The sequence below is a fragment of the Paenibacillus sp. MMO-58 genome (genome assembly GCF_037146255.1).
GTDB lineage: Bacteria > Bacillota > Bacilli > Paenibacillales > Paenibacillaceae > Pristimantibacillus.
On sequence record NZ_JBBCVY010000014.1, the window covers coordinates 56,446 to 114,116 of the forward strand.

58 protein-coding genes, 1 pseudogene and 1 riboswitch (2 of these 60 only partly in view) are annotated in these 57,671 nt (G+C 51.3%); of the genes and pseudogenes, 45 read left to right on the forward strand and 14 right to left on the reverse strand.

Annotation, left to right across the window (positions count from 1 at the left end):
* The 4 genes in view from WFJ73_RS28710 to tatC are tightly spaced (at most 41 nt apart) and all read left to right on the forward strand, a layout consistent with a single transcriptional unit that may run on beyond the window.
* Positions 1-325, forward strand: partial view of a MogA/MoaB family molybdenum cofactor biosynthesis protein gene (locus WFJ73_RS28710; protein ID WP_116393672.1) — the 3' portion only. 167 nt of this gene lie to the left of the window's left edge; only the last 325 of its 492 coding nucleotides appear in the window; its start codon lies beyond the left edge, outside the window; the stop codon is at positions 323-325.
* Positions 322-1,341 carry a molybdopterin-binding protein gene (locus WFJ73_RS28715; RefSeq protein ID WP_336776326.1) on the forward strand — a complete coding sequence of 340 codons (1,020 nt, stop codon included), beginning with the start codon at positions 322-324 and terminating at the stop codon, positions 1,339-1,341. The genes WFJ73_RS28710 and WFJ73_RS28715 overlap by 4 nt, the downstream gene beginning before the upstream one ends.
* Positions 1,342-1,382: 41 nt before the next feature.
* Positions 1,383-1,604, forward strand: a complete 222-nt coding sequence (locus WFJ73_RS28720; protein ID WP_015842666.1) for a twin-arginine translocase TatA/TatE family subunit — start codon at positions 1,383-1,385, stop codon at positions 1,602-1,604.
* Positions 1,605-1,640: 36 nt separating this feature from the next.
* Positions 1,641-2,453 (forward strand): twin-arginine translocase subunit TatC, encoded by an 813-nt coding sequence (gene tatC, locus WFJ73_RS28725; RefSeq protein ID WP_336776327.1) that lies wholly within the window; start codon positions 1,641-1,643, stop codon positions 2,451-2,453.
* A 68-nt stretch (positions 2,454-2,521) separates the two neighbouring features.
* Here the strand turns inward: tatC and WFJ73_RS28730 are convergent, their stop codons facing one another.
* On the reverse strand, positions 2,522-3,757 hold the full coding sequence (locus tag WFJ73_RS28730; protein WP_336776328.1) for a sugar phosphate nucleotidyltransferase: 1,236 nt from the start codon (positions 3,755-3,757) through the stop codon (positions 2,522-2,524).
* Between the two features lie 261 nt (positions 3,758-4,018).
* Here WFJ73_RS28730 and glgB point away from each other — a divergent pair, with 261 nt between their 5' ends.
* Positions 4,019-6,049 (forward strand): 1,4-alpha-glucan branching protein GlgB, encoded by a 2,031-nt coding sequence (gene glgB / locus WFJ73_RS28735; protein ID WP_336776329.1) that lies wholly within the window; start codon positions 4,019-4,021, stop codon positions 6,047-6,049.
* Between the two features lie 27 nt (positions 6,050-6,076).
* Entirely contained in the window at positions 6,077-7,510 is a 1,434-nt protein-coding gene (glgA, locus tag WFJ73_RS28740) for a glycogen synthase GlgA (RefSeq protein ID WP_336776330.1), read from the forward strand.
* Positions 7,511-7,552: 42 nt separating this feature from the next.
* On the opposite strand, the gene WFJ73_RS28745 is transcribed toward glgA, so the two are convergent.
* Together WFJ73_RS28745 and WFJ73_RS28750 are read right to left on the reverse strand one after the other, a co-directional pair.
* Positions 7,553-9,301 carry an alpha-glycosidase gene (locus WFJ73_RS28745; protein ID WP_336776331.1) on the reverse strand — a complete coding sequence of 583 codons (1,749 nt, stop codon included), beginning with the start codon at positions 9,299-9,301 and terminating at the stop codon, positions 7,553-7,555.
* Positions 9,302-9,342: 41 nt separating this feature from the next.
* On the reverse strand, positions 9,343-10,146 hold the full coding sequence (locus WFJ73_RS28750; RefSeq protein ID WP_336776332.1) for an SDR family oxidoreductase: 804 nt from the start codon (positions 10,144-10,146) through the stop codon (positions 9,343-9,345).
* Between the two features lie 181 nt (positions 10,147-10,327).
* Here WFJ73_RS28750 and WFJ73_RS28755 point away from each other — a divergent pair, with 181 nt between their 5' ends.
* Together WFJ73_RS28755 and WFJ73_RS28760 are read left to right on the forward strand one after the other, a co-directional pair.
* Complete coding sequence (locus tag WFJ73_RS28755; protein WP_336776333.1) at positions 10,328-10,468, forward strand: hypothetical protein; 141 nt, start codon at positions 10,328-10,330, stop codon at positions 10,466-10,468.
* A gap of 297 nt (positions 10,469-10,765) precedes the next feature.
* Positions 10,766-10,972, forward strand: coding sequence for a hypothetical protein (locus WFJ73_RS28760; protein WP_336776334.1), 207 nt, complete (start codon positions 10,766-10,768; stop codon positions 10,970-10,972).
* Between the two features lie 34 nt (positions 10,973-11,006).
* Here WFJ73_RS28760 and WFJ73_RS28765 read toward each other — a convergent pair whose 3' ends face one another.
* The gene (locus WFJ73_RS28765; protein ID WP_336776335.1) at positions 11,007-11,906 is read right to left on the reverse strand and encodes an AraC family transcriptional regulator; all 900 of its coding nucleotides are present in this window, start codon (positions 11,904-11,906) and stop codon (positions 11,007-11,009) included.
* Positions 11,907-12,059: 153 nt separating this feature from the next.
* Between WFJ73_RS28765 and WFJ73_RS28770 the strand changes: the two genes are divergently transcribed.
* From WFJ73_RS28770 to WFJ73_RS28780, 3 genes are all read left to right on the forward strand, one after another.
* Complete coding sequence (locus WFJ73_RS28770) at positions 12,060-14,777, forward strand: glycosyl hydrolase family 95 catalytic domain-containing protein (protein ID WP_336776336.1); 2,718 nt, start codon at positions 12,060-12,062, stop codon at positions 14,775-14,777.
* Between the two features lie 202 nt (positions 14,778-14,979).
* A complete protein-coding gene (locus tag WFJ73_RS28775) occupies positions 14,980-16,470 on the forward strand; it encodes an alpha-L-fucosidase (protein WP_336776337.1) in 1,491 nt (496 codons plus the stop codon).
* Positions 16,471-16,684: 214 nt separating this feature from the next.
* Entirely contained in the window at positions 16,685-17,095 is a 411-nt protein-coding gene (locus WFJ73_RS28780) for a VOC family protein (protein ID WP_336776338.1), read from the forward strand.
* A 182-nt stretch (positions 17,096-17,277) separates the two neighbouring features.
* Here WFJ73_RS28780 and WFJ73_RS28785 read toward each other — a convergent pair whose 3' ends face one another.
* The 3 genes from WFJ73_RS28785 to WFJ73_RS28795 all read right to left on the reverse strand — a co-directional run bounded on the left by WFJ73_RS28785 (position 17,278) and on the right by WFJ73_RS28795 (position 20,871).
* Positions 17,278-17,976: a hypothetical protein gene (locus WFJ73_RS28785; protein ID WP_336776339.1), complete on the reverse strand. Its 699-nt coding sequence runs from the start codon at positions 17,974-17,976 to the stop codon at positions 17,278-17,280.
* Positions 17,973-18,224: a hypothetical protein gene (locus tag WFJ73_RS28790; RefSeq protein ID WP_336776340.1), complete on the reverse strand. Its 252-nt coding sequence runs from the start codon at positions 18,222-18,224 to the stop codon at positions 17,973-17,975. The genes WFJ73_RS28785 and WFJ73_RS28790 overlap by 4 nt, the downstream gene beginning before the upstream one ends.
* A 184-nt stretch (positions 18,225-18,408) precedes the next feature.
* Complete coding sequence (locus WFJ73_RS28795; RefSeq protein WP_336776341.1) at positions 18,409-20,871, reverse strand: LuxR C-terminal-related transcriptional regulator; 2,463 nt, start codon at positions 20,869-20,871, stop codon at positions 18,409-18,411.
* Positions 20,872-20,883: 12 nt separating this feature from the next.
* On the opposite strand from WFJ73_RS28795, the gene WFJ73_RS28800 reads away from it, so the two are divergent.
* From WFJ73_RS28800 to groL, 7 genes and pseudogenes are all read left to right on the forward strand, one after another.
* A complete protein-coding gene (locus WFJ73_RS28800; protein WP_336776342.1) occupies positions 20,884-21,111 on the forward strand; it encodes a hypothetical protein in 228 nt (75 codons plus the stop codon).
* Positions 21,112-21,296: 185 nt separating this feature from the next.
* Positions 21,297-21,509: pseudogene (locus WFJ73_RS28805) on the forward strand (collagen-like protein); the annotation flags it as partial.
* A gap of 51 nt (positions 21,510-21,560) precedes the next feature.
* Positions 21,561-21,731, forward strand: a complete 171-nt coding sequence (locus tag WFJ73_RS28810; protein ID WP_336776343.1) for a hypothetical protein — start codon at positions 21,561-21,563, stop codon at positions 21,729-21,731.
* A gap of 79 nt (positions 21,732-21,810) precedes the next feature.
* A complete protein-coding gene (locus tag WFJ73_RS28815; RefSeq protein WP_336776344.1) occupies positions 21,811-22,977 on the forward strand; it encodes a YhgE/Pip domain-containing protein in 1,167 nt (388 codons plus the stop codon).
* A gap of 24 nt (positions 22,978-23,001) precedes the next feature.
* A complete protein-coding gene (locus WFJ73_RS28820) occupies positions 23,002-23,592 on the forward strand; it encodes a TetR family transcriptional regulator (RefSeq protein ID WP_336776345.1) in 591 nt (196 codons plus the stop codon).
* 220 nt (positions 23,593-23,812) lie between these two features.
* On the forward strand, positions 23,813-24,094 hold the full coding sequence (gene groES / locus WFJ73_RS28825; protein WP_116393699.1) for a co-chaperone GroES: 282 nt from the start codon (positions 23,813-23,815) through the stop codon (positions 24,092-24,094).
* 66 nt (positions 24,095-24,160) lie between these two features.
* Positions 24,161-25,795: a chaperonin GroEL gene (gene groL, locus WFJ73_RS28830; RefSeq protein WP_336776346.1), complete on the forward strand. Its 1,635-nt coding sequence runs from the start codon at positions 24,161-24,163 to the stop codon at positions 25,793-25,795.
* A gap of 93 nt (positions 25,796-25,888) precedes the next feature.
* On the opposite strand, the gene WFJ73_RS28835 is transcribed toward groL, so the two are convergent.
* The gene (locus WFJ73_RS28835; protein WP_336776347.1) at positions 25,889-26,416 is read right to left on the reverse strand and encodes a DinB family protein; all 528 of its coding nucleotides are present in this window, start codon (positions 26,414-26,416) and stop codon (positions 25,889-25,891) included.
* A gap of 93 nt (positions 26,417-26,509) precedes the next feature.
* Positions 26,510-26,613, forward strand: a riboswitch (purine riboswitch).
* 139 nt (positions 26,614-26,752) lie between these two features.
* On the opposite strand from WFJ73_RS28835, the gene WFJ73_RS28840 reads away from it, so the two are divergent.
* Together WFJ73_RS28840 and WFJ73_RS28845 are read left to right on the forward strand one after the other, a co-directional pair.
* Positions 26,753-27,355 carry a xanthine phosphoribosyltransferase gene (locus tag WFJ73_RS28840; RefSeq protein WP_201008410.1) on the forward strand — a complete coding sequence of 201 codons (603 nt, stop codon included), beginning with the start codon at positions 26,753-26,755 and terminating at the stop codon, positions 27,353-27,355.
* A gap of 3 nt (positions 27,356-27,358) precedes the next feature.
* Positions 27,359-28,633: a nucleobase:cation symporter-2 family protein gene (locus WFJ73_RS28845; RefSeq protein WP_336776348.1), complete on the forward strand. Its 1,275-nt coding sequence runs from the start codon at positions 27,359-27,361 to the stop codon at positions 28,631-28,633.
* A 67-nt stretch (positions 28,634-28,700) separates the two neighbouring features.
* On the opposite strand, the gene WFJ73_RS28850 is transcribed toward WFJ73_RS28845, so the two are convergent.
* Positions 28,701-28,991, reverse strand: a complete 291-nt coding sequence (locus tag WFJ73_RS28850) for a hypothetical protein (protein WP_336776349.1) — start codon at positions 28,989-28,991, stop codon at positions 28,701-28,703.
* 256 nt (positions 28,992-29,247) lie between these two features.
* On the opposite strand from WFJ73_RS28850, the gene WFJ73_RS28855 reads away from it, so the two are divergent.
* The 3 genes from WFJ73_RS28855 to WFJ73_RS28865 are packed head-to-tail and all read left to right on the forward strand — an operon-like array spanning position 29,248 to position 31,581.
* Positions 29,248-30,108, forward strand: coding sequence for an ABC transporter substrate-binding protein (locus tag WFJ73_RS28855; RefSeq protein ID WP_336776350.1), 861 nt, complete (start codon positions 29,248-29,250; stop codon positions 30,106-30,108).
* A complete protein-coding gene (locus WFJ73_RS28860) occupies positions 30,072-30,866 on the forward strand; it encodes an amino acid ABC transporter permease (protein ID WP_336776351.1) in 795 nt (264 codons plus the stop codon). The genes WFJ73_RS28855 and WFJ73_RS28860 overlap by 37 nt, the downstream gene beginning before the upstream one ends.
* Positions 30,859-31,581 carry an amino acid ABC transporter ATP-binding protein gene (locus WFJ73_RS28865; RefSeq protein WP_336776352.1) on the forward strand — a complete coding sequence of 241 codons (723 nt, stop codon included), beginning with the start codon at positions 30,859-30,861 and terminating at the stop codon, positions 31,579-31,581. Before WFJ73_RS28860 ends, WFJ73_RS28865 begins: the two co-directional genes overlap by 8 nt.
* 85 nt (positions 31,582-31,666) lie before the next feature.
* Here WFJ73_RS28865 and WFJ73_RS28870 read toward each other — a convergent pair whose 3' ends face one another.
* Positions 31,667-32,929 (reverse strand): alkaline phosphatase, encoded by a 1,263-nt coding sequence (locus tag WFJ73_RS28870; protein ID WP_336776353.1) that lies wholly within the window; start codon positions 32,927-32,929, stop codon positions 31,667-31,669.
* Positions 32,930-33,071: 142 nt separating this feature from the next.
* A complete protein-coding gene (locus WFJ73_RS28875; protein ID WP_336776354.1) occupies positions 33,072-33,566 on the reverse strand; it encodes a CAP domain-containing protein in 495 nt (164 codons plus the stop codon).
* A gap of 108 nt (positions 33,567-33,674) precedes the next feature.
* On the opposite strand from WFJ73_RS28875, the gene WFJ73_RS28880 reads away from it, so the two are divergent.
* From WFJ73_RS28880 to WFJ73_RS28900, 5 genes are all read left to right on the forward strand, one after another.
* Positions 33,675-34,154, forward strand: a complete 480-nt coding sequence (locus tag WFJ73_RS28880; protein ID WP_336776355.1) for a GAF domain-containing protein — start codon at positions 33,675-33,677, stop codon at positions 34,152-34,154.
* Positions 34,155-34,303: 149 nt separating this feature from the next.
* Positions 34,304-34,426, forward strand: a complete 123-nt coding sequence (gene yjcZ / locus WFJ73_RS28885) for a sporulation protein YjcZ (RefSeq protein WP_015842688.1) — start codon at positions 34,304-34,306, stop codon at positions 34,424-34,426.
* A gap of 141 nt (positions 34,427-34,567) precedes the next feature.
* A complete protein-coding gene (locus WFJ73_RS28890) occupies positions 34,568-35,575 on the forward strand; it encodes a CobW family GTP-binding protein (protein ID WP_336776356.1) in 1,008 nt (335 codons plus the stop codon).
* 110 nt (positions 35,576-35,685) lie between these two features.
* Positions 35,686-36,165: a hypothetical protein gene (locus tag WFJ73_RS28895; protein WP_336776357.1), complete on the forward strand. Its 480-nt coding sequence runs from the start codon at positions 35,686-35,688 to the stop codon at positions 36,163-36,165.
* A gap of 304 nt (positions 36,166-36,469) precedes the next feature.
* Positions 36,470-38,896 (forward strand): EAL domain-containing protein, encoded by a 2,427-nt coding sequence (locus WFJ73_RS28900; RefSeq protein ID WP_336776358.1) that lies wholly within the window; start codon positions 36,470-36,472, stop codon positions 38,894-38,896.
* Between the two features lie 55 nt (positions 38,897-38,951).
* Here WFJ73_RS28900 and WFJ73_RS28905 read toward each other — a convergent pair whose 3' ends face one another.
* Positions 38,952-39,620, reverse strand: coding sequence for a PT domain-containing protein (locus tag WFJ73_RS28905; RefSeq protein ID WP_336776359.1), 669 nt, complete (start codon positions 39,618-39,620; stop codon positions 38,952-38,954).
* Between the two features lie 124 nt (positions 39,621-39,744).
* Entirely contained in the window at positions 39,745-40,524 is a 780-nt protein-coding gene (locus tag WFJ73_RS28910) for a helix-turn-helix domain-containing protein (protein ID WP_336776360.1), read from the reverse strand.
* Positions 40,525-40,673: 149 nt separating this feature from the next.
* On the opposite strand from WFJ73_RS28910, the gene pyk reads away from it, so the two are divergent.
* Positions 40,674-42,095, forward strand: coding sequence for a pyruvate kinase (gene pyk / locus WFJ73_RS28915; RefSeq protein ID WP_336776361.1), 1,422 nt, complete (start codon positions 40,674-40,676; stop codon positions 42,093-42,095).
* Between the two features lie 119 nt (positions 42,096-42,214).
* Here the strand turns inward: pyk and WFJ73_RS28920 are convergent, their stop codons facing one another.
* Positions 42,215-42,976 carry a YqaA family protein gene (locus tag WFJ73_RS28920; protein ID WP_336776362.1) on the reverse strand — a complete coding sequence of 254 codons (762 nt, stop codon included), beginning with the start codon at positions 42,974-42,976 and terminating at the stop codon, positions 42,215-42,217.
* Positions 42,977-43,352: 376 nt separating this feature from the next.
* Here WFJ73_RS28920 and WFJ73_RS28925 point away from each other — a divergent pair, with 376 nt between their 5' ends.
* The 16 genes from WFJ73_RS28925 to WFJ73_RS29000 all read left to right on the forward strand — a co-directional run.
* Positions 43,353-44,732 (forward strand): asparaginase, encoded by a 1,380-nt coding sequence (locus WFJ73_RS28925; protein WP_336776363.1) that lies wholly within the window; start codon positions 43,353-43,355, stop codon positions 44,730-44,732.
* Positions 44,733-44,765: 33 nt separating this feature from the next.
* Complete coding sequence (locus WFJ73_RS28930; RefSeq protein ID WP_336776364.1) at positions 44,766-47,216, forward strand: asparaginase domain-containing protein; 2,451 nt, start codon at positions 44,766-44,768, stop codon at positions 47,214-47,216.
* Between the two features lie 167 nt (positions 47,217-47,383).
* A complete protein-coding gene (locus WFJ73_RS28935) occupies positions 47,384-48,613 on the forward strand; it encodes a LolA family protein (protein WP_336776365.1) in 1,230 nt (409 codons plus the stop codon).
* A 167-nt stretch (positions 48,614-48,780) separates the two neighbouring features.
* The gene (gene alr, locus WFJ73_RS28940) at positions 48,781-49,965 is read left to right on the forward strand and encodes an alanine racemase (RefSeq protein WP_336776366.1); all 1,185 of its coding nucleotides are present in this window, start codon (positions 48,781-48,783) and stop codon (positions 49,963-49,965) included.
* 217 nt (positions 49,966-50,182) lie between these two features.
* On the forward strand, positions 50,183-50,464 hold the full coding sequence (locus WFJ73_RS28945) for a CopG family ribbon-helix-helix protein (RefSeq protein ID WP_041613299.1): 282 nt from the start codon (positions 50,183-50,185) through the stop codon (positions 50,462-50,464).
* Positions 50,465-50,467: 3 nt separating this feature from the next.
* A complete protein-coding gene (locus WFJ73_RS28950) occupies positions 50,468-50,818 on the forward strand; it encodes a type II toxin-antitoxin system PemK/MazF family toxin (RefSeq protein ID WP_015842701.1) in 351 nt (116 codons plus the stop codon).
* 368 nt (positions 50,819-51,186) lie between these two features.
* The gene (locus tag WFJ73_RS28955) at positions 51,187-51,900 is read left to right on the forward strand and encodes a flagella basal body P-ring formation protein FlgA (protein WP_336776367.1); all 714 of its coding nucleotides are present in this window, start codon (positions 51,187-51,189) and stop codon (positions 51,898-51,900) included.
* Positions 51,897-52,745, forward strand: a complete 849-nt coding sequence (locus WFJ73_RS28960) for a hypothetical protein (RefSeq protein WP_336776368.1) — start codon at positions 51,897-51,899, stop codon at positions 52,743-52,745. Before WFJ73_RS28955 ends, WFJ73_RS28960 begins: the two co-directional genes overlap by 4 nt.
* On the forward strand, positions 52,742-54,109 hold the full coding sequence (locus WFJ73_RS28965; RefSeq protein ID WP_336776369.1) for an ATPase, T2SS/T4P/T4SS family: 1,368 nt from the start codon (positions 52,742-52,744) through the stop codon (positions 54,107-54,109). The genes WFJ73_RS28960 and WFJ73_RS28965 overlap by 4 nt, the downstream gene beginning before the upstream one ends.
* The gene (locus WFJ73_RS28970) at positions 54,106-55,041 is read left to right on the forward strand and encodes a type II secretion system F family protein (RefSeq protein ID WP_336776370.1); all 936 of its coding nucleotides are present in this window, start codon (positions 54,106-54,108) and stop codon (positions 55,039-55,041) included. The genes WFJ73_RS28965 and WFJ73_RS28970 overlap by 4 nt, the downstream gene beginning before the upstream one ends.
* Before the next feature lie 20 nt (positions 55,042-55,061).
* On the forward strand, positions 55,062-55,928 hold the full coding sequence (locus tag WFJ73_RS28975) for a hypothetical protein (RefSeq protein WP_336776371.1): 867 nt from the start codon (positions 55,062-55,064) through the stop codon (positions 55,926-55,928).
* Between the two features lie 59 nt (positions 55,929-55,987).
* Positions 55,988-56,149 carry a hypothetical protein gene (locus tag WFJ73_RS28980; RefSeq protein WP_015842707.1) on the forward strand — a complete coding sequence of 54 codons (162 nt, stop codon included), beginning with the start codon at positions 55,988-55,990 and terminating at the stop codon, positions 56,147-56,149.
* Positions 56,150-56,161: 12 nt separating this feature from the next.
* Positions 56,162-56,308 (forward strand): hypothetical protein, encoded by a 147-nt coding sequence (locus WFJ73_RS28985; RefSeq protein ID WP_336776372.1) that lies wholly within the window; start codon positions 56,162-56,164, stop codon positions 56,306-56,308.
* A complete protein-coding gene (locus WFJ73_RS28990) occupies positions 56,305-56,730 on the forward strand; it encodes a hypothetical protein (protein WP_336776373.1) in 426 nt (141 codons plus the stop codon). Before WFJ73_RS28985 ends, WFJ73_RS28990 begins: the two co-directional genes overlap by 4 nt.
* A 20-nt stretch (positions 56,731-56,750) precedes the next feature.
* Entirely contained in the window at positions 56,751-57,236 is a 486-nt protein-coding gene (locus tag WFJ73_RS28995) for a hypothetical protein (RefSeq protein WP_336776374.1), read from the forward strand.
* A gap of 134 nt (positions 57,237-57,370) precedes the next feature.
* Positions 57,371-57,671: the 5' end (the start) of a M24 family metallopeptidase gene (locus WFJ73_RS29000; protein ID WP_336776375.1), read on the forward strand. The gene runs 926 nt beyond the window's last position; the window shows 301 of its 1,227 coding nt (coding positions 1-301); its start codon is at positions 57,371-57,373; its stop codon lies off the right edge, out of view.

Genomic DNA, 57,671 nt, shown 5'->3' on the forward strand with positions numbered 1-57,671 from the left:
GATCGAGATGACCGAATATTATCAGGCGGATCTGGTCTTAACGACGGGAGGAACCGGTCTGGCGCAACGGGATGTAACGCCGGAAGCAACCCTTAAGGTGGTTGACCGTCTTGTACCCGGAATTTCGGAGGCCATGCGGATGGGAGCGTTGCAAAAGACCCGCCGCGCGATGCTCTCCCGCGGGGTATGCGGCATTCGCGGACAAGCATTGATTATTAATCTGCCCGGCAGCCCAAAAGGCGTCCATGAGAGCCTGATGGCGATTATGGATCAACTGCCGCATGCCTTGGAAATCGTCACCGGCACGCATGGAGATCACGAATGAGCGGAACGGACACGATACTGAAGGAAGTTCCGGTTCGGGAAGCGATTGGTCTCCGGCTTGCCCATGATCTTACGCAGATTATACCCGGACAGTTCAAAGGACGTTTGTTCAAAAAAGGTCATGTCATCACGGAAGCGGATATTCCGAGCCTGCTGGATATCGGCAAAGAGCATATTTATATTATGGAGCTGGGCGAGAATGAGCTGCATGAGGATGATGCGGCCAACCGCATGGCCAAAGCGCTTGCCGGAGAAGGAATTGCGCTTTCCGATCCGCATGAAGGCAAGGTCAGCTTGAAAGCTTCCATGCTAGGTCTTGCGGAAGTAGACCAGACTCTCGTGGAAGCGATTAACGATCTTGGAGAGATTGCCCTAGCGACGGTGAAGACGAATAGCGTTGTTCAGGAAGGGCGGCCAATTGCTGCAACAAGAGCGATTCCCCTTACCGTGCCTAAAGCAAAGGTCGAAGAGGTTGAAAGACTGGCAGCGGAATATCGAGCCGCCAATCAAGGGGAGGCCCCTCTTCGGGTTGTTCCTTTCCGCAAGCTGCGGGCGGGACTTCTGACAACCGGCGGCGAAGTGTTTTCCGGACGTATTCAGGATAAGTTTGGTCCGGCCGTCCGTTCCAAGCTGGAAGCGTTTGGCTCGGAAGTAGCCGAGCAGCGTTTCGCGCCGGATGACCGACAAATAATTGTCAAGGAAATACACTATTTGCTAGAGCAACGTTATGATATGATACTAGTGACCGGCGGAATGTCGGTTGATCCTGATGACCGGACACCAGGCGCGATAAAAGCGTCCGGAGCGGATATTGTCAGCTACGGCACGCCAATGCTGCCGGGCTCGATGCTGCTTATGGGTTATTTGAACGGCGTGCCGATTATGGGATTGCCGGGCTGCGTCATGCATGATCCGTATACTTCCTTCGATGTACTGCTGCCTCGTATATTAGCTGGTCAGACTATCGTGAGAGAAGACATTGTCCGTATGGGATATGGCGGTTTGAACAACGGTTAGTGTAGTACATAAGCGTATAACGATGAGGAGGAAGATCGAGGATGTCAGGAATTGGCGCAACGGGATTTATTTTGCTCGCAATTGTCGCTTTGCTGCTGTTTGGACCAAACAAGCTGCCTGAGCTGGGGCGCGCATTCGGGCGTACGCTGAAGGAGTTTAAAGCAGGCGCAAGAGATATGATGGATGACGAGAAAGACAACAAACGGGTTGAAGTGAACCGTACGGAAAATATCGAAGTGGATAATAAGCGGCTTCCGGACTAACCGGGCCCGCTTTTTTGCTGAAAGGGGGCTATAAAGATGAGTACATCACAAGACAAGGCTTCCGGACAGAGTTTCGACCGGGCCCGAATTCGCGAAGAAGGCTTGATGCCGCTGTTTGAGCATCTTGGCGAGCTGCGGAAGCGGATTATATATATGCTGATTGTTATCGTACTAGGCCTTATTATCGGACTCGTTATTGCCGAACCGGCCTATAACTTCCTGATGGAGCAGGAGCCTGCTAAAGGCTTGCAGCTGCATGCATTCTCTTTGTGGGACGGCATCGGCATTTATATGAAATTTGCCTTTGTTATTGCTCTTTTGCTGGCTATTCCGTTTACGGCCTATCAGCTGTGGGCCTTCGTGAAGCCCGCGCTTAAGCCAAATGAACAACGGGCAACCATTAAATACATACCTTTTGCGCTGATTATGTTCCTGGTTGGTCTAGCGTTCTCGTATTTTGTCGTATTCCCGCTGGCCTTTCATTTCACGCGAAAAATTTCGGCGAATCTTAATCTGGAAGAAACGATTGGGATTACGCAATACTTCTCCTTTATGTTTAATATTTTGATACCGATTTCACTCTTGTTCGAGCTGCCGCTTGTTATTATGTTCCTGACGGCCATCCGGATTCTTAATCCGGTAAGGCTCCGCAAGATGAGACGGATTGCTTATTTCCTTATGATTTTTATCGGTGTCGTTGTGACGCCGCCGGATTTCGTATCCGACAGCTTGGTTGCGATCCCCCTTATCATTCTGTATGAGATAAGCGTGCTGCTGTCCGGAACGGTATACAAAAAACAGCTTGCTGCTGCCGAGAAACGTGAAGCAGAGTGGGCAGCGGGGCAATAACCCTGCGTTAAGCCAAAAAGACCTTGGGACTCCCAAGGTCTTTTTTTGCTGCGTCGGCATTCGCCGGATTAATAACTCATGGCATTATCTTTGTACAGCTCGCGACCGCCGAGCAGGGCGGCAAGAGTCTCTCGACTTGCGGAAACGGCTGTCTTGCGTCCCGAAGCGACTCTCTCGCCCGGTCCAACAACGGCGACTTGCTCGCTTTGAGGAGCGCCGATAACCGAACCGTCCTCGATAACCGCATTTTCTCCGATAATGGCCTTATGAATACGGACATTCCGCCCGATCCGTGCGCCTGGCATAATGATGCTCTCGTAAATTAGGCTGCCTTTGCCAACGTCTGCACCATTGCTGATAACGGATCGCTGCGCAATACCGTCCATCCGGCAATTGTCATGAACAATGCTGTCCCGCTCGGCTGACAGGTTTCGGAGATTAGGACGCAAGGAGCCTGGGCGCTTCTGGCTTCCGCAATATAAAGGCCACTGCGGCTCAGACAGGCGCAGCGTGCCGTCAATCAGCTCCATATGCGCTTCCCACAAGCTGTCGACCGTACCGACATCTCGCCAGTAGCCTTCATAAGGGTAAGCCGTCAGGCTTGCTCCATCCTGCAGCAGCATCGGAATGATATCCTTGCCGAAGTCATGGCTGGAAGCGGGATTGCCGGCGTCTTTCAGCAGCACCTCCCTCAGCTTGTCGGTCCGGAACATATAAATGCCCATCGAAGCCAGGTTGCTTCTTGGACGGGAGGGCTTTTCCTCAAATTCAACCACGCTGTAATCCTCGTTGGTATTCAAAATGCCAAAGCGGCTAGCTTCATGCCAAGGGACGCGTTTTACCGCAATCGTAGCGGCTGCTCCGCTTTTGACATGCGCCTCCAGCATCGGCCGGTAATCCATTTGATAGATATGGTCGCCGGAGAGAATGAGAACATGCTCCGGATTATGGTGCTCGATATAGCTTAGATTGCGATAGATGGCATCAGCTGTCCCTGTATAACATCCGTTTGGAGAAGCCTCGGAAGCGGGCAATAACGCAATCTCGCCTAGATGCTTAGGCTGCACGGCATTCAGCCATGCTTCTCCGCCACCGATATGACGGTGAACGGTATCCGCGCAAAATTGAGTCAGCACGCCAATCCGTCGAATCCCCGAATTCATGCAGTTGCTAAGCGGGAAATCAATCATCCGATACTGATCTCCGAAGGGGACAACCGGTTTGGCCAGCGCCGTTGTAAGGGGTGCAAGCCGTTTGCCTTCGCCGCCTGCCAATAACATCGCCATGCAATTCATCTGTGTCATTCTATATTCCTCCAAGCTTTCTCGTATTAGGATTGGTATAATCGAAAGTGTCCTTGTACCATCTGCTTACACCGGAGCCTTTGCCTTTGAAACAGATGTTTCTATAAAGCTATTAGCGGGTATAAAACATTCTGGAATGTGTTTTTTGGCTTACGAAGTAAGAATTGCCGCCAAGAGCAGGCGCCAATTCTAAGCACATGCTTACGAAGTAAGAATTGTCACCAAGAGCACGTGACAATTCTTTTTAGGAGGTTGGAAATATTGAAACGAAGCATCAAGCTTAGCGCAGACGATATTTATCAATTCCACGAAGGAACATGGCTGAACAGCTATCGGAAGATGGGCGCTCATTTAGCGGTGGAAAAAGGACGCAGCGGCGTTCGTTTCACGGTGTGGGCACCAAACGCGAGACGTCTTGCCATAGCTTCGGACCGCAATAGCTGGGACGGGTTCAAGGAAGCGGGCTATGAGCTAGAGAAGGTCGGAGAGTCCGGTATATGGAGCGGGTTTATCGAGGGCTTTGTCAGTGGAGATTTGTATAAATACGATATAGAGACAAGGGCGGGAGGCAGACAGCTGAAGGCGGATCCGTATGCGTTCAAGGCGGAAGTGCGGCCTCGCACGGCGTCGGTCATCTGCTCATTAGACGGCTACGAATGGCAGGACAAGAGCTGGCTTCGCGGACGCAAGCCGCTGTTCGGCCAGCCTTTAAATATTTACGAGGTGCATGCCGGCACATGGAGGCAGCATCAGGATGGGCGGCTGTATACGTATGAAGAGCTGGCGGAGGAGCTGCCCGCCTATGCGGCGGAGATGGGATACACCCATATCGAGCTGATGCCCTTGGCGGAGCATCCGTACGACCGTTCCTGGGGTTATCAGGGGACGGGCTATTTCGCCGCAACAAGCCGGTATGGGGATCCTCACCAGCTGATGGCTTTTATAGACCGCTGCCATAGTCTGGAGCTTGGCGTCATTTTGGATTGGGTTCCCGGGCATTTCGCAAAGGATGCCCATGGTCTGCGTCTTTTTGACGGCAGCCCGCTATACGAGAATGCCGATCCGCTGATTGCGGAGAAGGAGCAGTGGGGGACCCTTGCTTTTGATTACGAGAAGCCGGAGGTATGCGGTTTTTTGATCTCGAATGCTTTGTTCTGGCTGGACGTGTACCATATTGACGGTTTTCGGGTAGACGCGATTACTAGCATGCTTCTTCGTAATTTCGACCGTCCGGATGGACGTTGGCGACCGAACCGGCATGGCGGCAAGGAGGATTTGGAGGCAGCTGCCTTTTTGCGAAAGCTGAATACGGTGGTGAGGGCGCATTTCCCTCATGCGCTTATGATGGCGGAGGAATCGCATGCTTATCCGGGGGTAACGGTTCCGCCCGAGCAAGGAGGCTTGGGCTTCACCCATAAATGGAATATGGGCTGGATGAACGATACGCTAAAGTATTTTGCCCATCAGCCCGAAGAACGGAGCTGCCATCATGGACTGCTGACGTTCCCGATCTGGTATGCCTTTGACGAGAGATACACGCTGCCGCTGTCGCATGACGAGGTGGTTCACGGGAAGAAGTCCCTGCTGGATAAAATGCCGGGCAGCTATGAGGAGAAGTTCTCGGGTCTGCGGCTGCTGCTTGGCTATATGATGACTCACCCGGGCAAAAAGCTGCTGTTTATGGGCGGCGAATTCGGCCAGTTTATCGAATGGCGCGATGAGGCGGAGCTGGACTGGCTGCTCCTCGAGTATGAGCAGCACCGCAAGCTGCAGGATTTCGTCCGCACGTTGAATGGTTTGTATTTAGAACAGCGTTCACTGTGGCAGCTGGATTCCTCGCCAAAAGGCTTCGAGTGGATCGATTTCCAGGATGAGGGACAAAGCGTCATTGTATACAGACGAAAAGGCAGGGCAAACGGAGAGTCGCTGATCATCCTCTGCAACTTTCATTCGCATGCCCATGCGCGGTACCGGATAGGAGTTCCGAGCCAGGGCGGCTATAAAATATTGCTTAACAGCGACAGCCCTGCTTACGGCGGCTCCGGATTCATGGAGCTTGCCGCCGCGGAAGGGGCGGTCGTCCGGTCGGAGCCGATTGTCTGGCATGGCCGCAAGCATAGCATTGAGCTGCCGCTTCCGCCGCTGTCGGTCGTTATTCTGAAACGCGAGAAAGAATCGCGTGCTGCTGTACGCATGGAGCAGGATCCGCAAACCTTGCATAAGGAGCTGGCTCTCCCGGTACCGGGCAGCAAGCGCAGAAGCCGGAAGAGGGAACGGATTGCAAAGGTATAAGAGTCAGAGCCGAAGGGGAGAGGGAACTTGAAAGTATTGTTCGTGGGGGCGGAATGCGCCCCGTTTCTAAAGACTGGCGGGTTAGGCGATGTGCTTGGCGCGCTGCCGGCGGCACTTAAGCCGTTAGGGGTTGAAGCGCGCGTCATGCTGCCGCTCTATACCTCCATACCGGAGCGTTACCGCTCGCGGATGAAGACTATTGCGGAGATTCGGGTATCGGTCGGCTGGCGTTACGCGTATTGCGGAATCAGAGAACTGGAGCAGGACGGTATTATTTATTATTTTCTCGATAACGAGCAATATTTCAAAAGAGGCTCCGCTTACGGGCATGACGACGATGGGGAGCGATTTTCCTTCCTATGCCGGGCCGCGCTGGAGGCTCTCTCCGCAATCGGCTTCTGGCCCGATCTCATTCATGGCCATGACTGGCATACCGGCATGATTCCCGCGCTGCTGCGCCATCATTACAGCTGGCGGCAGGAATACGCGAGCATTAAGACCGTATTTACTATTCATAACCTGCAATATCAGGGTAATTACCCACCGCATGTATTGGGCGATTTGCTCGGTCTGCCACCGCATTATTTGACTTACGATCATGTGGAATTTTACGGATCGGTCAGCTTCATGAAGGCCGGCATCCAGCTGTCTGACCGCGTTACAACCGTGAGCCCTTCATACGCTTGGGAGATTACGACGCCGGAATACGGCTGCGGAATGGAAGGCACGCTGCGCGGAAGAGGGGACAGTCTGGTTGGCATCGTTAACGGAATTGACGACGGTTTATACAATCCGGCATCTGATTCGCAATTACAGGCTCGGTATTCTGGCGATTCTCCGGAAGCCAAGCTTGTTTGCAAAACAGCCCTCCAGTGGGAGCTTGGCCTGCGCGAGGATATTGAAGTCCCTTTAATCGGCATGGTTGGCCGGCTGACGGATCAAAAAGGGCTTCCGCTGGTGCTCGAGCAGCTGGACGAGCTGATGTACTCCGAAGATGTACAGCTTGCCTTGCTTGGAACAGGCGATCCGCATCTGGAGCATCTGTTCCGCGAAGCGGAACGTCGCCACAAAGGAAGGGTCGTCTCTTATATCGGCTTTGACGACGGTCTCGCCCGGCGGATCTATGCCGGTTCGGATTTGTTTCTGATGCCGTCGCAGTTCGAGCCTTGCGGAATCAGCCAGCTGCTTGCTTTGCGTTACGGCAGCCTGCCCATTGTACGGGAGACGGGAGGCTTGCGCGATACGGTGCACAGCTATAATGAATACACGGGGGAGGGCAACGGCTTTTCCTTTGCCCCTTATAACAGTTGGGACATGCTGTATACGGTTCGCCGCGCATTAGCCTTGTGGAGGGACCGGGAGGTTCGCCAAAAGCTGTTAACACGTGCCCTGAAGGGTGATTACAGCTGGAACCGTTCGGCGCAGCAATACAAGGAGTTATACGAGGAGCTTTTGCCATAACCAAAGGGGTGCCGGACGAATCCGGCACCCCTTTATTTGTATTTATTCGATTTTACGCCATACAATCCGGTAGCCGTTAGGCTCGAGCCCGATAACAAGCTTGCCGTCAGGGTTGTCGATCGGCTCATCGGTCAAGGCGTCGCGCCATCCGCCTTCGTTCATCGGATGCGAAAGCTCGGCCGGCTCGTCCGACCGGTTCATCCAAATCGTGAAATGCTCCTTGCCGTCCAGCCGCTCGTAAATGAGCGAGCCGCTGTCTTCATCCGCTAACAGGACGCGGAAACGGCCGCTGCGAAGGGCGGCACGCTCCTTCCGAAGCGAGATGAGCAGCTTGTAGAAATCAAACAGCTCCTGGTTCTGATCCTCTTCGCTCCACACCATGCATCTACGGCAATCCGGGTCCTCTCCGCCCTCCATGCCGAATTCATCGCCGTAATAGACGCATGGCAGACCCATAGAGGTCATCATATATACCACGGCTTGCTTCACACGGCTCGTATCGCCGCCGCACCGGGTCATAACGCGCGGAATATCGTGGCTCGACAGCAGGTTGAACAACGTCTCGTTCGTCTGCTGCGGATACCGCATGAGCAGCCGGTTCATTTTTTCCGCGAATCTCGCCGGCGGGATGGCACGGTCTGCGAAAAAGCTAAGCACCAGCTCCGTAAACGGATAGTTCATGACGGAATCAAATTGATCGCCAAGAAGCCAGCGCAGCGAATCGCTCCATACTTCCCCGACAATAAAGGCTTCCTTATTAGCATCCTTAATGGCTATGCGGAAATCGCGCCAAAAGTGATGGTCGATTTCGTTGGCCACATCCAACCGCCATCCGTCGATCCCCGTTTCTTTCATCCAGTTCACCGCGGTTTCGATCAGATACTTTTTCACATCCGGATTGGCTGTGTTCAGCTTTGGCATATTGCCATAGAAGCCGAAGGTATCATAGTTCGGTATGCCGTCCTGAACCTCTACCGGGAAGCCGTTCAGATGGAACCAGTCTTTATATTCCGACTGCTCTCCCTTCTCCAGTACATCCTGGAAAGCCGGGAACTGTTCGCTTGCATGATTAAATACGGCATCCAGCACCACGCGAATGCCATGATCATGACAGACCTGGACCAGCTTCTTGAGGAGCTCCTTGTCCCCGAAATGAGGATCAACCTCCCGGTAATCGGTCGTGTCGTATTTATGATTGGAGGGCGAACGGAAGACCGGCGTCAAATAAACGGCGTTAACGCCCAGCTCGTTCAAATGCCCGATGCGGTTAATAATCCCCTGCAGATCCCCTCCGAAAAAGGATTCGCCTTCCGGCTGTTCTCCCCATGGGCTTGTACCTTCCGGATCGTTAGTTTTGTCCCCGTTCTCGAAGCGATCGGGGAGGATCTGATAAAAGATCGCTTCCTTGGCCCATTCCGGAGCTTCGAACAGATCAATGGGATGAATGTAATGGGCTTCGAAATAACCGCCAGCAGGCGTAGGCTCCTCCTCGGAGAAGCCGTCCTCCGTCAGCCAGATTGTTTCCTCGCCGCTATGCAGCCGGAAGCCGTAGCTGAACCGTTTGAATTCCGGCCGGATAACGGCTTCCCAATAATCATGCAGGCCGTCCGCCGCAATGAGATCCATTTCGACTTCCTGGTAATGATGATCCCAATCATATTTATCTCCTGCGATAGCAACAACCCGCTCTACATCGCCGCGTTTGGTTTTAAGACGAAGATGGAACGTTTCCGGATCATAGGCATACGACCATCTATGGCTGGGGGAATGATAAATGCTTTCTCTTTGCAAAACGGGTCATCTCCTTTTCTCTACACTCCGTTCAGACTTGTTTAACCGCGAAGCAGCGATTCTGCCCCGTCGATATAGACCGAGGTCCCGGTGATATGACTTGCCTCGTCCGAAGCGAGAAACAGCACGAGATTCGCAACCTGCGCTGGTTGTCCGGGTCCATCCTCAAGCGGATGATCGCCTTCCGGGAACTCGACGGGGATTCGGATTTCCTCGAGCTCAGGCTTGGGCTTTGTCGATTGATCAATGTTTGTCGAGATCGCACCCGGGCAAATCGCATTGACGCGGATGCCGTATTCCGCAAGCTCCAGTGCCGCCATGCGGGTAAAAGCGGTCTCGCCGGCTTTCGAGCTGCTGTAAGCGCTGAAGCCGAAATTCGAGAACACGCGGTTGCCGTTGATGGAGCTCGTTATAATGATGCTGCCGCCTTTCTTCTTCAGAAGCGGGATCGCGTGCTTGACGGTCAGAAACGTCCCGGTCAGATTGACGTTGATCGTAGCTTCCCACTCTTCCTTGGCCATATGCTCAATCGGGGATATGGTGCCGTTAATGCCTGCGTTGGCAAAAACAATATCCAGCTGCCCAAATGCGGAAATTGCCTTATCGTAGGCTTCCGCCAAAGAATGCTCGTCCGATATATCGGCTTCGACGGCGATGGATTTGGCTCCAAACGCTTCCGCCTCGCGACAGACGACGGAGAGCGTCTGTCGGTCGCGGTCAAGCAGAACAAGATTCGCTCCTTCCTCCGCGAACCGGATCGCGGCGGCCCGTCCGATACCGGAGCCGGCACCGGTTATTAAGGCAACTTTTCCTTCTATGCGTCTTGCTGTAGATTGGCTGGACATGTATATCTCTCCTTTACGGCTTTTGCTAGTTAGTACACGGGAATCAGCCATCGTTAAACAGGTAAGGGACACAAAGTAGAACTTACGGCGCCAATCGGGATGGAAGAGCTATTCTAATCTCAGATAAGCCTGAATAAATTGATAAGGAACAGAATACTCCTCATGGGAGAGGGAGGTCCGGATGAAGAGTCATCTTATCAGGATCGGAGGAGATAGCATGAGCTTCCTGGAGATTATCGCCTTGCTCACGCTTCTATTAAAGATCGTGGAGTTGACTCGAAAAAGGACTAGTACTTTTGTTCGAAAAGTGGAGGGGCTGTAAAAAGCCGTCCTCCATTTTTATTTATTTTTAATGCCGCCGCGCATTCTAAGGACACAAAAGTGAGTGAATAAAGTTTTCGATAAAAGCCCATAGCTATGGGCTTTTTATGTTTTTATGTATGAACTTTCATGTCCGAGTGAAGTGACACAAAAGTGAGCTCTTTGTATCTAAATGACACAAAATAATCGCATTCCAGTGATTAACTTTTTTGTTAGGGATCGAGTCTTTTAATATTTGCCAGAAAGGTATCGTAACATTTACGGTTTGGGTGGGGATCCGCTTGACTAGCGGCATTTCGTGGGAAGTCTACATCGGGAAAGGGATTACGTCCGGATTAAGGATTGTACATTAATCAAGCTGAAGTTACCGCAGCTGCCGCCAAGCGGCGTTGAACTGGAGTCTAGTATAGAAGTGGTGTTTCCATTAACACCAACTATACCATGCCAGTACGGGAACCGGGCGGAGGTTGGCGGTATCACGATGAGAATAAAAGATCTGCCGTAATAATTAGTGGGTTTAAATAGATAAAATGTTCGTTTTAGTCAGCGGTTTTGGAAATTTGAGCAGAACGCGATAATCGATACCGGCTTGCCGGCATTCCATAGTTTATTTTAAAAGCCGAGCAAAATTGCTCTAGAGACGAGTATCCGACCGTTTCCGCGATATGGCTGATTGTCATGGTCGTCGTGGTAAGAAAATGGGCTGCTGCGCTTAACCTGGCCATGTTACGCTTTTGGGTAAACGTCATGCCGTAAAATTGTTTGATCGTTCTTTCCGTTTGTCTAACGCTTAAGCCCAATGTGCTCGCAAGCGCTTGTACGGTAATGAAGCGATATTGAGACAGAAATCCGTGTTCGATGGTGGCCAGTCGATTGTCGTCCGGCGTTTGCAGCGGTGTCGGCGAGACGGTGACAGCCATCTGATCCCCCATATAATTCCGAATGAGCTTGATAACAATCTGTTCGAGAATGGTGCCTACATACCGGTGATATCCGATAGATTTGGAAGTCGTTTCGAATGAAAGCTGTTCGAACAGCGCCATCAAGTTTTGCGAATCTTGGCCGAACCAGAATGGAGTTTGCGCGAATGTTTCGGTTAAGAGATCAAGTTCCCGATCCCGAGTAGGCTCGTGATCCAGCAACTCGAAGCAAATACAGTATTCCGACATAGGATCCGATAGATTTGTGATCTGCTCATGGACGACATCAGGGCCTGTCATAAACAAGGTGCCGGGGATGATCGGATAACTATGGCCGCTCGCAATCAACGTTCCTTGCCCGAGAGGAATAAAATGCATTTCATAGCTTCGTTTGCTATGGAGGTGTTCCGGAAAAGAACGATAAAAAATGCCCAACTTGATATATAGCACATTCAGTGCAAGCCCGCCGACTGTGATCTTCAGATTCGTATTTTCCAAGTGGATCGGCGGTAAATTCATGTTCCATTCGCTCCTCAGATCGATTATGTTCCCATTATAACAGATCTGCGAATTTGCGACATTTAGAGCGAGGATCTGTCGTTCTAGTGAATGCCGCTTTATATGAGGCGATCGTTATAATAAAGGTCAAACGAGGTGAAGGAGAGTAATAGCATGAAGAAAGATTCGAACTCTGTACGCCTGTACGACAAAGGAAATTACGCCGGCGCCTATACCGAGATTCCAGCTTCCAATCCCGGCCCGGCGTGGCGGGACGGAATGGTTAGCGGAAACGGTGAGAACGGGTACGTCACGTCCGGATCGCCTTATGCGGACACCTTTATTTTTCAATATATGTGGTTCAACTATCCATCCGGCGATCCGAGAGTGATTCCGGAAGAGCTGACGGGACAGCTTGCCGAGGCCAGGAGGAATGTTTTTCATCTTAACGATCAATGGAAGATTACTTTTCCGGACGGGACAACGAGGAAAAGAACCTTTCTTTACAGCTATCATCCGGGACACCAGCTCAGATTAAACGCCAAGAACAAGGGAACCGTGTCCGGCTATGAAAGATGGACGAACTATGAGACGGCAGAGACCGGCGTCCGTTATTCCGATGAATGCGGCGAGTGGATCCGAACCTCGTTTACGTCCAGGGAAGATAACGTATCGATTACGAAGATCACGCAATCGTCCTCCGGCGTCAAGATCAACATGATCATTTCCATCGATGACATTTCGGGCATGTACAAAGCGGGGGACGGGGCGTCCGAGCTGACGGCGCTCCAATACAAGAAGCTAGTTGACCCGAATGCTGCCTATATCGCGCAGGTTGCCCATTACCCGTCCTACCCGGGCAGCGAGTTGATCGATGGAGGATACGCCGGCCTGACCCGGGTTGTGGTCGTTAACGGAACCCAGAAGAGAGTGCTGCTCGCGGACACGAATGAACCGATGAATGTAGGAGAGGAACGAAATCCGGCGATTCAAGTGATCGATGCTGACGCCGTCTATTTAGTCACGCAATCGAACCGAACATTTGATATGGGCAAAATCGATGATTTTGCAGGTATGACGCGATACCCGATCATTGACCGTCTGTTTCAGAATACGAATGCTGTCGCTGAAAAATATAAGGACGTTTCCGGCAAACTCGATTACAACGCCGCCCTTGCGCCTCATGCGCTAAAGCATGCCGCGGAATTTAACGCCGTGCGTTTTTCTCTTGCAGGCGACGAGGATGACAAGATCACGGACAATATAACGCTGATCAACGTACAGAAGGCATCCAAATCGAGGATCAATCATGCTTTTATGGAACAGGTGTACAACCAGGGACGATATGCCTTGATTTGCTGCAGCGGTTCAAGCGCGCCGCGATTGTATGGCATGTGGACCGGAGAGTGGAATCCAGGCTGGCGCGCCATCTATACCCTTGATGCCAACGTGAATTTGCAGGTCTCTCCCATGAATACAGGCCATTTGACGCAAGCCCAGCTTGGGTATATCACCTTCTTCTTGAGAAATACGCCCGATTTTGAATACAATGCGCGAATGGCCTACGGGATGCATGATGCGCTACAGGTGTCGGTCAACTCGGATATCGACCGCGGGATGCACGTGGAATACGACAATGACTACCCGTTTCAATATTGGAATGCGGGAGCAAGCTGGTGTCTGCTTCCCATCTTCGAATATTGGCAGTGCTACGGCAATCAACAGATCCCGATCAACGATCACATGAGAATCCATGAACTGAAGCCGATTCTCAGCGTACGGGATGGGGGGCTGACGGATGAAGAATTCGAAAAGCTGCTAGAAATGGGATATCTGGATTTGGAAAAAGATATTTTGCTTCCGCTGTTGACCAAGCAGGCTAATTTCTGGGAGCAGCTATGTACGCCGGAGTACTATACGGATGTAAATGGCAAAGCGTGCTATGAGCAAGGCAAGTCGGTGCTAAATCCAGGCGAGAAATATCTGCTCATCCCTACCTATTCGCCGGAGAATAACCCGATCGGTTACAACAGCACGCTTACGGCCAATGCCACCATGGATATTTCGGCAGCGAGGGACGGACTGCATATGGTCATAACCGTGGAACGAGCGGTCAAGCGCGACGGATACGAAGCAGCGGTCGCCGGGTGGGAGTCATTGCTGGAGCTGCTGCCGGACTACAAGGTGGACAAGGACGGCGCTTTGCGTGAATGGGCGATGAATGAATATACGGAGAACAACAACCACCGCCATTTGAGCCATCTCTACCCGGCATGGCCAGCATATGAGACGCAGAACGATGCGGAGCTCACAAAAGCTGCCATTACCGCGGTAGATAACCGAAACCAATATAATACGTCGGACGCCACGGCGGGGCATGGCTGGATGCACAAGGCACTGGTCTGCGCGAGATTAAAGGACGGAAACGAAGTAGCCGCTTCCCTTCTGCCGATGATGACGGATTCCGGTTATTACGCATCGTTGATGACGGACCATGATACTAACAGAAGATGCGATACTTATTGCACAGATACCTTATTCGGTACTGTGGGAGCCGTAAATGAAGCGCTGCTATTTTCCAACGCCGGTGAAATCGAGCTTCTTCCGGCACTGCCTTCCGAATGGCAATCGGGGTCCATTCATGGGTTAATGGCAAGAACCCGGGCGGAGGTCCGTTCTTTAACATGGGATCTCATATCCCAAACGGCGAGCGTTACCTTGAATTCCATTGCTAATGCCAACGACATCATATTGAAAATGGGCATTCCTTGGACAAAAGCAACGGTCAACGGAAGAGAAGCAACGGCGCTTGAAGGGGGATCTGGCAAACCTCTTCACTTATCGCTGAATTCCGGTATGGACGTTACCGTCGAATTTACATTATCCGATTAACGGGATATGACTACATCCGCTCGAATATGGCGCAGTTCATAAGCGGATCGAAGAAGCTTACGGACAATGAGTGGAACGCATACGTGAAGGGCTTCGATGGCTTAAAACTGAAACGTTATCTGGAAATTTACCAGAACGCGTACGACAAAATGGCAAAGTAACGAAGATGATACCGAGACAACCAAATTAGGAGGTTTTACGTTTGCTGAAAACAGAAATTGCTAAGGGTCCCTACGAACCAACCTTTGATTCATTGCGGACGTTCGAATGCCCGGATTGGTTCCGGGACGCCAAGCTTGGCATCTGGTCGCACTGGGGCGCCCAATCGGTCCCGATGTACGGAGACTGGTACGCTCGCAACCTTTACGTCGAAGGTTCGGAACAGTACCGCTATCATGTCCGGCACTACGGACATCCGTCGCAATTTGGCTACAAAGACATCGTGCAGCTGTGGCAAGCCGAGAAATTCGATCCCGAAGAGCTGATGGACTTGTACGCAGCGGCAGGAGCCAAATACTTTGTAGCTCAGGCGATGCACCACGACAACTTTTTCAATTACGACTCCAAGATCCATCGGTGGAATTCCGTGAACATGGGGCCGAAAAAGGATATCGTCGCGCTATGGAAGCAGGCTGCGGTGAAACGGGGACTGCCATTCGGCCTGACCGAACATCTTGGCGCTACGTTCAGTTGGTTCCATTGGAACAAAGGGCAGGACAAGGAAGGACCGTACAAAGGTATTCCCTATGACGGCAATGATCCCGAGTACGAGGATCTGTACCTGCCGAACCGCGAGCATCACGACCCGGGCAAGAAAATGTACGATTTGGACCCGTGGTATACGCCGAATCAATGGTGGCATCAGCGCTGGTTCGATATCGTAAAGGAAGTCATCGACCTGTATCAACCGGATCTTCTGTATTCAGACGGCGTGGTGCCGTTCGTCAACACGTGGGACAAATCAGATTTTAATCCCGATCATCCTGATTACCAGACGGGGCTGCACGCAGTCGCGCACCTGTACAACACGAGCGCGTTGCTTAACGGCGGCGTTAACAGGGCGGTATATAACCAGAAGGACCGCAAGAAAGAGATTTACAGCATCGGCGTGATGGATATCGAGCGCAGCCAAGAGCCGGAAATCAAACCGGAACCGTGGCAGACGGACACCTGCCTGGGCGATTGGTTCTATAATGTAAAATCCGTCTACAAGAAGCCGGGGCATGTCATCGAGATGTTTGTAGATATCATCGCCAAGAACGGCAATCTGCTGTTGAACATTCCGCAGAAGCCCGATGGCACAATCGACGATGAATGCAGGTACATCTTGAAGGAAATGGCGCGGTGGATTGAAGCCTGCGGGGAGGGGGTATATGGCACCCGGCCGTTCCGCGTGTCAGGCGAAGGCGGCACTCGCGTCGTTATTGATCACTTTAAGGAAGACAAGGCGGAGTGGACCGCGTCGGATTTCCGGTTCACGCAGAAAGGCAGCACGGTCTATGCGTTCCAGATGGGTGTGCCGAAAGACCGTCTTGCCGTAATCCGAACATTCGGTTCGGAGGAGAAGGTGAAGAACGTACGATTGCTCGGTGCCGGAAAAGTGCCGTTCCAGCAATCGTTCGGCGCGCTAGTCGTTTCGCTGCCGGAGTCGCTGCCGACGGAATACGTCAACTGCCTTGCCATTGAAATTTAAACATATGCTTGAATGGAGAAAAGATTGTTGAATGTCAAACATGCGAGGAAGTACTATGAAATCGGGCTCCATGAATAAGCTGCCGTCAATTAAGAAATCTGCTGGACAAATCCCGGCCTGATAAAATAACTACTAATTATGACAGAAGTTGTCACTATTAGTGGTTACTCTATCAGAGAGAGATCAATCCTAAAGGTTGAAGGAGCTGTTAACTATGGAAGTGCAACTGAACCCGTATATTATGCTGGACGGAGAAGCTCGTGAGGCAATCGCCTTTTACGAGCAAGCGTTGGAAGCGAAGGTGGTATTCAAGCAGACCTTCGGCGAAGCTGGACAAGCGGAGTCGGAGCAGGCGAGGGACCGAGTGGCTCATGCCGTCCTGAAGATCGGAGGAGCGGTTCTGTTTGTCGCCGATACGGACCCCGGGGTCCGGTTCGCGCAGGGCAAGCAAGTAAATATCTGCATCACCATCGCCGATAAGGAGCAAGCCCAGAAGTATTATGAGGCGCTGAAAGAGGGCGGACAGGTGGATCACCCCCTGCAGGAGATATACTTCAGTCCCGCGTACGGGATGGTAACCGACAAATTCGGCGTCACCTTCCAGATTTTCACGCAGAGGGCGTAATGGTGGGTTCGCCTTGAGGAGAAACAATAGCTTAATGAAACATCGACAGGGGGTATCCCATAAGTCATTAAAATGACGGTGGGACACCCCTTTTTTATATGGACCAAACAGCCAGCCTTCGCATCAAATGTTCTTCCGATCGCCTGATGAAGCTCAGAAAGAGCAGGCCGGCTATGAGGAGCTTAGCCGAGGACTCTTTTGCCGGCGCTTTGATGATCTGAGACATCTTCCTTCCTCTCCTTGGACAAGGATCGCCAGAGAGAATAGCCCAGCCAAGCCTGGGCCAGCCCAACAGGCACAGCCAAAAACCGATCGTACGGATGATGGACCAGCGAAGACAAAGGAAGAGGCAGAAGCGTTCCTAAGGCAAGCAAACCGGCCGCCCAGCGCGACAGGATGCGGACGCGGAATGATGCGATGCCAAATAACAGGCCGCCGAGCAAGTACAGGATGCCCGTCAACATGTAAGTAGTTTCAAGGGCTCCGAGGTACTCGCCGGAAGATCCCCCGGCGATCGCCAAGATGCTCTCCTCAAGCTTTGGAGACTCGGTTACGAGCGTCGGAGAAATAAGGGCTTCGACGAATTGAAAAGCCATCGTAAGCGCATAGAAGAGGCTTAGCGTGAAATAACCGATCAGACCAAGCCAGCCGGTCTCTGCCGCTTGCCTGGCGTAGATCCCCGTCAGGCCGAGCAGGCCGAGGAAGCACATGGCTATGCCCAAAAAGTGAACGAGGGCCCACCGATCGGTGTTGACGGATGAAAGAATGTCCAGCGGATGAATCGTTTGAATGACGACAAACAGGATCCCTGACAACATAGCGGCTACGCCGGCGAAGCGGAAAAGACGCGAAACTACTGTAATTTTACTCTCTTTGTTCATGGGTTCGTCTCCTTCTTTTTTTGAATGACCGATACTAATGCGAGGCCGAGATCCCGTATTTTTCTCAGCATGCCATGCAAGGCGGCCTGGTCGGCCACCGGGCCGTAAAGGACGGTCGTTCCGTCGCTCTCGTGCGTAAGGCTCATCCCTTCGAACCAATAAGCCCATCTGGCATCCAAGTGCCCCTTAATGCAAATCTCGTAAAATCCGTCGTGTCGGCTTTCCATTGACCCTTGCGTTTCACTCATTATTCACCACCTACATCTCCCTCCTGCGGATTCGTCTCCTGTCTACGCATGTTCTTGCTAGATCCAATGATAAGTGTTCACGTAGGTGACCGCATCACCACATGTGGTGATTGATGTGGTGAATTTTTATTGGGAAACGCAAAAAGCCCCGGTTATTTTGCCAGGGCGGGGGGATGCGCTTACGTTATATCAAATCGAGTTCCTCGGACCGTCGGACGGCTGCACGGCGGTTGTTCACCCCGAGCTTGTCGTAAATGTTTTTGGTGTGGGTTCGCAGGGTGTTCAGGGAAACGATCAGCTCGCGGGCAATATCCGGTCCGCTTAGTTCGGTTCTGAGCAACCGAAGTACGTCGCGTTCACGTTCGCTTAGCGGTTCACGCAGCGAATGGTTTGCAACCGGTTTGGTCCGGCCAAAGGCTGCCAGGAGCCTGCGAACAAATTCCTTGGGGTTGAGTCCTTTTTTTGAGGCGGCTCCGAGCAGAACCTCCATAGGTTGGCCTTCGTCTACGAAAATACGGAAGTACCCCTCCGGTTCAGCCAAAGTCAAGGCGCGTTCCAGCGGCCCAAGCGCAGCAGGCGTGTCTCCTTTCATTTGATGCGCAAGAGCCGTCACGATCATGATTTCGATCGCGCTTCCCGTCCTTTCGCCTTCTTTCGCCGCTTGACGGAGGCGATCAAGAAGTCCCATGGCCTCATGTAAAAAGCTGTATTCACGTTCGCTTTGAAACCGGGCCAGAAGCAATCTGGCTAAAGTGATATGCTCGAATTCTCGAAGGTAACTCAGTTCGTCACTGGCGGTCAGGCCATGTGCACGTGCCCATTCGAGCGCTTCGTGCAGTTTCCCTTGCGCGATCAGCACCTTTGTTTTCATCGCCGCCACAGGACGTACATTCGGGAAAAGATCACCGACATAAAAGCGCTCCGCATCGTCGAGGAGGTCGAGCGCGCTTTGCAAGTCTCCTTGCGCCTCGCATACTCGAGCCATCGCGACGTGCCAGCGATACCGGTATTGCGGAAATCCGGTATGCTCGCCTTGTTCCTCGCTTTTCAGCAGAAGCTGCATGGCGTTCTGCAGATCGTTGCGCTCGCGATGGATTTCGCCCATCCCCACGAACATGTCCGCCGTTCCCCGCATGACAGGATTGCCATGCTCGATCGAAAGCTGCAATCCCCGCTCGTATAGGCTCAACGCCTGATGGAGACGACCCTGAACGATTCGGATATCGGCAAGGGCGTTCGTGCCCCCGATCGCATCGGAGATGTACCCGCCTTGCTGCACGTCTGCCATGCCATCAGCGAACAGACGATAAGCTTCATCGAGGCTCCCGCTTGTCCAAGAGGTGAGTCCAAGGAGAGCGGATGCCGCTCCGCGCTTGAGATAGGCATCTTTCGGCATGAGGCTCAGCACCAATCGGGCATACTTCATTGCATCGATTATATTGCCTGTCATGAGGGCAAGCGCTGACCGATACATTGCGATCGTTCCAGGGAGACGGCGATATTCGGCTTCGTCTACGAAAACCTTTTCAGCCGAAGCTGAGTGGACATCCGGTCGTGCATGCAAGTCTGCCGTCGACTCCAGCCCGCTTTCGGCGTCCCGAAGCCATTCTTCTACACCATCCGACTTGCCGAGGGTCAGCAGCGCCCCGGCATAAACAACGCTGAGCACGGGCCGAAGGCGAACCAACTCGTCAGGCAGCGCCTTCAGCCAGCGTAGCATCGTAGCTTCTTGTCGAAGCTTGGCCATCGTCGGGCAGGCCAGCTCAATCAGGACCGCCGCTCGCGTGAAATCCTTTGCTGCGAGAGCATGGCGGATCGCATCGTCCGCGGAGCCGTTCCGCTCGTACCAAATGCTTGCACGCCGATGCAGTGAATCGATTTGATCCGGCTGATCCGCCTTCAAATGGGCGTAGAGAACATCCGCGAAGAGGTGATGGTAGCGATACCACTGGCGTGTGTCGTCCAGCGGAACGATAAAGAAGTTGCCCTTCTCCAAATCGGACAAGCGTACGTTGCCTTCCGCCTGACCGGTGACGGCGTCGCACAGTGGGCCATGCAAACGGTCGAGAATGGATGTCTGCAGCAAAAATCTTCGAATGGGCTCCGGCTGGCGCTGCAGAACCTCTTCGGCCAAGTAGTCCACAATGTACCGATTGTCTCCGGAGAATGCCCGAATGAACACGGGTATGTCCTCGCGGCCTTGCATCGAGAGAGCCGCCAGCTGAAGTCCCGCAATCCAGCCTTCGGTCCGTGATTCAAGCGCAGCCATTTCGTCGGCCGTTAGATCCAGCCCTATCGCTTGATGAAGGAAAGTTGCAGCTTCTTTGGGAGTAAATCGTAGATCGGTGTCGCGCAGCTCGGTCAAATGTCCTCTGGCGCGCAATCTGCCCAGGGGCAGCTGCGGGTTTTCGCGAGTGGCGATAACCAGATGCATTTGCGGAGGGAGGTGCTCGAGCAGGAAGAGGAGGGCATCGTCGATCTGTTCCGAATCGATGAGATGGTAATCGTCAAGTACGAGGACGATTTTGAACTGGAGAGCGGAGATTTCATTAAGCAGAACCGTGAGAATCGATTCGATCTGCGCGGACTGAGACGACTCGAAAGCAGCAAACGCGCTTTTTCCGACGCTCTCCGCAATTGATTGCACGGCAGCGATGAGATGAAGGAAGAAGCGCGTGGAGTCGTTGTCCCTTTCGTCCAGCGACAGCCAAGCGACTGCCCGATCGCAACCGACGGCCCATTGGCCGACAAGCGTTGTCTTGCCGAAGCCGGCGGAGGCGGAAACGAGGGTCAGCTTGCGTTCCAGCCCCTCGTTCAGCCGCTCGATCAGACGCGGGCGCAAGACAGCCTTCGTTCTGGGCACGGGGATATAAAGCTTGCTTGCTAAAATCGGAATATTCATAAATTGTCCCGTCCGATGTCATTATTTCTTTCATTAATATCATAACTTCAACGTTAGTTTTTTACCATATGTTCATTCCCTCGCTACAAACCCTTTTGGATCTCGCCAAAGCGCCCTTTCCGCGAATGCATATGATAATTATGCCTACTCATTAAAAGGAGCGATCACATATGGTTTTTTTTCCAACGCCGGGGACCGGCGGAGGGTTTCCGGGATTTCCGGGCGGTCCTGGCGTGCCGGGAGGACCGGGGTTTCCAGGTGGATTTCCGGGGACTCCGGGAGGAGTTCAAGCGCCCACGGCACCTCCACCGCAATTCGTACCGCAAATGCAGTTTACCACATTTGCCATCGACCCTGGCGGGATCAGGGGCTGCCTGTTTCGATGCGGATAGTTACATAAGGCTTGACGGGAAATTGTAGATGGGCGAAAGTATTTGTCTTTGTGTTCCGCCGGCAAGCAAATGAAATCACAGGTCGGCTGGAACAGCAAAAACTACTCGGCGACGATTACCATAGACGGTAAGGCGCTTACAGCGAAAGTCGGCAAAGAAGCCAGGAGGCTCTACTACTATTATTACTATTACTCTGAATTTGTTTGCCATTGACAAGGGGAGGCATGCTTGATAATGTATTAAACAGTTGTTTTAAACATATGTTTAAGACGAGGGAAAATAGATAGAGGGAGTGGAGAGATTGAAACAGGCTTTGCAGGCATTTATGAAGCGCCCGACCACATGGATCGGGATTATTACGGCACTGATGTTCCAGATCATATTCTCTTTGATTTGGATGACGGGCTATGACGGGGTAACCGATCGTGCCAATCAGCTGCATATTGCGGTTGTCAATCAAGATCAGCAGCTGGGAGAGCAGGTAGCGGCGAATCTGTTGAAAGAGCTGCCGTTCCAGATGTCCCGGCTGGATGATTTGGACGCAGCTAAGCAGCAACTGGATGACCGGAAGCTTCAGATGATTATTTACATGCCTGAGGATTTTACGCAAAAGGCGGCGTCCCCAGGCGGACACGCCAACATTCAGTATTGGATTAATGAGTCGAATCCTGCTTTAATTAAAAGTATGATGAACGGGGTAGCGCAGCAGGTTACGGCCGAAGTGAACAAGCAGGCGGTAGCGGGAGGCGTTAAGACAACGCTTGGAGCGGCAGCCAAGATGCCGGAGGAGCAGGCTGCAACGGCTGCGCAAAGTTTGGCTGAGCGCGTAACGGCGGACATTCAGTCGACTAACGCCATACATGGCATGAACAATCAGATGGTGCCGATGATGATGGTGCTTGCTTCTTATGTAGGCGCCATGATTATGGGGATGAATCTGGAGCAGTCGGCAATGGCCGTTCAGGCCAGCGTCAGCCGCTGGAGAAGATTTGCGGCAAGAAGTATCATTAATATTGCGGCAGCAGCTGTTGTATCATTAGTAGGCTCGACATTGCTGTATTCGCTGGGCGGGCAAATCGAGCAGGGCTTTTTCCAGCTATGGTTATTTGAAATGCTGTTCCTGCTCACCTTTATGTTCGTATCGCAAATGTTTCTCTACCTGTTCGGGATGGCAGGCATGCTGTTTAATATTATGCTTCTGTCGGCGCAGCTGGTATCTTCGGGTACGATTGTGCCGCGGGAGCTGTTATCGGATTTCTATACCGGGCTTGGTTCCGTTCTTCCCGCAACGTACGCGGTTGAAGGAAACATGAACTTACTGTTTGGCGGACCCGGCGTAGGCCATGAGGTAGCGGTTCTCTTCCTGATTACGGCGGTAGCCGCAGCGGTGAGCGCTGCAGCAACGGGGCTGAAACGAAGCGCCGGCCGAAAGCATGAGGCAGCGGTTGCGGCTAAATAATTCGATAGGCTGGGGGATTAGACAATGACAACGAATGAGAGCGATGTGAAGTCCCGCATTCTGCTTGCGGCAAGGAAGCTGTTTGCCAGCCAGGGCTTTGACGGGACTACGGTAAGGCAAATATGCGAGGAAGCGGGCGGGGCTAACGTCGCTCTCATTTCGTATCATTTTGGCGGGAAAGAGAATATGTTCGCGGCACTGTTTGACGCTTATTTTCCGAGCAGCCAGTTTGCCGAGGTCGACAAGAACCTGCCACCTGTAGAAGGCGTAAAGCTTATCGTTTCCGAGGTAACGAAGTTCCGCTACAACGACCCCGAGCTTGTTCAAATTATCCAGCATGAAATCCTGCTCAATACATCACGGATCGACAAAATTCGTTTTTACGTGATGCCGCTATGGCAGACGCTGCGCAAATGGCTGGAGGCGGGACGCGAGCAGGGAAGCTTTCAGTTCCGTTCGGTCGATCTAACCTTGTATTCAATAGCGGGCGTATTGCTGCTTAATCGCTATTCCGAATACTGGCAGTCGATCCGGATCGAGGAGCCGCATACGCTGGAATATACAATAGAAGAACTTAACCATTTTATAATGAACGGCTTGCAGGCCAAGCTGTAAACTTAGACGGCATGCGCATGAATTGCGTATGCCGTTTTTTAGCTAGGGCTATAATGGTGAAGGTGCCTTCCGGCAGGATGTTAAATAACTGCAAAAATGATTGAAGACACTTGAAATTGGATCCAAAAATGAGTATGATAAAAATGGTTGTTAGCACTTAAAGCTTATGAGTGCTAATTTAAAACAATAAGCGACAAAATTTTTAAGGAGGCTATTTTCAATGATCAGACCTTTGGGTGAACGCGTATTGATCGAACCGATCGCAAAAGAAGAAACGACTGCAAGCGGCATCGTTCTGCCGGATACGGCTAAAGAAAAGCCGCAAGAAGGCAAAGTGGTGGCAGTTGGCAGCGGCACGCTGAAAGACGGCGTTCGCGTTGCGCTTGAAGTTCAAGTTGGCGACCGCGTCCTTTTCTCGAAATATGCGGGAACAGAAATCAAATACGACGGTAAAGAGTATTTGATTATGAAGGAAAGCGACATTCACGCGATCTTTGGATAAGCCCGTTTCCTAACATAGAGGGCAAGGCGAAAGATACTTATTATACTTTTTGGGAGGTAACTGGTAATGGCAAAAGAAATTAAATTTAGCGAAGACGCTCGCCGCGCAATGCTGCGCGGTGTTGATCAACTTGCAAACGCGGTTAAAGTAACGCTTGGTCCTAAAGGCCGCAACGTGGTGCTGGAGAAGAAATTCGGCAGCCCGCTCATCACGAACGACGGCGTTTCCATCGCGAAAGAAATCGAGCTGGAAGACGCATTCGAGAACATGGGTGCACAGCTCGTTAAAGAAGTAGCAACAAAAACAAACGACGTTGCCGGCGACGGTACAACAACGGCTACCGTTCTTGCTCAAGCGATGATCCGCGAAGGCCTGAAAAACGTTACGGCTGGCGCTAACCCTATGGTTATCCGCAAAGGCATCGAAAAGGCGGTTAAAGCTGCAGTAGAAGAGCTGAAAGCAATCGCTAAACCAATCGAAGGCAAACAATCGATCGCGCAAGTGGCTTCGATCTCCGCTGCTGACGACGAAGTAGGCCAACTGATTGCGGAAGCCATGGAAAAAGTGGGCAACGACGGCGTTATCACGGTTGAAGAATCGAAAGGCTTCGTTACGGAGCTTGAAGTGGTTGAAGGTATGCAATTCGACCGCGGTTACGTTTCCCCGTACATGATCACGGATACGGATAAAATGGAAGCTGTCCTCGACAATCCATATATCCTGATCACGGACAAAAAGATCTCGAACATCCAAGAGATCCTGCCTGTTCTCGAGAAAGTCGTTCAATCCGGCAAACAGCTCCTGATCATCGCGGAAGACATCGAAGGCGAAGCGCAAGCTACGCTCGTACTGAACAAACTGCGCGGCACATTCACATGCGTAGGCGTTAAAGCTCCAGGCTTCGGCGACCGCCGCAAAGCAATGCTGGCTGATATCGCTGCCCTGACTGGCGCGCAAGTGGTTACGGAAGAGCTTGGCCTTGAGCTGAAATCCGCTACTGTGGACCAACTCGGTTCCGCTCGCCAAATTCGCATTACGAAAGAAAACACGATCATCGTTGACGGCAGCGGCAACCCTGACGACATCCAAGCTCGCGTTAACCAAATCCGCGTGCAACTGGAAGAAACAACTTCCGAGTTCGACCGTGAGAAGCTGCAAGAGCGTCTGGCTAAATTGGCTGGCGGCGTAGCGGTAATCAAAGTCGGCGCGGCTACTGAAACCGAACTGAAAGAGCGCAAGCTCCGCATTGAAGATGCCCTGAACTCGACTCGCGCAGCGGTTGAAGAAGGTATCGTATCCGGCGGCGGTACAGCTCTGATCAACGTATATAAAGCAGTTGCAGCTATTCAAATTGGCGGCGACGAGCAAACAGGCGTTAACATCGTATTGCGCTCCCTCGAAGAGCCGCTTCGCACAATCGCTGCGAATGCTGGCCAAGAAGGTTCCGTCATCGTTGAGCGTCTGAAAAACGAAAAAGTTGGCATTGGTTACAATGCAGCAACCGGCGAATGGGTGAACATGTTCGAAGCGGGTATCGTTGACCCTGCGAAAGTAACTCGTTCCGCTCTGCAAAACGCAGCTTCCGTAGCAGCTATGTTCCTGACTACTGAAGCCGTTGTTGCCGACAAACCTGAGCCGAAGGGCGCAGGCGCTGGCATGCCAGATATGGGCGGCATGGGCGGTATGGGCGGCATGATGTAAGAATCGGACAGAGTACGTCCGATGCGGAAAAAATCAGTCACCTGACAAAAGAGGCTGCAAACGAGCTGTTACAGCGCGTTTGCAGCCTCTTTATCATTTCTTATTAAGAATGCCCAAGTATTCATGCCACGGTCCCACGTCCGTAACATAACGGTTGGCCATGACCCTTACGATTTGGGCGATATGCGTCATGTCATGCACGGCCCAAGTAGCGATTAGCTCCCGTACCTTTACGACGCCAAATGCAGGATGGGAGCCAGTCCTCTCAAGACTGGATTCATCCTTCACGAGTTCCTCGAGCTTCGCGATATTACGGGTCCGGATCGCAATAAATTCAAGCAAGGCCTGTTTAAATGACCGGGCAGAGGTTTGATTCAAATGAGCGTAACGGTCAAAGGAGGGGAACGGCTCATGTTCGCCTTCTGCGAGGATAAATTCAAGACGCGGAATCCAGTTGTTTTTCTCCCCCTCAATCAGATGTTCAATGACCTCCCGCACATTCCAAGTTCCTTCCCCTTCGTTGCAAGCCAGCCAGCCCTCAGACAAGCCGGATAGAAAAAGCTGTAAGGTTTGCGGAGTTCGTTCCAGCACTTCAATCGCTTCGGCAAGATTAAAATTCATTCGATTGCTCCTCTCCTAGAAACCGTTCTGCCCTAATAGCCTATCATAAAAAAATACCACTTGTAATCTGGCCTTCATTCCTAGTATGATTAGAAATGCATTTTTAAAAAGACTCATATAATCATGGGAATATGGCCCATAAGTTTCTACCGGATAACCATCGCAACTATCCGACTATGAGTGATCGCTGTTTGCATTTTTTCTTTACTGTGCTTTTCCGTGCTGGAAGTAGTAGGAAAGCCGTCGAATGTAGTTCAGCGTGCACGAATTAGTTTAACGTAGGGACAGGCCAATTACGGCTTGTCCCTTTTTTATTCAACTAGAGGAGCGAAAAAGATGAAAAGGCTGAAAGATCGAATACGCGAAGAAGGATTAATTTTGTCCGATACGGTGCTGAAGGTGGATTCCTTCTTGAATCATCAAGTAGATACGGAGCTTGCCTTGGAGATTGGCAAGGAATTGGTGGCCCGGTTTGCGGACAAGACCATTACGAAGGTGCTCACTATCGAAGCAAGCGGCATTCAATTTGCGATGGCTGCGGGTATTGCGCTTAAGGTTCCGTTTGTATACGCCAAGAAGAAAAAGGCGGTTACGCAGTCGGAGCAGGTGTATTCGGCGTCTGTTCATTCCTTTACGAAGCAAGAGACCTATCAGGTGACGGTTTCGAAAAATTATTTGGGACCCGGCGACAAGGTCCTTATCGTAGACGATTTTCTCGCGACGGGCGCAGCCCTGGTTGGTTTGGTTCAGATTGTTAGAGAATCCGGTGCCGAACTTGCCGGCGTTAGCTGCGTCATTGAAAAAGGCTTCCAAGAGGGCCGGGGATTGCTGGAGCAAATGAATGTCAGCGTCGAATCGCTTGCAACCATTTCCAGAATGGCACCAGGGGAAATCGATTTCGAGGAATCGGCTAAAGAGCTCGTAAAGGAGACGGTATAAGGGATGCTGGGCAAACAGAGGGCATTTACATTAGGATTTCAGCATGTCTTGGCGATGTACGCGGGCGCCGTTGTTGTTCCGTTAATCGTGGGTGGGCAGCTCCACTTGACTCCAGCGCAGATGGCCTACCTGATCGCGGCGGACCTGTTCACCTGCGGTCTTGCAACGATTCTGCAGGTGCTCGGCACCAAGTATTTCGGCAGCAGACTGCCGGTTATCCTCGGCTGCACGTTTACGGCAGTGGGGCCAATCATTGCGATTGCGTCTGCCTCGAATCTGGCTACGGCCTATGGAGCGATCATATTATCCGGCCTTTTCGTCGTATTGGCAGCACCGCTGTACGGAAAGCTGTTGAAGTTCTTCCCGGTCATCGTTACCGGTTCGGTTGTTACCATCATTGGACTTTCGCTGATCCCGGTTGCCATGAATAACGTTGCCGGCGGGCAAGGCAGCGCTGACTTCGGATTGCCGCGCAATCTGTTGCTGGCACTTGGCACGCTTATCGTTATTTTGCTCGTGAATCGGTTCGCCAAAGGCTTCTTGCGCTCCATTTCCGTGCTGATTGGACTTGCCGTTGGCACGATCGCCGGATACGCGATGGGAATCGTCAGCTTTGCGCCCGTAAATGAGGCTTCCTGGTTCAATATCGTTCAACCGTTCTACTTCGGTACGCCGCAATTCAGCCTGACGGCCGTGTTTACGATGATTATCGTAAATATTGTCAGTATGGTGGAATCCACGGGCGTTTATCTGGCTGTCGGAAGAGCGACGGATCAGAAGGTGGAGCAAAAGCAGATTATTAACGGTCTCCGCTCGGAAGGCGCGGCCATTATGCTCGGCGGATTATTTAATGCGTTTCCTTATACGGCCTTTTCGCAAAATGTCGGCCTAATTACGCTGACTCGCGTAAAAACCCGCGATGTAATTTTTGCGGCTGGCGGCATCATGGTAGTGCTTGGACTGCTGCCAAAGCTTGCGGCGATAACGACGGTTATCCCGAATGCGGTGCTTGGCGGTGCGATGGTTGTCATGTTCGGCTCCGTTGCGGCTTCCGGTATCTCGATCTTGTCCGAATTGAATCTACGCGAGGAGCGCAATCTGCTCATCGCTGCATGCAGTATTGCGGTTGGCCTTGGATCCTCGGCGGTACCGCAAATCTTTGACCAACTGCCGGACTTTGCCAAGATGCTTCTGCAGAACGGGATTGTAACCGGGTCCGTTACGGCTATTTTGATGAACTTGCTGCTATCCAGCAAGAACAGCTCTGAAGAAGCTTAAAGTTTCATGCCGGTTGTTTGTGGGGATGTAACCTGATAGGGGTTACATCCTTTTTTTCGTCCAAGATTTATTTCTCTTTGGCCAGTTGCAGCCTAAGCTCCGCGTTTTTCACGGACAATTGCTTGGACAGATCCGTTTGCGATTCCGTTAATTGAACGGCTTGAGCGCTGAGCTTTTTGATCTGGGTCATTTTACTCTGGTCTGCCGGCGAGGAGCCGTCAGGTTTGTCTTTTTGCAGCTGCTTGATTTTAGCGTTTATTTTGGAAACTTTATTTTTATTTTGAACAATTTGCCGTTCTATTTCCGCGATATCTCGTTTTAATCGGCTAATGATCGATGACGTAAAATTGATGGACATTGTAAGCACCTCATTATGGAATTGGGAAGCAAGTTTCATTCAGCTATAAATTCTACTATAAAAGAAGTATGGCGTATATTGACTTCTTGTACTCGCCGTCTTCGAGTGAGGATGAGGTTATTTGGGAATGCTTCCATAGTAGGGCTGACGACTTAGTAAGCTGAAAATTATGGGAGAAAAAACCTGTATCTTTATACGTGATAATGAATTATAATCAATTGGTTTTCTAATGATCAGACATCAGGAGTTGAATGACATGACGTTGAAAAAAAGCTTGGTTTTTATGCTTACTTTAGTTGTTGTGTTTACGCTGGCGGCATGCGGCGGTAAAAACAACGCAAATAATTCTTCCTCTAACGCAAGCCCGGCTGCATCCGCGGATAACGGTGCTGCAGAGGCTACAGGCAAGCTGGCCGATATTAAGAAAGCCGGAAAAATCGTTCTCGGCACAAGCGCTGAATACGCGCCGTACGAGTTCCACAAAAATGTTGACGGTAAGGATCAAATCGTAGGCTTCGACATTGAGATCGCAAAGGAAGTTGCTAAGGATCTGGGTGTTGAGCTGGAGATTAAAGATATGGACTTCGGCAACCTGCTTGCCGAGCTGAAGCTTGGCAAGATCGACTTCGTTATCGCAGGCATGACGCCGGATGAGGAACGCGCCAAAGCGGTAGACTTCTCGAAGATTTATTACGACGCAAAGCAAGGCGTTCTTGTGCGTGCAGAAGATAAAGATAAATTCAAGACGATGGCTGATCTTGAAGGTAAAGCCATTGGCGTTCAAATGGGCTCCACGCAAGAGAAAATCGCTCAAGGCATCAAAGGCGCGAAGCTGAAATCCTTGGGTAAAACAACTGATCTGGTTCTTGAACTGAAATCCAAAAAGGTTGATGCTCTGATTGTCGAGCTTCCGGTTGCTCAAGGCTATGCCAACGTAAACTCGGACATCGCATTGACAAGCATTTCTCCTGAATATAAGTCCGGCGGTTCCGCTGTAGCGGTTAACAAAGGGGAAAAGGACCTTCTCGCTGAAATTCAAAAAACGCTTGATCATCTAACTGCGGACAAGAAGATTGATCAATGGGTATCGGAAATGACGCAAATCTCGGAACAATAAACTTCATCCGCGAAACGTATGCGGCTTCCCCTAGGGAAGCCGCAGCCGTTTACGCTTGCGCGAATACAAAAGGCAGGGTAGACATCATGGAATTAGCGTATCATTGGGATTTTTCTTTTCTAAACGACTATGGCTCGTACTACTGGACCGGCATCAAAAAGACGTTAGAGGTATCGCTGCTCGCCGTTCTTAGCGGACTGGTACTGGGTACCCTCGTGTCCCTTCTCCGTTTGTCGGGACTGCGGCTGCTTCGTTTTATCGGATCGGTATATGTTGAAATCGTTCGCGGTACGCCGCTTCTCGTTCAGTTGTTCTTGTTCTACTACGGGCTTCCGATCTTCCTTGGCTTTGATATCGGAATCTTTACGGCTGCTTATCTGACTCTTACCGTGAACAGCGGCGCATATATTGCCGAAATCATGCGTGCGGGTATCCAGGCGGTTGATAAAGGGCAAATGGAGGCCGCTCGCTCTTTGGGGATGTCGAAAGGTTTGGCGATGCGTCAAATTATTCTTCCTCAAGCATTCAAAAACGTATTGCCCGCGCTTGGCAACGAGTTTGTCGTTGTCGTGAAAGAGTCGTCGGTATTGTCCGTAATCGGATACGCCGAATTGACTTATCAGGCAAATGCGATTAGAGGCGCAACCTTTATTTCCATCGAGCCGATGCTTATTTCTGCTCTGATCTATTTCGTCTTGATCTTTACGTTGTCCAAGCTGCTTGGCATTGGCGAACGGAGGTTGAAAACAAGTGATTAAAGTAACCGGACTTAAGAAATCATTCGGCAAAGCGAATATTCTGAACGGCATCGATGCGGAGATTGCGAAAGGCGAGGTTGTTGTAGTCATCGGACCAAGCGGCTCCGGCAAAAGTACCTTCCTGAGATGTTTGAACCTGCTCGAGACGCCTACGGACGGCGTGATCGAATACGAAGGCAAACGCCTTACGGACCGCAATGTGAATATAAACGAGCTTCGTCAAAGCATGGGTATGGTGTTCCAGCAGTTTAACCTGTTCCCGCACAAGACGGTGCTGCAAAACATTACGCTTGCTCCAACCAAAGTACAGAACATGGCAAAGGAAGAGGCGGACAAAATCGGCCTTGAGCTCCTGCGCCGCGTAGGTCTTGAGGAGAAACGGGACACGTACCCGAACCGCTTGTCCGGCGGCCAGAAGCAGCGCGTAGCGATTGCGCGCGCGCTTGCAATGCGTCCGCATGTGATGCTGTTCGACGAGCCTACGTCGGCACTCGATCCCGAAATGGTCGGCGAGGTGCTTGACGTGATGAAGTCGCTCGCGAAGGAAGGCATGACGATGGTCATCGTAACCCACGAGATGGGCTTTGCGCGCGAGGTCGGGGACCGTTTGTTGTTTATTGACGGCGGCCAGATTGTCGAGCAGGGACCGCCGCGGGAAGTATTCGCGAATCCGCAGCACCCAAGAACGAAAGAATTCCTTAGCAAAGTGCTGTAAGGATTATAGAATAAAGTAAGAGACTTCGCATGGTTAGCCAAGCGAAGTCTCTTTTTTTGCATAGCGGGGAATGTTAATGCGGGGTTTATTTCTTGATCGTAATATTCAAAGCTTGCGCCAGCTTGTTGAAGATGGAGGTATTTTCGAAAATGCCCGTGAACAGCTCCGAGCCTGCGCCTGTTGCCGTAACCGGAACGTCAACGCCCGTATGGCCGGAAGTTGTCCAATCTACGACAAAGTTCATTTTTGAGCCCGCGATCGCGAACGGACCGTCTTCGCCGGAGATGGTTTTGCCATCCGTAGACTCGTCGGAATCGTCTACCTCTTCAACCGAGAAGCCGCCTGTTTCGTGGTCGGCAAGAACGAGCACCAGCGTATCCGGATGCTGCTTCGCGAAGTCCTTCGCTACTTTTACGGCTTTGTCGAGCTCTTGACCGGCTTTGATCGTGAGCTTCGCGTTATTGTTGTGAGCCATTTCGTCCGTAGCTTCCTCTTCGACCATAAGGAAGAAGCCTTTTTTGTTTGCGGAGAGAGTGTCCAGCGCTTTTTTCGTCATGTCAGGCAGGGAGACGATCGGGTTGTAGACGTCGCCTTGGCCTTCCGGCTTTTGCTGGAACATTTCTTCGTTAGCGAACAGACCAAGCAGCTTGCCTTTTGCTTTGGTCATGTCCGTTTTGTTCGTTACGTACGTATAACCAAGCGACTTCGCCTTTTTCACCAGGTCGCCTTGCGTTCCTTTGCTTTTCTCGGAAGGATCGGCTGGTGTCTCATCGTCGAAAGCACCTTTGTTGCCTGCAGGGTACCAGAAGTCTTCGCCTCCGCCGAGCAGCACGTCAACCTTCGACTTCGTCAAATACTGCAGGGCGATATCGCTTTGTTTGGAGCGGTCTTCTACGTGGGAAGCGAAAGCCGCAGGCGTTGCGTCCGTAATCTGGCTTGTCGTAACAAGGCCGGTAGACATGCCTTTATCCTTCGCGTATTCCATAATCGTTTTTACGCTTTTCTTGTTTGCGTCCACGCCGATGGCGCCGTTGTAGGTTTTTACGCCGCTTGCATATGCGGTTGCGGAAGCGGCGGAATCCGTAATGGCCGTTGTAGAGCTTGTATGAATGAGGCCGACGTAAGGCATCGAGTCCATAGCGAGTTGCCCGCTTTCGCCTACTGTTGCGAGCCGGATGGCATCACGCTGCGCGGTGCCCATGCCGTCGCCAACGAAGAGAACAACGTTTTTTGCTTTTTGGGTTGCAGCGTTAACCTGGTTGCTGCTCTGAATACCTGTATAACCGGTAACAACAAGTGCGGCTGCTGCAGTTCCAAGCAGTGCTGTCTTCAAAACTTTGCCTTTCATTCTTGTATCTCCTCCTATTTGATAGCTCGATTTCATCTGCATCTTACAGAGCCTCTATTAGGAGAATGTATAGGAGAAGTAAAGCTTTTGTAAATAAGTTACAAAAATAGGAGTAAAGTTGGAGTGACACGAAAAATCAGATCTATAGTCTTACGAATTCCTGTACCCAATAAGTCCGGTAGCGGCTGTCATTTGTCCCGGGTGCGTATCCGATTCCCAAATGCGTATATTTAGGAGACAAAATATTGGCCCGATGGCCCGGGCTATTCAGCCAGGCTTCCATAACAGCGGCCGGTGTGCGTTGACCGGCAGCGATATTTTCCCCGTAAGCCGTCCATTCCACGCCAAACTGCGTCAGCATTTGCCCCGGAGTGCCGTATGTGGGGGATAGATGATCGAAATAATGGTTGTCTCTCATATCCTGTGCTTTTGCTTCGGCCGCTTCAAAGAGCACTTCCAATCTGCTGAGCGGCTGCAGGCCGGCGGCTTCTCTTGCTTGGTTGACGAGGGCAAAACCTTCATCTTCAAAGTTTTCCTGCAAAGGATAGAGCAGATCCGTTTTTGTGCTTTGGCTTTCCGTATTCGTCTTCTTCGTTGCGCTCGATTTTTTCCTCGCTGCGGTTTTCTTCTTCGTCACCCAAATTATCCCCCTAATCGCTCGTGCTGCTGGAATATGATATTCTATTCATACGATCAAGTCTGGTTTGGATGGTTGGTCAGGTTGATAGAGTAGGAGTGATATAAAATGTTTAACGCAAGCTTGTATACGGGCACAAGAGAAGAGAACTATACGCTGCTTATTAAGCAATTAACGGGACTGGTAGAGGACGAGAGCAGCCGGATTGCCAATCTGGCGAATGCCTCGGCGCTTCTTCAGCAGTTCCTGGACGATATTAATTGGGTTGGCTTTTACTTGCTGGAAGGGGAAACGCTTGTCCTTGGACCGTTCCAGGGGAAACCGGCCTGCACGCGTATCGCGATTGGCAAAGGGGTATGCGGGACAGCCGTGGCGCGCAAGGAAGCCGTTCTCGTTGAGGATGTTCATCAGTTCCCCGGGCATATTGCCTGTGACAGTGCTTCCAATTCAGAGCTGGTTATCCCGCTGTACAGCGGCGGTCAGATCATTGGCGTGCTGGATATCGACAGTCCGTCATTCAGCCGTTTCGACGAAACGGACCTTAAATATTTGACCATTTTTAACGAGCGCTTAGGGGAGTATCTATAATTTCCTCCTGAAAAAGGGGTACATGCTCAGTTTTCTTGGCAATGTGCATCATTCATTAAAATTCAGCAAACGCACAATTTTGGTGAATGCCTATACCGTTTGGGTTTTTAAACATAGGATACTGTACATTAGTTAAAGGAGATGAACAAATGAGCTACGGAGTTGGTCCTGTTGCAGGTGCCGGTTGCGGATATGGTGGCGGCAGTGCTTTTGGATTCATTCTTGTCCTCTTCATTCTGTTGGTCATCATCATCAGATCCGTCTGGCTTTAATGTCTGATTAAATAAAAAGAGGCTGCCCCCCGCCATCCTTGGCGCGGGGCAGTCTTTTTTTCGTAGCGGCGCGACAAGGTTGCAGCCGGTTGCGGTAGCGCTATAATGAAGGGAATGACAGACGGAAAGGGAAGAGCAGCGATGAACACAAACATTACACCGATTTATTTGCTGTCGGGGTTTCTTGGCAGCGGCAAGACTACGTTACTAACCGGTTTGCTGGACCATTGGCAGGCTCAAGGGCTTAAAGCGGCCGTTATTATGAATGAGCTTGGCGACATTAATCTGGACGGTCAGATGGTCGGAGATAAAGTCCCGATGTCGGAAATGCTAAGCGGCTGCATCTGCTGCACGATTCGAAGCGATCTTAGCCTGGAGATTAAAACCCTCATTGACACGCATCAGCCGGATGTCATCGTGATTGAATCAACCGGTGCGGCCAATCCGATGGAGATTATGGACGGGGTTACGGAAGCGGCCTTGTATTGCCGGATTGAGCTGCAGAGCGTCATTACCGTCGTGGACGGACCTGAATTGCTGCAGCGGAGCCGAAGCGGGAAAGGCAAGACGTTTAAGCTGATGCGCGATCAGATCCGGTGTGCGACAAGGCTGCTCTTGAACAAGGCTGATAAGGTGGCTCCGGACGAGCTGGTGGAGGCGCAGCAGCTGATCCGCGAGATCAATGCCATTGCTCCGGTTATGACAACGGTCCGCTGCCAGGTGGAGGACTGGGCTTTTATCGAGCGGCAAGCGGAGGATGCCTCGCAGCTATCCGGTGTCGGCATACATAAAGGAGAGGCGGAAAGCGAACACGGGCATCGCGATTCGCATCATCATCATCATCATACCCATGAGCATGTTATGGTCATGACGCACTACCTGAACGGAGCGGTCGACAGCGTGGCGTTTGAGGCGTTTCTGAAGCAGCTGCCGGATCATGTGTACAGGGCGAAGGGCATTGTAACGTTCTCGGATACGGCAAGCCGCTTCTTGTTCCAATACGCTTACCGGGAAACGGACTTTATCCGGATCACGCCGCAGGGCGAAGTGAATGACGTTGCCGTCTTTATCGGCGAGCATTTCTCGAAGGATGCCGTGCTTGAGGAGCTGCATAGGCTCGAGCGCAAGCCTAACCATTCGACAGAATAATCGGCAATGCGACAAGGCCATGTCTATCTAATCGTATGCTTGGGAAAAATAATCCATGAGGGGCATCAACGCTCCGGCATCACGAATTGGATAGGAAGGTGTGGCAAGGCATGAAAAGAAAAATCATCGGCGCATTCGCAGCGACTATGCTGCTGCTATCGGCTCCAGTCTATGCGGCGCAGCCGGAGGAGAAGGCTCCAGCAGCTCAGGATAACCGGATGGAGGATGGCCCTAAGCATGGTCATCATCATCATGACGGCAAATTCGGCAAAAATTCGGAAGAACACCGGATGGAGAAGCTCCGCTATATGGCTGATTATTTCGGCATTAAAACGGAGGGCAAAACAGCCGAGCAGCTCAGAACGGAGCTGGAAGCGGCAAAGCAGAAAGATAAAGCGAAATGGGAAGCGTTCAAGACGGAGCATAAAGCGAAAATTCTGGAGCATCTGCGTCAGAAGGCCAAGGAAAACGGTATTGCAACGGAAGGCAAGACGGCCGAGCAGCTTCGCGAGGAGCTCCATAAGCTTCACCGGATGCATCACAAGAACGATGCGCAGCAAGAGCCGCAGCGGGATGTCAAACAAGGCTGAACGAAGCCAGGACTATAGAATCAGAGAAATAGAGGCTGCTCCGAAAAGGGAGCAGCCTCTATTTATTTTCATAAATTCAGCAAAGTTACAAAATTCGACATTATCCTGTCGAAGAATTGATTATTTTGTCATATTAATTCCTAGTTTTCCGTTGAATTCATCTTATTTTGTAAAGTATACTAGAACCATATCATAAATTGGAAAATACGCATGAGTAGGTCTATGGGCAGAGATGGAGGATAGAATTTTGAGGAAAATAAGGCTCAGCATCGCACAGAAACTAATTACTGCATTGGGAGTTCTAATGCTGACGTCTTATTCTTTGTTAGTTTCTTTCTATCTCACCAAGCTCTATCATACCAGCCTGGAGAAGGGCGAGCTGCTCGCGCAAAAGCAGTCTATACAATATATCGACCAATTCACTACTTCTATTAATACGAGTTTAGCATCTCTTACTACGATAAGAGATGCTTTGCTTCAAATGCGCTCGGATGGCGTGCAGAACCGTTCTTATGCCGTGCATATGCTCGAAACCGTTGTCCGCAACAGTCCGGATCTGATTGGCTGTTACACGGTGTGGGAGCCGGACGCCTTTGATCGGAAGGATGCGATGAACCGTTCGGCTAGCGGCTATGATGACGATACCGGAAGGTTTGTTCCTTATATCGTGCGTACCAGTGACGGCTTAAAAGCAATCCCCACCGTAGATTACAATATGCTGAATGGGGATGGAGACTTTTATCAGGTCGTCAAGCAATCGAAGAAATTCACCTTGTTTGATCCTTACCCCTACAATCTGAACGGCAAGGATCTAGTCGTCACCTCGTTTATTCTTCCGATTCTGGGTGAGAACGGACAGTTTCTCGGGATTGTCGGCGGCGATATTTCGCTCCAGACGGTGCAGGACAAGATCAGCAGCATCCATCCGCTGGGCGGCCATGCAAGCATTATTACGTCCAATAACTATTATCTGGCTAACGGCGCGTATCCGGACCTTGTTATGAAGCCATACGAGATGTGGGAGGGCGGGGGCTCTATTAACGATTATAAGAAGAGCTTCTCCACCATCCAGTACACGCCGGACCTGCATGCGAGCGGTCAAATGCTCCGGATGCTGATTCCGATTCGGATTCAGGATTATACGTGGCATTTCGAAATGGTCATCCCAAAGGGCAATATGCTGACGCAATATTATTCGTCGTTATGGAGCTCGATTCTGATAGCTGCCGCTACGGTTGTACTGATGTCTTTGCTGGCGTTGTTCATGCTTAAGAAAATTGTTCTGGAAAATATAAAAAAGGTCATTCAGGTTACCTCGGCTGTTGCGATCGGCAACGAAAAGCTGAAGCTCGATATCCGGTCGAACGACGAGTTTGAGACGATGGCCAATCATTTTAACCGGATGGTTGATTTCCGCAAGGAAGCCGAGCATCTGATCCAGCATCAGGCGACGCATGATCTGGTCACCGGGTTCCCTAACCGTTACGGCTATTCGCGGCATGCGGAGACAAGAACGGGCAGTAACGGGCAAGTTGCCTTGCTGTATATCGATTTGGATCGGTTCAAGATTATTAACGAGACCCTGGACTATACGATGGGGGATATGCTCCTGAAGCAGGTTGGCAACCGGGTCGTTGAAGTAATCGGTCACTCCGGCCGGGTATTCAGGTTTGGCGGCGACGAGTTTGTCGTGCTTTTGGAGGACATCGGCTACTTGGGGCAAGCAACGGCGGTTGCGGCACGAATTTTGAGCGTTATTGCAGAGCCCATCAAGATGAAGGAGAGGCTCTTTTATCTGACGGCGAGTATCGGGATGAGCGTTCATCAGGAATGGACGCCTGAGACTGGCGACCGTCTTGTGAAGGAATCCGATATCGCCCTGTATGTAGCGAAGAAGCAGCGCAACACGTACAAGCTGTATTCTCCGATGATGAACGATGTTCCGACCAAAGAGCTTATTTTGGAGAACGGTATGTTCGAAGCGCTGGAGTCCAATCAATTCATGCTTCATTATCAGCCGAAGCTGGAGATTCGGACGGGGCGTATTTATGGGGTTGAAGCGCTGCTGCGCTGGAAGCATCCGGAATTTGGCATGGTGTCACCCCTCGAGTTTATCCCGATTGCCGAGAAGACGGGCTTTATTATTTTGCTCGGGGAATGGGTGCTCCGGTCAGCCTGCCGGCAGGTGAAGCAGTGGGAGCAGATGGGGCTGAATTCGGTACTCGTCAGCGTAAATATGTCCATGCTTCAGTTCCAGCAGAAAGACATTGTGTCTAGCATCAAGTCGATTATTGCGGAGGCGGGTGTCCGGCCGGAGCAGATCGAGCTGGAGTTGACGGAATCGATCTTTATGGAAAATCCGGAGCATACGCTGCGAATTTTGCATGAGCTGCAAGAGCTCGGCTTAAAGCTGTCTCTTGACGATTTCGGTACAGGTTATTCCTCCTTGAGCTACCTGCAGAATATACCGATTCATTATTTGAAGCTGGATAAATCGTTTATCCGGGGAATTGTGACGGATATCCGCAAACAGATGATCTTCAGATCGATTATTGTTATTGCCCATAACCTCAATATGAAGGTTGTGACGGAAGGCGTGGAGACGGCGGAAGAGCTTCAGATTATAAAAGAGCATAATTGCGATCTGATGCAGGGTTATCTGTTTAGTCCGCCGGTAACGCCGGAACGCTTCGTTGAATTGTTCCGGTCTAACAAATGTCCGGAAGAATAAGCTGCAAAGGAAAGGGCGCTCCCCGTCATAAAGACGAGAGGGGCGCCCTTTTTCATTATATCGTCCATTGGGAATGAACGATGGCGCAAACGTACCAGGCGCCGTTATGCTTTTCGAGGACAAGGATCAGGCTTTCCCAATCCATGCCGCTAAGCTCCGGATCAAACCCGCTGAAATGATAATCGAAGTAGGTGCTGTCCGGGTAAATGTCCCCGACATTGACCAGCGTATTGCCTTGGCCGAGTATTTCGTTACGGCCGAACTCTTTGGCCTCCGCGAAATTTTGATCGTAGACGAATTTCTTGAAATAGTCGTGGAAAGTAAGGCTGATCGGTTCTCCGGAGCCGTCGTAGCTTCCCCATTTATACAGTTTTGGATCATCCCAAGCAGGCAGCTCGCCGGCTTTAAAGGTTAAAGCGGTATCTTCCTCGATATGACCGTAGGGAGAGAACAACAGCCCTTTCTCGGGATGGATATAGCTGGACAGTTTCTCTGTATCCTGCTGCTTCAGGGCATTCATAATAGCTTTTGCTGTTTCTTCGGCAGTTGGTGCCGGCGTCGAAGACGAAGATGGAATTGGCGTAGGCGCAAGTGAAGGTTCGGTCGAAGGCTCGGAGGTTGGGGATGCTGAGGGCATCGGTGACAGCGAATTATCATTCCCTCCAAGACCCAAACATCCTCCAAGTACCATTATGACGGCCAAAATACTTAATAGACGCCACATAAGCCTCACTCCATTCCAGCGTATTTTAGTTTATCTTGCCTGCTTTCTTACCCTATTAAACGGGAATCCATCTTGGATGTTGCACCTGCTGTTTGTTTATCCGCTCTTGTTGTTCAGCGGAGGTTTAGGACAGTGGTTTTGGGCGGTCCTTCATGTAAGAGGTTGGCGTTTTTCCGGTCTCGCGCTTAAAAATTCGCTGGAAGTAAGACAGGTCGCGGTAGCCGACGGATTCGGAGATTTCTCCTACCGTAAGAGTGGAATCCACGAGCAAATAGATCGCTTTTTTCACCCGCGCTTTATGGACGTATTCGCTGATGGTTTGTCCGGTGACCCGGCGGAAAAGCGTAGCTGCATAGTTCGGACTTTTGCGGATATGCTCGCCAAGCTCCTCTTTCGTAATTTTCTGCGGATAGTAGTTCATGATATAGCTTTTCATCCGTTCGACCTGCTGATGGGCGGCGGATGTAACAGGTCCTTCATCAAGCTCCCTATTCCAGAGGGCCAGGCATTCGTACAAGATGGCAAGGCCAAGCACATCGGCATACAAATGCTTCTCCGTCCATTCGTTATGCATGGTTTTGATTCGCTCCAGGATCAGTTCATACGCGCCGGTTCTCGATTTCACCCAATGATTGTTCTGCAGAAGCGGGAGCGGCGGGGTATCCGCGGTAAATTCAATGACATATTTCTCATGGAACACGGTTGGCACACATTTGCCATAATACGATTGGCAGGCCGGAATGTATAACAGATCGCCTTTTTCTAAAATGATTTTCTCGGTTCCGACCCAATACACGACCTTGCCGTAACTCGCCAATACAAGCGTGGATGCGCCCTCCGGGCGAATGCCGTTGTCGAACCAGTCGGTCCCTCTGTCTTGTCTGACTTGCTGCAGCGTAAGCATGTTGACCTATTTCCTCCATTCATTCAGAGTACTATATTTCTATAAGAGTACTATATTTCATAGTCGGTTGGGAAGAAACGAGCTACAATAAGGTTATTCTTGTTTACCACAAATACAGACTTGTACAACCAGGAGGAATCAGCGACATTATGCGCAAGACGAAAATTGTTTGCACCATGGGACCGGCATGCGAATCGACGGAAGTATTAATTGACATGATTAATGCGGGGATGAACGTTGCCCGTTTGAATATGGCACACGGAGAGCTGGAGGATCATGCGGCACGTATTGCGCGTATTCGCGAAGCTGCTGCGGCTACGAATAGTATTGTTGCGATTTTGCTTGATATTAAAGGTCCGGAAGTGCGGATCGGCAAGCTGGAGGAAGCTTCTTACCTGCTGCAGGTTGGAGAGAAGCTGACTCTCACTACGGAAGAGATTATCGGTAACGGCGAACGTATTCACGTGAACTATTCGGAGCTGCCGCTTGTCGTAAACCCTGGCAATAAAATTTTGCTCGACGACGGTCTTATCGAACTGGAAGTTGTATCGGTAAACGGTTCGGAAATCGAGTGCGTCATCCTGAATGGCGGCGTAATTAAAGCGAGAAAAGGCGTTAACCTGCCGGGTATCCGCACAACGCTTCCTGGCGTAACGGAACGCGATATCCGCCATATCCAGTTCGGCATCGAACAGCAGATCGATATCATCGCTCCTTCCTTTGTGAGAAGAGCGGAAGACATATTGCAAATTCGCGAGCTGCTTCATGACGGCGGCGCAGGGCATATCCAAATCATCTCGAAAATCGAGAATGAAGAAGGCGTTAATAACCTGGATTCGATCATCGAAGCCTCGGATGGCATCATGGTTGCCCGCGGCGACCTTGGCGTAGAAGTGCCGGCTTGGGACGTGCCGATGATTCAACGCGAAATGATCGCGAAATGTAACACGGCCGGTAAAGTGGTCATCGTTGCTACGCAAATGCTGGATTCGATGCAGGTTAATCCTCGTCCATCCCGCGCGGAAGTGAGCGACGTGGCGAACGCTGTCCTTCAGGGCACTGACGCGATTATGCTTTCGGGCGAGACGGCTGCCGGCAAATATCCGGTAGAATCGGTTAGCATGATGGCTTCGATTGCGGTGAAGGCGGAATCGATGATGGATTACTTCGACGAGTTCCAACAGCGCAGAGGCGCTCAACCAACAACGATTACGGAAGTAATCAGCCAAGCGGTTGTAAGTTCGTCTCTGGAACTGAACGCGAAAGCGATCATAACGCCAACGGAGAGTGGTTTCACGGCTCGCATGGTATCGAAATACCGTCCGAAATCGCCGATTATTGCGGTTGCTTCGGATGAGAAGGTTCTGCCTCGCCTGGCTGTAATGTGGGGAGTTATCCCTGTTAAGGGCGGCCGACCTAACTCGACGGACGATATTTTCGAATCGGCATTAACAAACGGCGGCAGCACGGGCCTTCTGGAGAAAGGCGACTACGTTGTTATCACAGCGGGTACGCCAACAGGCAAAGCCGGCGCTACCAATCTTGTGAAGATTGCTCAATACGGCTTATAATAGCAATATATAAAGGCGAAGAACGCCCCTTGGATCATCTGCTTCAGATGATTCCGAGGGGCGTTTTATTTTCTAAATAAGCCCCTTCCCAGCCGGGAAGGGGCTTATTGTATGTCCGCTTATGCGTTGCTTACGGGAGTTGTTGTGGGGATGGGAGTTTCGCTTGCAGTCTCGCGGGTCTCCTTTGATACTTCGTCTGTTTGCTCTGCAGGTCCTGCCGATTCCGCGGCTGACGCTGATGCGGCAGCCGAATACTCCTGAACCGTTTCTTCTTCTGCGTTAGCCGCAGCCGCTTCTGCAGCCGCCGCTGCTTGGGCAGCTTTCTTTTTGCGATGCCTTTTCCGGAAGAACAGGAACAAGACGATCAAAGGGACGGCTATAGCGAACAGGTAATAGGATAGGTTATGAACCATCTTTTCCGCCGCTTGGCCATAGAAGTAAATAAGTCCGCCTACCAGATAAAACTTTGCCGCTCTGCCTACAGCCGCGTACATAATAAGGCGCCATAACGGGAAATTCAGCGCACCTGATAAAATCGTAAATACCTTGAATGGAATGGGGGTAAAAGAACCGATCAGTACAGCGGTGTCTCCATTTTTCTGGAACATGTTGGTGGCAGATTCGACCCATTCCTTCTTAAGGATTTTGTACAGGATGGAATTGCCTAATAATTTGCCGATGAAATAGCCGATAGGGGTGCCTATCAAACAACCGATATATCCTACGGTAGCCAGCATAAACGCGTCATGCGGATTTACTAGGCTTAATGGAACCTGGAGGAATAAGGCCGGTATCGGAAAGATGATTGCATCAATCATGGAATGAACGAACAAACCCCAGGGGCCAAATTTCATTAGGAAGTCTACAATGTCTTGGAGCATGAAAATGGCACACACCTCTCTACGCATGGAAAGCCGTAGTTAATTATACGATAGTTTAGGACTTAGGTTTCACTTTTTTTCTGGTCACGAAAGAAATATAAGTAAGTTTCCTTTTTTGAACGGTTTTTCCTCCCCGTCATTCCGTCTCCATTGCTGCTCGATACTCCATGTTCAAACGATGTTATTATTATGTTAGTTTATATGACAATAAAATCTACTAAAATTTCTCAAGTAAACAGGAAAAATGAAGAAAAACCTAGATAAATGCTGATGTTAACGCTTAACTGATTTAAAACGGAGTTTGTTAATATATGTGACATAAAATAGACTTATAGATGTTCGACATAAATAGATAAAATAGGGAGGAAGACAAAACATGACAAACATTGTAAGAGGTGTGTTGGGTAAGAAGTTTATTGTAATGCTAGTGCTGCTTTCCATGGCGGCAGGAACGGTCGGAATCGTTGTTTCGAGGAACTTGGCGAATGCTGCCGAACCCGTGCAGCTTCCAACGTTCAACATTCCGCCTGTCTCGGCTGAATTCGAGGCTTCAGAGAAACCGAATGTTCTCGTTATTGCTACCGGAGGCACGATCGCGGGAGCGGCAAGAAACGGCGACAAAACAAACTTCCAGAACTATGCGGCAGGTACCTATACGATGGCGGACATGGTGTCGCAGCTGCCGGTACATAAAACCGCGGACGTATCTACTTTCCAATTCGGCAATAAAGGCTCAGGCAGCTATACGATAAAAGATTTATATGATCTCTCCCTGGCGGTTGATACCGCTCTTGCGGACTACGACAGCGTAGTTGTAACGACGGGTACCGACACGATGGAGGAAATTGCTTATTTCCTAGACCTGACGGTCCGCAGCGAAAAGCCTGTAGTCGTTACGGGTGCGATGAGACCTTGGGATGTTATCGGAACGGATGCTCCGGCTAACTTGTACCAAGCGATCAAAGTGGCAAGCAGCAATAAAACAAAATGGTTTGGTACCGTTTTGATGCTTAACGACGTGATTTATGCGGCGCGTGAAGTAACGAAGACAAACGCGCATCGTCTGGATACGTTTGATGCTCCGATGTTTGGAGCTCTTGGCTATGTAGACGATCCGGCTGTACGGATTTACCGCGCACCTGCAAGAGCGATCAAAGCCGGTACGGAACAATGGGCAACCCCGTTTGATCTGAAAACGATCTCCAAGGACAGCCTTCCGATTGTCGAAATCGCGTACAGCTACCAAGAAGCAGGCGGCGGCGCGATCCGCGGATTCGTAGAAGACGGCGCGAAAGGCATTGTAACGGCGGGAACCGGCGCTGGCGGCATCTCATCGAAGATGAGTCAAGCGCGTTCGGCAGCTATTCAACAAGGCGTTGTTTTTGTTACGACAACCCGGACAGGCTCCGGTACGATGTACGACAGCGGAACCGGCGCAACGATTGGCGGGGATAATCTGAATGCGGCTCATGCCCGTATGCTGCTCTTGCTTTCCTTGGCATTCACTAGCGACCTGCCAACCATTCATTCCTGGTTCCAATCGTTCGGTACGGGAGATGTTGAGATTTCGGTAGACGAGAATACGGTATTGAAAACGTCGATCGAAGAAGAAGCGGTAGTGGAAGAGCCGGTTGTAGAGGTGCCGGCATCGGAAGTGCCTTCGGTTGAACCTTCGGTTGAGCCATCCGCCGAACCGGCAGTGACGGAGCCTGTAGAATCCGCACCAGCGACTGAAGAGCCAGTTGGCGCGCATTAAGCAGAACCGTACACGAAAGGAGGGTAACCGGATATGACTGTCATCAGCAATAATCGTATGCTGCGGAGATTTCTTTCTCCTCTACTGATCCTAGCGCTGCTCTCCGGATTTATGGGGTATGCGCGTGCGGCGGAAGAAGCAGCTCCGCAGCTTCCCACTTTTGATATCCCCGCCTTATCGGCGGAGTCTGCAGCTTCACCGCTTCCTAATATTATGGTCGTTGCAACCGGAGGCACAATTGCCGGCGCGGCCTCGCGAGGCGATAAAACAAACTTCCAGAACTATGCGGCCGGCACGTACAAAATGGCGGATATGGTCGCTCAGCTCCCAACGCATAAAAATGCCGACGTTTCGACTTTCCAATTCGGCAATAAAGGCTCAGGCGGCTATTCGATGAAGGATCTTTACGATCTGTCGCTGGCTGTCGACCAAGCTCTTGAGGTTTATGACGGCGTTGTCGTTACTACGGGTACGGATACGATGGAGGAGATCGCTTATTTCCTTGATTTGACGGTGCGCAGCGAGAAGCCGGTTGTAGTGACCGGAGCGATGCGGCCATGGGATGTTATCGGAACCGACGGCCCGGCAAACCTTTATCAGGCCATTAAGGTGGCAGCCAGCAACAAGACCAAATGGTACGGCACGGTTATTATGCTGAACGATGTTATCCAAGCAGCGCGCGAAGTAACCAAGTCGAATGCCCATCGCCTAGATACCTTTGATACTCCGATGTTTGGAGCGCTTGGTTATGTCGATGATCCAGCCGTTCGGATGTACCGTCTGAATGCCCGGGCTTTGAAAGCGGGAACGCCGGAATGGTCGACTCCGTTTGATCTGCGGACAATCTCGAAGGATGATCTGCCGCTAGTCGAGATTGCCTACAGCTATCAGGAAGCGGGGGGCGGAGCGATTCGCGCCTTGGTTGAAGACGGCGCCAAGGGGATTGTCACTGCCGGAACGGGAGCGGGAGGCATTTCCTCGAAAATGAGCCAGGCGCGCAGCGCGGCGATTCAGAAGGGCGTTATCTTTGTAACGACAACCCGGACAGGCTCGGGCACGATGAGCGGCAGCGGTAACGGAATTATTGCCGGGGATAACCTAAACCCGCAGCATGCGCGTATGATGCTTCTCTTGTCGCTGGCCTTTTCGAAAGATTTTAATACAATAAAAGATTGGTTTGAGACGGTTGGGGCTCAGGATATCGTGATGGACGATGCGGCTCCGCCGGTATGGCCGGCAAATGCGGCGCTTACCTCGGACGCGCAAACGACGGACAGCATTGCTTTAGGCTGGCCGCAAGCAACGGATTCAACCCGATTGGCTGGATACGCGATCTATAAAGGTTCGGAAGAGACGCCAATCGCGAAGGTTGCTTCCTCCGTCAGAACGTATACCGCAAAAGGCCTTGCTTCCAATACGTCTTATACCTTTACCGTCAAAGCCTTCGACGATAAAGGTAATGAGAGCGTTGGCCTTGCCGGTATGTTCAAGACGGGCTCAACAGGGACCGGATCAGGCAGTGGAGGAACCGTTACTCCTCCAAGCAATAACGATCTTACCGTTCCGCCCGGCGGATCCGGCGAGTTGAGTGTCTTCGACAACAGCCTTACGGTGAAGGTGCCAAGCGGGGCATCCAAGGAGCAGCTTATCATTACCATTCAAAAGCTGACGCAGGCAGGCGGACTCATTGATGCGGATGACGTGCTGCTGTCCTCCCTATTTGAAGTGGTCAAAAATAATGCGGGCAACTTCCTTGTCCCTGTCACGTTGACCTTCAAATTTGACGCTTCGCTTGTCAAGAAAGGCAAGAAGCCGTCGGTCTTCTATTATGATGAAGCGATGAAGCAATGGATCGAGATGGGCGGAACGGTTAACGGGAGCACGATTTCCGTAGCAACCGACCATTTCACGAAGTTTGCCGTATTCGCGGTAGATGCGGGGCCTGCCGTGCCGGAATTCTCCGACATTGCCGGACACTGGGCTGCAGCTTCGATCCGTAGCGCGGTAGCGGCCGGTATCGTTAACGGCTACAGCGACGATACCTTTAAGCCGGAGCTTACCGTAACCCGCGAGGAGTTTATTGCGATGCTGATGCGCGCGCTTAAATCGGATGAGGCGGGAGCGAGTTTGACCTTCAAGGATAATGCTTCCATCGGTGCGTGGGCGAAAGCTGCCGTTGCGCAAGCGGTCAGCGCCGGAATTACAAGCGGTTATCCGGACGGAACGTTTAAGCCGGGCAACAAGATCAGCCGCGCCGAGATGGTCGTGATGATCGCGAAGGCCCTGCAGTTGACAACGGCGGAAGATGCCGTTACCAGCTTCTCCGACAATGCCGATATCCCGGCATGGGCAAGAGGCGCGGTGAAAGCCGTGGCGGACAAAGGCATTGTCCAAGGCCGCCTGAACAATCGTTTTGTTCCTGCCGGAACGGCGACCAGAGCGGAAGCCATTACGGTTATCGTGAAGCTGCTGGATACGAAATAATATGGAATAAAAGCTGCTCTGCAGGGTTCAATCGGCCTTGCGGGGCAGCTTTTTCGAATTATTTTTAATACAAGCTCCAGCTTGTCAAACTAGTCCGCATAATCGGCCAAGTCCCCTCATAGACATGTTACCAGTGGGAAAAACATTGTGAAGAGGGGATGATTGTAATGCGTCGCATGACATGGGCAGCGGCAATCTTGTTAGTGTTTTCACTCGTACTTAGCGCATGCGGGAAGAAGGACGCCGAGTCCGTGGTCAAGGAGCTCGACAAGGTTGTAAGCAACATGGAGAGCTACCAAGGGACAGGCACAATGAAGCTTCATACGGGTCAGCAGGAACTGACATACAACGTTGAAGTTTCTTACCAGAAGCCCCATTATTACCGCATTAAATTGACGAATGCAGAGAAGGATATTACACAAATTGTTCTGCGCAACGATGACGGCGTGTTTGTTCTTACGCCGCGTCTGAACAAAGTGTTCCGCTTCCAAAGCGACTGGCCGCAAAATCAAGGGCAGGTATATCTCTATCAAACGCTGATTCAAAGCATACTGACAGACAACTCGCGCCAGTTCGCGGTTGACGATAAATCCTACGTCTTTGATGTCATGGCTAACTATAATAACGGCACGCTCGCCAGACAAAAAATTTGGCTGAACAAATCGGATTACAAGCCGGTTCAAGTTCAAGTCAGCGATGCGAATGCATCCGTGATGGTACAGGTAGACTTTACGAGCTTCGAATTTGGTCCAAGCTTTGATAAAACAACGTTTGAGACGGAAGCAAACATGAAGTCCTCGCCTTCGAGCGGCGGCACAAGCGATCAGCCGACAATCGCGGATCCGGATCAAACGGATACGAACGGCAGCGCAAACGGTACTTCCGAGGGCAGCAAGGATGCCGTAACGCCGGATAAATCCACGGATTCGAAAGACGACAGCAAGGCTGGCGGCAAAACGGATGATAAAGCAACTAAAGATGACGACAAAAACGCGGCGGCAGAAGATGAAGAGGATGCTGACGACACGGCAGCTAATCCGCAGGCGAATGCGGCAACCAATCTCCAGGTTATGGTGCCGACAGACCTTCCGGAAGGCGTTGTTATGAAGGATAGCATGGATATCGTATTTGGCGGCTTGCCTGGCGTTGTATCCCGCTATACGGGTACCTACGACTTCTCGCTGATCCAGACTCAGCCTAAAGACATGGCGGCTACGTATTCGGGCGGCAGCTTCCTTGATCTCGGATTTACGATTGGCGAATTGACCGGCGGAGACGATCAGAAGACGCTCACATGGATCGTGGACGGCACCGAGCTTCGTTTGACAAGCAGTACGCTTCCTGAGACGGAAATGATCCGAATTGCCCAATCCGTTCAAGTGGATTCGACTAAATAAAACGCATCAAAAGCAGAGCTGAGGAAATTTTTTTCCAAGACGTGCTATCCGAATAAGGCCGCCATTTCATTGACAGCCCAAGCGACAACGTATAACATTAATCCTATTGATGTTTACAGTTGCTCGGGATTGCTCGGGGCTGCCGAATGAGGAGAAGGTGAACCGACTTGGAATCGTATTACCGCCCGACGAGGGTAGAAATTTCGCTTGATGCGCTGAACCGCAACCTGCATGCGTTCCGCAGCGCTATGCCTGAAGGGCGATTGCTGATGGCTTCGGTCAAAGCGAACGCGTACGGGCATGGCGCAGTGGAAATTGCCCGCGAAGCAGAGCGGTTCGGCGTCGATTATTTGGGCGTAGCCTTTCTGGATGAAGCGTTGCAGCTTCGGCATGCCGGGATTGCTACCCCGATTCTCGTGCTTGGATTTGTTCCGGCGGATGCGCTCGCTATCGCACGCGACAAAGATATAACCATCGCGCTTTTCCGCGAGGATATTTTGGAGGCGGCGGCGGCTCTTCCGGCTCATGCCGATGGCAAGAAGCTTAAAGCTCATATTAAGATTGATTCCGGAATGGGACGTCTTGGGATTATCGGCAAAGATGAAGCGATCGCTTTTATCCGCAAAGCGCTTGATGTTCCGCAGCTGGAGGTAGAGGGCTTGTTCACTCACTACGCAAAAGCGGACGAGACGGACAAAAGCTATACCCGCCAGCAATATGAGCGTTTTCATGCTGTTGCGGAGTACGTGCGCAGCAATAAACTGCCGATCCGCATCCTTCATGCAGCCAACAGCGCAGCAGGCATTGATACGCCGGAATATGGCGGCGACATGGTTCGCCTTGGGATCAGTATGTACGGTCTGTATCCTTCGGATGAAGTAAGCCGCGAGCGGATCAAGCTTGAACCCGTGCTTTCGCTTAAGTCGGAAGTTGTCATGGTGAAGAAGGCGCCTCCGGGCTGGGGAATCAGTTACGGTACCCGGTATGTGACCAAGCAGGAAGAGTGCATTGGCACGCTGCCAATCGGGTATGCCGACGGATTCAGCCGTATGCTGACCGGTAAAGCCCATGTGCTTATACGGGGAGTGAAAGTGCCTGTGCGGGGAACGATCTGCATGGATCAATGCATGATTGCCTTGGATCCTGCGTCATCAGATGAGGCCGTAGAGCCGGGCGAAGAAGTCGTGCTGATCGGACGGCAAGGCGGGGAAGAGATATCGGCGGAGGAGCTTGCCTTGCAGCTTGGAACGATCAACTACGAAGTAACCTGCATGCTCGCAGCCCGCGTGCCCCGCGTCTATGTAAGAGACGGACAGGTGGCAGCGGTATCGAATCCGCTCGTTTTAGGTTAGGAATTAATTACTAATAGCAACTTTTCGCGAAAAATAGAGGATTTCCATTGTCGATCGCGAATTAATTAAATCAAATTTGGATATGCTCGGAGATGCAGTAAAATCATGCAGCATATTTGATATACGCATAACATAGCTATGATAAAGTATAGTGACAGCGAATTATTGTAATAATGAATATTAATGGTTTTGGAAAAGTTTTGGGGGTGCTAGTTCGGTGGCCAATATGCAGAACACCAAGAGGATCATGATCAGCTTGCCGGATCAATTGCTGGAGGAGGTCGACGGCATCGTCGCCAAGGAAAATTCCAACCGCAGCGAGTTTATTCGGCAGGCCATGAAGCTGTATCTTGTGGAACGAAAAAAACGGCAGATCCGTGAGTCCATGCAGCGTGGGTATCTGGAAATGGCGAAGATCAACTTGAACATGGCCTCCGAAGCTTTTCAAGCGGAGGAAGAAGCCGATCATACGTTAGGCCGTCTCGTAAGCGGGGTGTAGAGGTTGATCGTAAAACGCGGAGATGTGTTTTTTGCGGATTTGTCACCAGTCGTCGGATCGGAACAGGGCGGAGTGAGACCCGTATTAGTCATTCAGAATGATATCGGCAACCGCTTCAGTCCGACGGTTATCGTCGCGGCCATTACGGCGCAAATCCAGAAAGCCAAATTGCCTACGCACGTTGAAATGGAAGCGGCGGCTCACGGCTTCGACAGAGACTCCGTCGTGCTGCTTGAGCAGATTAGGACGATCGACAAACAGCGTTTAACCGACAAGATCACCCATCTGGACGATGAAACGATGCGTAAAGTGGACGATGCTCTGCTGATCAGCGTTGGATTAATCGATTTTTAACCACAATAGAATTTATCAGTTCCGAAATAGTGGGAATTAAAATTCTATTTGGCGATAAAACCTACCTCTAAACGCGGTAGCTTATCTTCGAAAATTCTCGATAGAGGTTTTCTCACCGTCGGGATGGAACAAGGACAGCCATGTGCTGTCCTTGTTTTTTTTGCATGAATCGTCGCATTTTAGCGAATTTATGGATAATTTGAAAAAAACCTATAGACAACTATTTAGTGATTTTGCTATTATATGGTCAATTGGTTGTTAAATTACATATACATGCACGGCTTAGCGAAGAACGCTAGCAGATCAGCCTTATTAAGGCTACTGCTGCGTTCTTTTTTTTGTCGCGTGGATTAGAGAGGGGAGAGTCGATGAACAGAAGGAGAAATGCAGGCATTGGATTACTTGCCGCCATGCTGTCCGGGGTTCTGGTGTATGGCCTGTTCCAGCTGCAAAAGCTGCAGGTTACCCGCGAGGAAACGGTGGAGGTGGTAGTGGCCAAGCAGTTTGTTGAAGCAGGCAGGCGGTTAACGGAAGCGGATCTCGCATATAAACGTATCCCCCGCGAAGGCTACGAGCAGGAAATGCTTGTAGACGCCAAGCAGGCGGTAGGCATGGAGACCGTTATTCCGCTAGGGACAAACGAACCGATTCTGGGCTGGAAAATCGACAAGTATCATCTGCTTCCGACGGGCATGGAATCGACCTTTCAAATTCCGCGCGACTACGTTCGCTCCATCTCTAACGGCATTCGGGCCGGTGATAAGGTAACCGTATATTTGTCCGGCGAGAACGAGCCCTCCAGGCGGATATTTGATTCGCTTGTGACAGTCGCATCAGTGAAATCCTCAAGCAACGTGGAGATTGATAATATGAAGGATCCTAATTTGCTGTCGCTGGCAGATGGGGATAAGGAACGGATGTATGCCTCCCGGCGCGATGCGAACGGCATGATTGAATACATTAATTTGAATCTGACGGAATCGCAGTGGCTGCAGATCGACGGTTATTGCAAGGACGGTCTTCATAAGCTGGTTATCGCCTACAGTCCGGAATCGCTGCAGCTGGAGGAGGAACATACGTGAATGCGATAGCGTCGCCTTTAATCACCTTTGTTGGGACTACGCCGAATATTGGCACTACCTCGGCCGCATTTGCCGCAGCATTTCGGATGGCGGAAGCAAGCGGCAAGCAGATTGGTTATTTATGTCTTCATCTAAAAAGCGCAAAGCTTCACCGGTATTTGGGCATCGCCGAGCCGGCCGTGACGCTGGACAAGCTGAGGCCGGAGCTGAAGTCCGGATCCTTAACGCCGGACAAGCTGCAGCGCGCGGTGCAGCAGGTTAGAGGAATGCCGAATCTGCATGTGTTATTCGGCAATATGGTGAGGGACCAGGCGGAGTTTTATTCGCCTGAGGAGATGGAGCATTTGCTGCGGATTGCCGGGCAGACGTTCTCCATGGTTGTTATTGACGTAGGAGCTTATTGGGATAACGCGGCTACGATATGCGCTCTTCGTGAGGCGGATACGCGCATTATCGTCACTACCGATGCTTTATCCCACTTCCAGGAAGACGGAAAACGCTGGATTTCGCAAGTATCGCCGCTGTTTGGGCTATCAACGGAACAATACTACACGGTTGTCATTTACCCGCCATGGAGCATAGGAGGATATCGCATGAAGGATATTTGCAAAGAAATGGGCACATCGAAACTTGGAGAATTACGGTTTGGTCATCCATTCTATGCGCAGCTGGACAGCGGCCATTACGGGCAGTGGCTGAAAGAGGATCCTGCAGGCAAGCTTGCCATGCAGGAGAGCGCGGAACAGTTGATGGACCGTCATCATATACGCCGGGTAACGCCAACGCTTGCCGTACAGCCTTGGTACCGCAAGCTGCTTGCCCATCGCAACGGAGTAGGCTCTTGAGTTCGGGGGCAAGCAAATTTTCACCGTCGGATTATTCTGCGCGGCTGAGGCTGGATCAATCTGCGGCCACGGATCCTTTGGACAGAGGGGAAACGTTAGGACGCGGGGCGGATTTTGGAAGGCTGGCCGAAGAGATTAGGTCCTATCTGGCAGCCCCAAGAGGGCTGACGGAGGAGGAACGCCGGCAGTACAGCGAGACCTTGAATAGGGCCGTGCTTGGCTTTGCGCCGGAGAGGGAACAGGTGCTGGCCATCATTGCCGATAGGCTGATCCGTCTTCGCATTCACCAGCTGGACGGCTATCAACATCCCTACGCAACGCTTGCCGAAGCCTTATTCGCGGAGGTAATCGGACTTAATGTGCTTGAGCTTGTGTTAGCCAGGAAGGACGGTCTCGAGGAGATTCAAGTCGTCGGCTCGCAGATTTATGAAGTAAGAGACGGTCACACGATTCTGTCTTCCTATCGCTTTGACCATGAGAGGGACGTGGAGCGGATTCAGCAGAATCTGGTGCTGTACAACAATGACCGGATCAACCCTCGGAAGCGGTGGGCGGAAGTTATGCTGAGGGACGGCTCGCGCGTCACGATGACCGGCTTCGGTTTTACTTCGAAGCCAACGCTTACGATTCGTTTTTTTACGGTGCGCAGCTTCAGTCTGGAATCCTTGTGCTCCGCTCCTTACTGCACGTTGAGCTTGGTGATGAGGAATATGCTGCTGGATGTGCTTGAAGCGCGATTTAATCTGGTCATTATCGGCCCGACCAACTCGGGCAAGACGCATCTTATGAAGGCTCTGATCGCCGAGCTGCCGGATGAAGAACGGATCGTCACGATCGAAGGACGGTTCGAGATGATGCTCGGACGGGATTTTCCCATGAAAAATACGGTTGAATACGAAGCGGACGAGGATGATCCGCAGCACCGCGCCGAGCAGGCGTTCAAGCTGGCGCTTCGCCAATCCCCTCAGCGCATCGTGCATGCCGAGATCCGCGATATGGATGCCAATATTTATGTGCGCGCATGTACAAGGGGACATTCCGGAAGCATGACAACGGTGCATGCCAATACGCTGGAGGATGTGCCGGAAGCGATCACCGATATGTGCATGCTGGACGGACGCGGCATGAATCCGGAGCGTTTGACGAAGAGAATTGCGGAATACGTTACCCAAGTGGGTATTGAGATGCGATATTTGGGCGGCAGGCGGGTCATAGCCCGAATCGGTGAACTGAGCTGGACGAATAACGAGGTGATTGTCCGGGATTGGGCTAGATTTGATGAGACAAGCGGGCAGTGGATCTATCCCGAGAAGCCTTCGCCTAAAGCGAGGGCGCGGCTATCCGAGAGGGGCTGGCAGACTTGATTAAGCTGTCTATCGCCGCGGCGGCTCTCCTGCTCTTCAGCTTGTGGTTTATCTCCTTGTCCAGCTTGCTGCTTGTCTGGACGGAACGTCAGGAGCGGAGGGACAGACTTACATATCCGGCGAGGAACCGTCTTGGCTACCGGCTGACCGAGAAGCTGAAAAGATTCGAACGGGTATACCGCCACTTGTCGGAGCTGCTTGAGACGCTTCAGCTTAAGCTGAAGCCGTCCGGTCTTGTCATCGGATCCATATTGCTCCTGCTCGCCGGGGTTGCCGTTGGCGGTTTCTTTTTTCAGAGCATTAAGGGGACGCTGCTATTTGGCCTTGTTGTCGGTTGTCTGCCTTATACAATCTTGCGGGCAATGCTTGTCCAGAGACAAATGCAGCTGCAGATGGATTTTTTGCCGGCTATCGAGCTTTTCTATCAATGCTATTTAGTAACGGGCGGCCGGCAGGTTCGAACGGCTTTGCAGCGTACGGTTGAAGAGCGGAGATTGCTTGGCCCCATGCAGTCGGTGTTCGAACAGCTGTACCGGAACTTGTCGGTTCGCGGCGACGATGAAGCCAGCCTTCGCATTTTTTCGGCTGCGCTTGGCCATGTATGGGGGGATTATTTCGTTAATATTATGCGGGTAGCCTTAGCCGAGGGATCTCCTATTGCAGAAAGCCTGAAGGAGCTGCTGGGAGATATGCGCAAGGCGCGAAGGGCGAATGAGCAAGAGCGAAATAAATTGCTGGAGATCCGGATCGCCAACTTTACGCCGGTCCTGTTCCTCGCATTTTATATCGGCATCAATGTCCGCTACAACCGGGATAACTCCTATTACTATTACCTGATTGATCCGCAGGGAAGAGACATGCTGCTTAACGCCATTGTTCTAATCTTTGCTTCTTTCCTGATGGGGCTGTGGCTGTCGCGCAAAAAGATGTAGAAGGGAGGCTTGCGTGCCTTATGGAATCGTTTGTCCGCCTGTTTATTGCTGCCGGGGAGTTTCTGTTTGGCTTCCTGGGCGTTTATATGGTTCTTCAATCCATGCCGCGAAGAAAGCCGAGATGGTTCCATCTGGATGCCTTGAACTGGCGGACGGATGAAATGCCGGATAAGTGGTTGAAGCTGCTCCGTTTATCGCGGGAAAAGGAAACCTTCATCGAACGGGCAGCCCTTCTGGCAGGCTGCGGAGTTTCCGCGGACGCAGCTTGGTATTCGGCGGCTAGAAGAATCCTGCTTTTTCTTCTTCCCGCAATTGCTGTCCTTTACCGAGGCTTGTCAATCGAGAGGGGATCGTGGCTTTGCCATACGCTGGTGTTGACGGGGGTCGTGCTCTTGTATTGGGATTTGCCTTGGTTACGCTCGTTCCGAAGACTTCGAGCACAGCGGATAACGAAAGAAGTTTATTTGATGAGCAACCAGCTGCTGTACCTGTCCGAATCGGCTCTTCATATCCATACCAAGCTGACCCGCTGCATCCCGTTTACCCGGACGCTGCGCGGGGATCTCGAACGGCTGCTTGCCGAATGGTATCACGACGCCGAGCAGGCACTTCGCCGGTTCAAGCACCGGATCGGCACGGATGACGGCATGAGCTTTGTGGAGACGATTGACTCGTTGCGGCTTCACGAGAGTCCGGAATATTACAGGCTTCTCCGCGAGCGCATTCAGGATTACAAGGAGAAGCTGGAGCTTGCCAAGGAAAGCCGGAAGGAGTCAACCTCTTACTTTCTGTTTATCATTGCGGGGATCCCGATACTGTACACCTTTCAGATTTTTATTTACCCCTGGGTGCAGGAGGGGCGCAAGCTGTTTGAATCTTTGGGATGAACGCCCGATAACTCAACCGCTCGAATGCGGGGAAAACGCCGCGAAGGAGGTGAATCAAGATGCGCAATATTTTGATGACCGTTATGCTGCTTGTTGTCGTCATTATCCTGTTCAACAACATTATTGCGAACGATACAACGGGAACAAGCAAGCAGATTCAGACACAAGGCAGCTCGGCAAACACAAAGATCGGCTCCATGTTATCAACGGGATCGAACTAAGGGGGAGCAGCGATGCGAAGTCTGCTAATAGCTATGCTGCTTCTGGTGACCGTCATTTTGCTGTATACGGGAATTACCGGAGGCGAAGGCGGCACGAAACGGCAGGTGGAACGTTCCGGAGCCGCTATGGGCGCCTATATCCGGCAGATGAGCCCATGAGAAATATATTGGTATTTGTGTTGTTTGCCGCTATGGTGTGCTGGATGATGTTCTCGCCTATCTATAAGCATGTGCTGATTGCAAGGCAAGCGGTCTTGCAGCAGGAGACCGATTATTTGCTGGAGGTTGGCGCCAGCGGAAGCTACGGTTATATCGATACTGCTATGATGGAGCAGTCGCGGGAGCGGCTTGCCGCATTCGGGATGAAGCCTGAGCTTGTCCAGTTTGAAGTGACGGCAGATAACGGCTTTGCCGCGACTGATCCGGCTTCTCCAATTCCGAGAGGCAGCGGGATCATGCTGAAGATGAGTTATCCGTATGAGAACCTGTTCGAGATCGACCGATTGATTGGACTGGAGCCTATCGCGGAGGGCAGCCGCATGCGGACGTTCGGAATGAAGATGAGCGAGTATATGCCGTAAGGCGTGGTCAAGGAGATGCCATGTATAAGCTGATGTTGATCCTATTAATGATGACGGTATGGGTATCGGTACATTTTTTGCAAACGGATGAGGAAATGGCTATGAAGCTGCTCTATCAGGGGAAGCATGCGCTTAACCGCGCTGCCCATGCAGCTTCGCAGCAGCTGGATCCGGCAGCAATGGCCGAGGGTGTTCTGCGGATTGATCCGGCAGCGGCGGCAGCGGCAGCGGCATCTTATTTGCAGGCGAACCTTCAGCTTGATGCGCAGGGGAGTCCGCTGCCGAATTCCCCTGTCCGCGAGCGGGTTAATGTGCTTGTGTTCGAAGTCATAAATAATGATCGCAGCTTCCCTTATACGTATAGGAACGATCAATATGATTACGAGGCCACTCTCCAAAGACCGGGTGTGATCCTGATTATCCACGTCGTTTACCCGCGCGCGTTTACGATCCTCGGCCCGATCGAATGGGATATTAAAGGCGTATCGGAGTTGACGGTGAGATAGCCAGTCCAAGTCCGTTTTGAATATTAATTCTTTTAAGGGGGTTAGAATGAAGCGAAACTCTCGCTTCCAGTTGACGATCCATCATAAAATTGATCTAATAAAGGGGGAATATGGAAGTTAGGAGTTGGCTTAGAATGGAGATTAAAAAAGACATTTCAGAGGAAGTTGTGCGGGAAAGAGTAACCAAGCTGCAGGTAGCGATGCGCGCCTCGGCGATGGACGGGTTTCTACTGACCCAAAACATAGATCTTTATTATTACACCGGCTCCATGCAGAACGGATATGCCTTTATTCCGTCTCATGGAGAACCGGTTTTCTTTGTGAAAAGGAGCCTTGAGCGGGCGAAGCTCGAGTGCGGCATTTCCGTTAAGGAGCTTGGGGCCTTCCGTCTGTTTGGCGAGACGCTGGCGCGGGAATATCCTCAAGTTTTTAAAG

Coding starts and splice junctions, on each gene's coding strand:
- groL (WP_336776346.1), top strand. CDS start 24,161: ATGGCAAAAGAAATTAAATTTAGCGAAGACGCTCGCCGCGCAATGCTG.
- WFJ73_RS28750 (WP_336776332.1), bottom strand. CDS start 10,146: ATGTCCAGCCAATCTACAGCAAGACGCATAGAAGGAAAAGTTGCCTTA.
- WFJ73_RS28780 (WP_336776338.1), top strand. CDS start 16,685: ATGGAAGTGCAACTGAACCCGTATATTATGCTGGACGGAGAAGCTCGT.
- WFJ73_RS28860 (WP_336776351.1), top strand. CDS start 30,072: ATGGGTATCGGAAATGACGCAAATCTCGGAACAATAAACTTCATCCGC.
- WFJ73_RS28920 (WP_336776362.1), bottom strand. CDS start 42,976: ATGCTCCAAGACATTGTAGACTTCCTAATGAAATTTGGCCCCTGGGGT.
- WFJ73_RS28730 (WP_336776328.1), bottom strand. CDS start 3,757: ATGACACAGATGAATTGCATGGCGATGTTATTGGCAGGCGGCGAAGGC.
- WFJ73_RS28985 (WP_336776372.1), top strand. CDS start 56,162: ATGCGAAGTCTGCTAATAGCTATGCTGCTTCTGGTGACCGTCATTTTG.
- WFJ73_RS28990 (WP_336776373.1), top strand. CDS start 56,305: ATGAGAAATATATTGGTATTTGTGTTGTTTGCCGCTATGGTGTGCTGG.
- WFJ73_RS28975 (WP_336776371.1), top strand. CDS start 55,062: ATGGAATCGTTTGTCCGCCTGTTTATTGCTGCCGGGGAGTTTCTGTTT.
- groES (WP_116393699.1), top strand. CDS start 23,813: ATGATCAGACCTTTGGGTGAACGCGTATTGATCGAACCGATCGCAAAA.
- WFJ73_RS28870 (WP_336776353.1), bottom strand. CDS start 32,929: ATGAAAGGCAAAGTTTTGAAGACAGCACTGCTTGGAACTGCAGCAGCC.
- WFJ73_RS28910 (WP_336776360.1), bottom strand. CDS start 40,524: ATGCTTACGCTGCAGCAAGTCAGACAAGACAGAGGGACCGACTGGTTC.
- WFJ73_RS28845 (WP_336776348.1), top strand. CDS start 27,359: ATGCTGGGCAAACAGAGGGCATTTACATTAGGATTTCAGCATGTCTTG.
- WFJ73_RS28880 (WP_336776355.1), top strand. CDS start 33,675: ATGTTTAACGCAAGCTTGTATACGGGCACAAGAGAAGAGAACTATACG.
- WFJ73_RS28840 (WP_201008410.1), top strand. CDS start 26,753: ATGAAAAGGCTGAAAGATCGAATACGCGAAGAAGGATTAATTTTGTCC.
- pyk (WP_336776361.1), top strand. CDS start 40,674: ATGCGCAAGACGAAAATTGTTTGCACCATGGGACCGGCATGCGAATCG.
- WFJ73_RS28900 (WP_336776358.1), top strand. CDS start 36,470: ATGCTGACGTCTTATTCTTTGTTAGTTTCTTTCTATCTCACCAAGCTC.
- WFJ73_RS28820 (WP_336776345.1), top strand. CDS start 23,002: ATGACAACGAATGAGAGCGATGTGAAGTCCCGCATTCTGCTTGCGGCA.
- yjcZ (WP_015842688.1), top strand. CDS start 34,304: ATGAGCTACGGAGTTGGTCCTGTTGCAGGTGCCGGTTGCGGATATGGT.
- WFJ73_RS28980 (WP_015842707.1), top strand. CDS start 55,988: ATGCGCAATATTTTGATGACCGTTATGCTGCTTGTTGTCGTCATTATC.
- tatC (WP_336776327.1), top strand. CDS start 1,641: ATGAGTACATCACAAGACAAGGCTTCCGGACAGAGTTTCGACCGGGCC.
- WFJ73_RS28955 (WP_336776367.1), top strand. CDS start 51,187: ATGAACAGAAGGAGAAATGCAGGCATTGGATTACTTGCCGCCATGCTG.
- WFJ73_RS28850 (WP_336776349.1), bottom strand. CDS start 28,991: ATGTCCATCAATTTTACGTCATCGATCATTAGCCGATTAAAACGAGAT.
- WFJ73_RS28755 (WP_336776333.1), top strand. CDS start 10,328: ATGAAGAGTCATCTTATCAGGATCGGAGGAGATAGCATGAGCTTCCTG.
- WFJ73_RS28800 (WP_336776342.1), top strand. CDS start 20,884: ATGAAGGAAGAAGCGCGTGGAGTCGTTGTCCCTTTCGTCCAGCGACAG.
- WFJ73_RS28855 (WP_336776350.1), top strand. CDS start 29,248: ATGACGTTGAAAAAAAGCTTGGTTTTTATGCTTACTTTAGTTGTTGTG.
- WFJ73_RS28895 (WP_336776357.1), top strand. CDS start 35,686: ATGAAAAGAAAAATCATCGGCGCATTCGCAGCGACTATGCTGCTGCTA.
- WFJ73_RS28790 (WP_336776340.1), bottom strand. CDS start 18,224: ATGAGTGAAACGCAAGGGTCAATGGAAAGCCGACACGACGGATTTTAC.
- WFJ73_RS28905 (WP_336776359.1), bottom strand. CDS start 39,620: ATGTGGCGTCTATTAAGTATTTTGGCCGTCATAATGGTACTTGGAGGA.
- WFJ73_RS28720 (WP_015842666.1), top strand. CDS start 1,383: ATGTCAGGAATTGGCGCAACGGGATTTATTTTGCTCGCAATTGTCGCT.
- WFJ73_RS28765 (WP_336776335.1), bottom strand. CDS start 11,906: ATGAATTTACCGCCGATCCACTTGGAAAATACGAATCTGAAGATCACA.
- WFJ73_RS28930 (WP_336776364.1), top strand. CDS start 44,766: ATGACTGTCATCAGCAATAATCGTATGCTGCGGAGATTTCTTTCTCCT.
- WFJ73_RS28995 (WP_336776374.1), top strand. CDS start 56,751: ATGTATAAGCTGATGTTGATCCTATTAATGATGACGGTATGGGTATCG.
- WFJ73_RS28715 (WP_336776326.1), top strand. CDS start 322: ATGAGCGGAACGGACACGATACTGAAGGAAGTTCCGGTTCGGGAAGCG.
- WFJ73_RS28835 (WP_336776347.1), bottom strand. CDS start 26,416: ATGAATTTTAATCTTGCCGAAGCGATTGAAGTGCTGGAACGAACTCCG.
- WFJ73_RS28925 (WP_336776363.1), top strand. CDS start 43,353: ATGACAAACATTGTAAGAGGTGTGTTGGGTAAGAAGTTTATTGTAATG.
- WFJ73_RS28935 (WP_336776365.1), top strand. CDS start 47,384: ATGCGTCGCATGACATGGGCAGCGGCAATCTTGTTAGTGTTTTCACTC.
- WFJ73_RS28890 (WP_336776356.1), top strand. CDS start 34,568: ATGAACACAAACATTACACCGATTTATTTGCTGTCGGGGTTTCTTGGC.
- WFJ73_RS28785 (WP_336776339.1), bottom strand. CDS start 17,976: ATGAACAAAGAGAGTAAAATTACAGTAGTTTCGCGTCTTTTCCGCTTC.
- WFJ73_RS28770 (WP_336776336.1), top strand. CDS start 12,060: ATGAAGAAAGATTCGAACTCTGTACGCCTGTACGACAAAGGAAATTAC.